The sequence below is a fragment of the Microcoleus sp. B9-D4 genome (assembly GCF_036705105.1).
Lineage (GTDB): Bacteria > Cyanobacteriota > Cyanobacteriia > Cyanobacteriales > Microcoleaceae > Microcoleus.
On the sequence record NZ_JAUBTS010000033.1, the window covers coordinates 8689 to 66359 of the forward strand.

The 57671-nt window shown below is 45.6% G+C and carries 50 protein-coding genes and 1 pseudogene; 31 read left to right on the forward strand and 20 right to left on the reverse strand.

What is annotated here, in order from left to right:
• Positions 1 to 4712, forward strand: a 4712-nt coding sequence (locus tag QUB24_RS19390; RefSeq protein WP_333154795.1) for a S8 family serine peptidase, incomplete at its 5' end; no start/stop codon positions are given.
• Between the two features lie 19 nt (positions 4713 to 4731).
• Positions 4732 to 5211, forward strand: coding sequence for a hypothetical protein (locus QUB24_RS19395; RefSeq protein WP_333154796.1), 480 nt, complete (start codon positions 4732 to 4734; stop codon positions 5209 to 5211).
• A 64-nt stretch (positions 5212 to 5275) separates the two neighbouring features.
• On the opposite strand, the gene QUB24_RS19400 is transcribed toward QUB24_RS19395, so the two are convergent.
• A complete protein-coding gene (locus QUB24_RS19400; protein ID WP_333154797.1) occupies positions 5276 to 5488 on the reverse strand; it encodes a hypothetical protein in 213 nt (70 codons plus the stop codon).
• Positions 5489 to 5650: 162 nt separating this feature from the next.
• Between QUB24_RS19400 and QUB24_RS19405 the strand changes: the two genes are divergently transcribed.
• The 3 genes from QUB24_RS19405 to QUB24_RS19415 all read left to right on the forward strand — a co-directional run bounded on the left by QUB24_RS19405 (position 5651) and on the right by QUB24_RS19415 (position 10695).
• Positions 5651 to 5875, forward strand: coding sequence for a hypothetical protein (locus QUB24_RS19405; RefSeq protein WP_333154798.1), 225 nt, complete (start codon positions 5651 to 5653; stop codon positions 5873 to 5875).
• A gap of 419 nt (positions 5876 to 6294) precedes the next feature.
• A complete protein-coding gene (ppc, locus tag QUB24_RS19410; RefSeq protein WP_333154799.1) occupies positions 6295 to 9420 on the forward strand; it encodes a phosphoenolpyruvate carboxylase in 3126 nt (1041 codons plus the stop codon).
• 138 nt (positions 9421 to 9558) lie between these two features.
• Positions 9559 to 10695, forward strand: coding sequence for a phosphodiester glycosidase family protein (locus tag QUB24_RS19415; RefSeq protein ID WP_333154800.1), 1137 nt, complete (start codon positions 9559 to 9561; stop codon positions 10693 to 10695).
• 143 nt (positions 10696 to 10838) lie between these two features.
• Here QUB24_RS19415 and QUB24_RS19420 read toward each other — a convergent pair whose 3' ends face one another.
• Positions 10839 to 11396, reverse strand: coding sequence for an HPP family protein (locus tag QUB24_RS19420; RefSeq protein ID WP_333154801.1), 558 nt, complete (start codon positions 11394 to 11396; stop codon positions 10839 to 10841).
• Positions 11397 to 11658: 262 nt separating this feature from the next.
• On the opposite strand from QUB24_RS19420, the gene QUB24_RS19425 reads away from it, so the two are divergent.
• The 6 genes from QUB24_RS19425 (at position 11659) to QUB24_RS19450 (ending at position 14602) form a co-directional block, all read left to right on the forward strand.
• A complete protein-coding gene (locus tag QUB24_RS19425; RefSeq protein WP_333154802.1) occupies positions 11659 to 11790 on the forward strand; it encodes a hypothetical protein in 132 nt (43 codons plus the stop codon).
• Positions 11791 to 11841: 51 nt separating this feature from the next.
• Positions 11842 to 12081: a hypothetical protein gene (locus tag QUB24_RS19430; protein ID WP_333154803.1), complete on the forward strand. Its 240-nt coding sequence runs from the start codon at positions 11842 to 11844 to the stop codon at positions 12079 to 12081.
• Positions 12078 to 12272 (forward strand): hypothetical protein, encoded by a 195-nt coding sequence (locus tag QUB24_RS19435; RefSeq protein ID WP_333154804.1) that lies wholly within the window; start codon positions 12078 to 12080, stop codon positions 12270 to 12272. The genes QUB24_RS19430 and QUB24_RS19435 overlap by 4 nt, the downstream gene beginning before the upstream one ends.
• A 46-nt stretch (positions 12273 to 12318) precedes the next feature.
• Positions 12319 to 12879 carry a Uma2 family endonuclease gene (locus QUB24_RS19440; protein ID WP_333154805.1) on the forward strand — a complete coding sequence of 187 codons (561 nt, stop codon included), beginning with the start codon at positions 12319 to 12321 and terminating at the stop codon, positions 12877 to 12879.
• A 213-nt stretch (positions 12880 to 13092) separates the two neighbouring features.
• Positions 13093 to 13248 (forward strand): hypothetical protein, encoded by a 156-nt coding sequence (locus tag QUB24_RS19445; RefSeq protein WP_333154806.1) that lies wholly within the window; start codon positions 13093 to 13095, stop codon positions 13246 to 13248.
• Positions 13249 to 13288: 40 nt separating this feature from the next.
• Positions 13289 to 14602, forward strand: a complete 1314-nt coding sequence (locus QUB24_RS19450; RefSeq protein WP_333154807.1) for a hypothetical protein — start codon at positions 13289 to 13291, stop codon at positions 14600 to 14602.
• A gap of 112 nt (positions 14603 to 14714) precedes the next feature.
• Here QUB24_RS19450 and QUB24_RS19455 read toward each other — a convergent pair whose 3' ends face one another.
• The 9 genes from QUB24_RS19455 to recN form a co-directional block, all read right to left on the reverse strand.
• A complete protein-coding gene (locus QUB24_RS19455) occupies positions 14715 to 15281 on the reverse strand; it encodes a diheme cytochrome C (RefSeq protein ID WP_333154808.1) in 567 nt (188 codons plus the stop codon).
• Positions 15282 to 15301: 20 nt separating this feature from the next.
• Entirely contained in the window at positions 15302 to 16210 is a 909-nt protein-coding gene (locus QUB24_RS19460) for an MBL fold metallo-hydrolase (protein ID WP_333154809.1), read from the reverse strand.
• Positions 16211 to 16722: 512 nt separating this feature from the next.
• Positions 16723 to 17235 (reverse strand): inorganic diphosphatase, encoded by a 513-nt coding sequence (locus tag QUB24_RS19465; protein ID WP_006634582.1) that lies wholly within the window; start codon positions 17233 to 17235, stop codon positions 16723 to 16725.
• 38 nt (positions 17236 to 17273) lie between these two features.
• Positions 17274 to 17513, reverse strand: coding sequence for a hypothetical protein (locus QUB24_RS19470; RefSeq protein WP_333154810.1), 240 nt, complete (start codon positions 17511 to 17513; stop codon positions 17274 to 17276).
• Positions 17510 to 18892, reverse strand: a complete 1383-nt coding sequence (locus tag QUB24_RS19475) for a serine/threonine-protein kinase (RefSeq protein WP_333154811.1) — start codon at positions 18890 to 18892, stop codon at positions 17510 to 17512. The genes QUB24_RS19470 and QUB24_RS19475 overlap by 4 nt, the downstream gene beginning before the upstream one ends.
• Before the next feature lie 144 nt (positions 18893 to 19036).
• Positions 19037 to 20341 (reverse strand): protein kinase domain-containing protein, encoded by a 1305-nt coding sequence (locus QUB24_RS19480; RefSeq protein WP_333154812.1) that lies wholly within the window; start codon positions 20339 to 20341, stop codon positions 19037 to 19039.
• A gap of 160 nt (positions 20342 to 20501) precedes the next feature.
• Positions 20502 to 21050, reverse strand: a complete 549-nt coding sequence (locus QUB24_RS19485; protein ID WP_333154813.1) for an inorganic pyrophosphatase — start codon at positions 21048 to 21050, stop codon at positions 20502 to 20504.
• Positions 21051 to 21504: 454 nt separating this feature from the next.
• Positions 21505 to 24687 carry a GAF domain-containing protein gene (locus tag QUB24_RS19490; protein ID WP_333154814.1) on the reverse strand — a complete coding sequence of 1061 codons (3183 nt, stop codon included), beginning with the start codon at positions 24685 to 24687 and terminating at the stop codon, positions 21505 to 21507.
• A gap of 600 nt (positions 24688 to 25287) precedes the next feature.
• Positions 25288 to 27042 (reverse strand): DNA repair protein RecN, encoded by a 1755-nt coding sequence (gene recN, locus QUB24_RS19495; RefSeq protein ID WP_333154816.1) that lies wholly within the window; start codon positions 27040 to 27042, stop codon positions 25288 to 25290.
• Between the two features lie 319 nt (positions 27043 to 27361).
• Here recN and QUB24_RS19500 point away from each other — a divergent pair, with 319 nt between their 5' ends.
• On the forward strand, positions 27362 to 28693 hold the full coding sequence (locus tag QUB24_RS19500; protein WP_333154817.1) for a TAXI family TRAP transporter solute-binding subunit: 1332 nt from the start codon (positions 27362 to 27364) through the stop codon (positions 28691 to 28693).
• A gap of 194 nt (positions 28694 to 28887) precedes the next feature.
• Here the strand turns inward: QUB24_RS19500 and ruvB are convergent, their stop codons facing one another.
• Positions 28888 to 29976, reverse strand: a complete 1089-nt coding sequence (ruvB, locus tag QUB24_RS19505; RefSeq protein WP_333154818.1) for a Holliday junction branch migration DNA helicase RuvB — start codon at positions 29974 to 29976, stop codon at positions 28888 to 28890.
• A 71-nt stretch (positions 29977 to 30047) separates the two neighbouring features.
• On the opposite strand from ruvB, the gene QUB24_RS19510 reads away from it, so the two are divergent.
• The 8 genes from QUB24_RS19510 (at position 30048) to QUB24_RS19545 (ending at position 43176) form a co-directional block, all read left to right on the forward strand.
• Positions 30048 to 30587, forward strand: coding sequence for a hypothetical protein (locus QUB24_RS19510; RefSeq protein WP_333154819.1), 540 nt, complete (start codon positions 30048 to 30050; stop codon positions 30585 to 30587).
• Positions 30588 to 30756: 169 nt separating this feature from the next.
• Entirely contained in the window at positions 30757 to 31623 is an 867-nt protein-coding gene (locus tag QUB24_RS19515; protein WP_445300420.1) for an ABC transporter permease, read from the forward strand.
• 176 nt (positions 31624 to 31799) lie between these two features.
• Positions 31800 to 33212, forward strand: a complete 1413-nt coding sequence (locus QUB24_RS19520) for an ABC transporter ATP-binding protein (protein ID WP_333154821.1) — start codon at positions 31800 to 31802, stop codon at positions 33210 to 33212.
• Positions 33213 to 33227: 15 nt separating this feature from the next.
• On the forward strand, positions 33228 to 34748 hold the full coding sequence (locus tag QUB24_RS19525) for a methyltransferase (protein ID WP_333154822.1): 1521 nt from the start codon (positions 33228 to 33230) through the stop codon (positions 34746 to 34748).
• A 46-nt stretch (positions 34749 to 34794) separates the two neighbouring features.
• Positions 34795 to 40140 carry a glycosyltransferase gene (locus tag QUB24_RS19530; protein ID WP_333154823.1) on the forward strand — a complete coding sequence of 1782 codons (5346 nt, stop codon included), beginning with the start codon at positions 34795 to 34797 and terminating at the stop codon, positions 40138 to 40140.
• 138 nt (positions 40141 to 40278) lie between these two features.
• Positions 40279 to 41007 (forward strand): class I SAM-dependent methyltransferase, encoded by a 729-nt coding sequence (locus tag QUB24_RS19535; protein WP_333154824.1) that lies wholly within the window; start codon positions 40279 to 40281, stop codon positions 41005 to 41007.
• Positions 41008 to 41193: 186 nt separating this feature from the next.
• Positions 41194 to 42474 (forward strand): glycosyltransferase family 4 protein, encoded by a 1281-nt coding sequence (locus tag QUB24_RS19540; protein ID WP_333149339.1) that lies wholly within the window; start codon positions 41194 to 41196, stop codon positions 42472 to 42474.
• Positions 42475 to 42591: 117 nt separating this feature from the next.
• Entirely contained in the window at positions 42592 to 43176 is a 585-nt protein-coding gene (locus QUB24_RS19545; RefSeq protein WP_333154825.1) for a DUF1802 family protein, read from the forward strand.
• 37 nt (positions 43177 to 43213) lie between these two features.
• On the opposite strand, the gene QUB24_RS19550 is transcribed toward QUB24_RS19545, so the two are convergent.
• The 4 genes from QUB24_RS19550 to QUB24_RS19565 form a co-directional block, all read right to left on the reverse strand.
• Positions 43214 to 43864 carry an ABC transporter permease gene (locus QUB24_RS19550; protein WP_333154827.1) on the reverse strand — a complete coding sequence of 217 codons (651 nt, stop codon included), beginning with the start codon at positions 43862 to 43864 and terminating at the stop codon, positions 43214 to 43216.
• Positions 43865 to 43897: 33 nt separating this feature from the next.
• A complete protein-coding gene (locus tag QUB24_RS19555) occupies positions 43898 to 44359 on the reverse strand; it encodes a DUF29 domain-containing protein (protein WP_333154828.1) in 462 nt (153 codons plus the stop codon).
• Between the two features lie 52 nt (positions 44360 to 44411).
• Positions 44412 to 45167, reverse strand: a complete 756-nt coding sequence (locus QUB24_RS19560; protein ID WP_333154829.1) for an ATP-binding cassette domain-containing protein — start codon at positions 45165 to 45167, stop codon at positions 44412 to 44414.
• Between the two features lie 81 nt (positions 45168 to 45248).
• Positions 45249 to 45887 (reverse strand): NUDIX hydrolase, encoded by a 639-nt coding sequence (locus tag QUB24_RS19565; protein WP_333154830.1) that lies wholly within the window; start codon positions 45885 to 45887, stop codon positions 45249 to 45251.
• Between the two features lie 260 nt (positions 45888 to 46147).
• Here QUB24_RS19565 and QUB24_RS19570 point away from each other — a divergent pair, with 260 nt between their 5' ends.
• Complete coding sequence (locus QUB24_RS19570; RefSeq protein WP_333154831.1) at positions 46148 to 46420, forward strand: hypothetical protein; 273 nt, start codon at positions 46148 to 46150, stop codon at positions 46418 to 46420.
• Positions 46421 to 46861: 441 nt separating this feature from the next.
• Here QUB24_RS19570 and QUB24_RS19575 read toward each other — a convergent pair whose 3' ends face one another.
• The gene (locus QUB24_RS19575; RefSeq protein WP_333154832.1) at positions 46862 to 47293 is read right to left on the reverse strand and encodes a hypothetical protein; all 432 of its coding nucleotides are present in this window, start codon (positions 47291 to 47293) and stop codon (positions 46862 to 46864) included.
• 267 nt (positions 47294 to 47560) lie between these two features.
• Here QUB24_RS19575 and QUB24_RS19580 point away from each other — a divergent pair, with 267 nt between their 5' ends.
• Together QUB24_RS19580 and era are read left to right on the forward strand one after the other, a co-directional pair.
• Positions 47561 to 47752, forward strand: coding sequence for a hypothetical protein (locus tag QUB24_RS19580; RefSeq protein WP_333154833.1), 192 nt, complete (start codon positions 47561 to 47563; stop codon positions 47750 to 47752).
• 51 nt (positions 47753 to 47803) lie between these two features.
• A complete protein-coding gene (era, locus tag QUB24_RS19585; protein ID WP_333053634.1) occupies positions 47804 to 48715 on the forward strand; it encodes a GTPase Era in 912 nt (303 codons plus the stop codon).
• A gap of 264 nt (positions 48716 to 48979) precedes the next feature.
• Here era and QUB24_RS19590 read toward each other — a convergent pair whose 3' ends face one another.
• A complete protein-coding gene (locus tag QUB24_RS19590; protein ID WP_333154834.1) occupies positions 48980 to 49234 on the reverse strand; it encodes a hypothetical protein in 255 nt (84 codons plus the stop codon).
• A 149-nt stretch (positions 49235 to 49383) separates the two neighbouring features.
• The gene (locus tag QUB24_RS19595) at positions 49384 to 49914 is read right to left on the reverse strand and encodes a peptidoglycan-binding protein (protein WP_333154835.1); all 531 of its coding nucleotides are present in this window, start codon (positions 49912 to 49914) and stop codon (positions 49384 to 49386) included.
• Between the two features lie 148 nt (positions 49915 to 50062).
• Here QUB24_RS19595 and QUB24_RS19600 point away from each other — a divergent pair.
• The 4 genes and pseudogenes from QUB24_RS19600 to QUB24_RS19615 form a co-directional block, all read left to right on the forward strand.
• Positions 50063 to 50209: pseudogene (locus QUB24_RS19600) on the forward strand (GTPase Era); the annotation flags it as partial.
• Positions 50210 to 50517: 308 nt separating this feature from the next.
• Positions 50518 to 52068, forward strand: a complete 1551-nt coding sequence (locus QUB24_RS19605) for an ATP-binding protein (protein WP_333154836.1) — start codon at positions 50518 to 50520, stop codon at positions 52066 to 52068.
• Positions 52069 to 52305: 237 nt separating this feature from the next.
• Positions 52306 to 52536 (forward strand): DUF433 domain-containing protein, encoded by a 231-nt coding sequence (locus QUB24_RS19610; RefSeq protein ID WP_006634608.1) that lies wholly within the window; start codon positions 52306 to 52308, stop codon positions 52534 to 52536.
• The gene (locus tag QUB24_RS19615; RefSeq protein WP_333154837.1) at positions 52533 to 52865 is read left to right on the forward strand and encodes a DUF5615 family PIN-like protein; all 333 of its coding nucleotides are present in this window, start codon (positions 52533 to 52535) and stop codon (positions 52863 to 52865) included. Before QUB24_RS19610 ends, QUB24_RS19615 begins: the two co-directional genes overlap by 4 nt.
• 189 nt (positions 52866 to 53054) lie before the next feature.
• Here QUB24_RS19615 and QUB24_RS19620 read toward each other — a convergent pair whose 3' ends face one another.
• Entirely contained in the window at positions 53055 to 53759 is a 705-nt protein-coding gene (locus QUB24_RS19620) for a Crp/Fnr family transcriptional regulator (protein WP_333154838.1), read from the reverse strand.
• Positions 53760 to 53919: 160 nt separating this feature from the next.
• Between QUB24_RS19620 and QUB24_RS19625 the strand changes: the two genes are divergently transcribed.
• From QUB24_RS19625 to QUB24_RS19640, 4 genes are all read left to right on the forward strand, one after another.
• Positions 53920 to 56238, forward strand: a complete 2319-nt coding sequence (locus QUB24_RS19625) for a nitric-oxide reductase large subunit (protein ID WP_333154839.1) — start codon at positions 53920 to 53922, stop codon at positions 56236 to 56238.
• A gap of 48 nt (positions 56239 to 56286) precedes the next feature.
• On the forward strand, positions 56287 to 57000 hold the full coding sequence (locus QUB24_RS19630; protein ID WP_333154840.1) for an alternative oxidase: 714 nt from the start codon (positions 56287 to 56289) through the stop codon (positions 56998 to 57000).
• Between the two features lie 202 nt (positions 57001 to 57202).
• Positions 57203 to 57433 carry a DUF433 domain-containing protein gene (locus QUB24_RS19635; protein ID WP_006634608.1) on the forward strand — a complete coding sequence of 77 codons (231 nt, stop codon included), beginning with the start codon at positions 57203 to 57205 and terminating at the stop codon, positions 57431 to 57433.
• Positions 57430 to 57516, forward strand: a complete 87-nt coding sequence (locus QUB24_RS19640; protein WP_263053636.1) for a DUF5615 family PIN-like protein — start codon at positions 57430 to 57432, stop codon at positions 57514 to 57516. Before QUB24_RS19635 ends, QUB24_RS19640 begins: the two co-directional genes overlap by 4 nt.
• The last annotated feature ends 155 nt before the right edge of the window (positions 57517 to 57671 follow it).

Here is a 57671-nt window from a genome sequence, read left to right on the forward strand (position 1 = left end):
CCGATCCAAAAACAGATTCTCCCGCAGTAGAAACTGAAAATCCGACTGTTTCCGAAACTCCCAATTCCGATCCAAATTCTGCCGATCCAAAAACCGAAAACTCTCCCACAGCAGAAACTGAAAACTCGACAGTTTCCGAAACTCCCAATTCCGATCCGAATCCTGCTGAGATAAAAACCGAAAACTCCCCAGCGACAGAAACCAAAAACTCGACAGTTTCCGAAATTTGCAATTGCGCGACAAATCCTGCTGAAACAAAACCCGAAAACTCCCCAACGACAGAAACTCAAAACCCGCAAGTTTCCGAAAACACAATCCCAACTATCTCAGAAAACATTCAACCAGCCATCGCAGATGCCAAATCAATCGACTTCATCACAGGAGACAAAATCGAAACATCCGTCTTTTTCCAACCCGACAAACCAGAAATACCAGCAATACCCGCAGCATCCACAGACATTCTCACCGGGGAAATTGAAAACACCTCTCCAACTCTTATCGATACCCCCGAAATAGCCAGCCAAACTCCTGAAAATTTCCCGCTAATTTCTCCCGAAGAAATTTCCCAACAGTCGGAAACTCTCAACAGCATATTCGCCCAACAATTTCCTAACATTCCCGAAACAGAATCCCGCCAAAATCATCAACCATCCGCATCAGAATACATAGTTACCGACGCCCAAACTATTATACCCGAAATTGCCGTCACCGAAAATCATCACTCACAACAATCGGAAAATATCACCGCCGACAGCAAAAATCAGCCACCAACAACTATCGACGAATTTGTCAACCCCGACTTCGACTCCGAAAACATCGCCATTACTCCCGAAATATCATCCGACGCCAACAATCAGCCAGACAATTCACTTCATATCATCCCCGACTCCTTCATCGCAACTGCAACTGACAGCCACTCCGAAACAACCATCAACGAATACACAACCACCGACACAGAAACCCAACCAGAAACAACCCCCAACCTCCCCCAAAAAAACCAACCATTAATCGGCATCATCGACACCGGATTCACCACCAACAATCCCCACATCAACTACAGCCAAATCAGCCTCGGCAAAGACTTAATCGAGGGCGACAACAACCCCCTACTCCAACCAAACCAAGGAAACCAACACGGCGACACAATTTTAGAAATTATCGTCGCCACAGACAATCAAAACCCCACCCAAAAATCGACTCCGATTTGGTTGGGACGAGCAACAGGCAGCGGCAACTGGCATCAATCCCTGATAGAATTTGTAAACGCAGCAATCGCCGCCAAACAACCCAACGCCCTCATCAACCTCAGCTTCGACTTAACCCAAATCAACCCCGACGGCACACAAACCACACGGCACAAATTGACAGCAGAAGAAAAATCTGCACTCAAATACGCCCTTGACAACAACATCCTGATTGTAGCAGCCGCTGGAAACGAAGGAACACTCATTTCAGCCCTCGGACAAGCCTCCACAGAATACAACAACATCATCACCGTCGGCGCATCCGACAACAACCACCGCGCCGCCTATTCCAGCTACGGAGGCGGATTAGATATCCTAGCACCAACAAGCCTCGCACAAACAGCAGAACCATCAACAACCGCAACAAAACAAGGCACATCAATAGCAGCCGCATTCGTCACAAACACCATCTGGCAAATGTGGGCAGCCAACCCATCCCTCAATTACCAACAAATCAAAAACATCCTCCTAAAAACAGCCAAAGACATCGACGTACCCTCATGGGACGAAAGAACAGGATACGGAATATTAAACCCAGAATTAGCAATAGCCACAGCCACAGAAACAATCCCCGCAATCCCAGTATTGGCAGCTACCAAACACTGGACAAAACCCTTAACTGATGCCGATGCAAATCCCAGCAACACACCCAACAATACCCCATCCAAACCCTCAGAAAGAGCAACTGCAACCACCGCCCCAGGCACACCAAAAACCACCAGCACCTCAACCGGAAACAGCAATGAAGGCACTAGCTCTTATACCACAGAACTAGCGCCACATACAACCACCTCTACCAGTAGTTCCCACGGTACAACCACCACAAACACTCAAACCAACAGCCACTTCTCAAACACCGAATCAAGCTGGGCTCAAAACACCGTCAACACCAACAGCAAGGGCAACTCTTTTAACCAATCCACCAGCGATTCCAGCACAAACGCTGCTACCTACACCAGCAAAAACTTTTCCCAAGACTCAGTAGAACACCAAAATCAATCGCAGCACAACTACAGCCGAGTCAAATACGAAGGCACTGGCAACGACCAAAGCTCATACCTTCAAAAATACCGCAGTTCTAGCAATTATACCAGTCCCGAACAAACCACAAACACATATAACGAGAGCTACCGAAACAGCAACTCCCAATCAGACAGTCAATACGGAACCGACTATGCAACGAATAACGGCAACCGCCAAGACGATTGGGGTTCAAAATCAACTTCAAACACTCACTATACTAGCAGCACCGGCAGTTCTCTCAACCACAGTTCAACTCAAATTCAAGGCAAAGCCGATTGGACGTCGGGCAGCAATAACAGCAGTTACACCAACACTCACAGCGGGTCAGAAAGCCAAGTAAATCGCTCGAATTATGAGAGCAACAGTAGCAGCGGCCCCTCCAAAACCAGCAACAGCAGCAACGACTATTCAGCAATCAATTCAACTTGGGACAGCACTACAACAGACGGCACAACAGTCAGCAGCAACAGCCGCGATACTTATTCAGAAGCCAATAGTAATTATCACAGCAGTTACGACGACGGCCCGTCAAAAAATACCAGCAATCAATCCACTTACACCGTCAATCAATCTGAACAAACCAACAGCAGCAACGGCCCATCATACTGGCAAAACAATCGAGATAATAGTTACTCGGTAACTCAGACCAATGACACGCAAAGCTACAAAGACGGCCCGTCAACTAGCAGCCACAATCGGGATACTTATTCTCTCAGCAAGTCGAACTCTTCCAGCAGTAACAGTGAGGGTCAAGTCAGTTATAATTCCGAACTTGAAAACTACTCCGAAAATCATGCTCAGTGGGAAAGCGAGTATAATGCTGATACTTATACTACTCAAAGCAACAGCGGCGAATCCACAATAACCGCTACCAAAACTAACAGCAGCACCTCGGGCAGTAATTCTACTTCATCTCACAGTAGCCATACCTCAAGAACTGGCAATTCACAGACAGTTACAACTTATAAAGATGGCCAAATAACAGAAAATGGCAGTTCGAGTTACGAGAAATGGTCGAGCGAAAGCACTTACGATAGTAACGGCGCAGCTAGTTTGGTGTCCCAGTATTCTAGCTGGAGTTCAAGTTACGGCAAGTCTGATTTTCAGGGAGGTTACAGTTGGACGGAAACTGTCAGCGGTTACGATTCGGAATCGGTGACGAAAGAGGGTGTTTCGACGAGTAATGGCAGCAGTTGGAGTTGGACTCGCAGCGGGACAGTTTGGGATGATGGGGGGAATAGTTGGAGTGAAAGTTGGTCGAAGTCTAGTTGGAAGGATGGCGAGTATTTGCCGGGTGAATATGAGGTGACGGGGGGGTCATTTGACCCGGAAGTCACTGGGACCGAGATGAATAATTTGCCCGAATTTGGGGAGGCGCCGCGGTTGAATCAGGCGCCGAAACAAGAAGTGCCGGTGGATTTGGTGAAGCCTCCGAAGCCTAGTGATGATATTTGGCAGTTGCCGACTTTTATTGTGAAGGAGCCTGAGTTTAAAGAGGTCTTTGGTAGTAGTGGCTCTGATGATGCTGCGGGTGGAAGTGGGAATGATGATTTAGCGAATAATCAGTCTGGTGGTTCAGGAGGTGGTGGTAGCTCACCAAATCAGGACAAAATACAGAAATTTCTTCGCGAATTTCGTAGGGTGATGGCGCAGGGAAAACGTGCTGTCATAGATTTTCTCAAAGGATTCATTTACCACTCTCTGATAAATGGCGTCGGTATCCTCAAGGATGTAGCTGACCTCTTGTACCCACCAGGAGCAAAATCCCATGCGGAAATTGAGGCATATTACCGGAATAATCTGAGTTTTCAGCTAGGAAGAGCCGTTGCCAACGGATTAACTTTTCTAGCAGGAATACTAGGAATTTTGTTAATCGGACTGACTATTGGAGGTAGTGGTGGCAGTGCTTTAATAGCAGCGCCCGCACAGGCAGCAGCATTGATAGCGGCTGGCAATATGACGGCAGCTAGTGCCAGAGATATCCTAAGCATAGTCAGTCAAGTTTTTCAGGCGAATTCTGGGAACGATGCTGGTACTTTTCATCCCGAACCGCGTCCATTAAATGATAAAGAAGGATTATCACATGGTTTGCGGGTTCACAATAGGCCACAATTTTCTGAAAAAGATATGCAGGGTGCATTGCCAAATCCGTCTGGTCAGGCAGGACATGCGGGTAAGCATGATTTTTCTGAGCAGCTACAAGCTGATATCATCAACAAACCAGAACGTGTGTTTATCGGGATAAATGATAATGGTCGGCAAGTTACTGTATTCTATAAAGAAGGGAACGTAGTTATCACTCAAGATAATGATTTTACTCGTGTAATAACTGCATATGGTCGTAGCGGAATCAGTAGATTTCCTGGCGGTCGAGTCAAACCAGGAACGCCTGTCTCTCCTAATAAATGGATTAATAGCCCCAACTATTTTGAAATCAGTAAATGAGTACCTTTGAGGTCAAAATATGAATCCTATTCTCGAACAAAAGCTTTGGAATGCAGGGAAAAATCTAGAAGCATATACCCAAGAAACCTGGCAGGAAATTATTGATGCAATCCTTGATGATTTTCAAAAATTTATGGGACAGGAGTTTCACCGCGCTCCTGAAATAAACTTACATATCAAATATTCACATTCCCCATCATTTAATAGATGGATTTGGAGTGAAGAACAAGAAAATGTTCCTTTGTATCATACAGCATGGTCGGCTGTGATTGGCGGGGAGATGGTAGGAACTGAAAATGGGGAAGATATTTTTCACGTTAGTCTTACTCTATTTTTGTTCGACATGACTAGCAAAAAGCGTTTATGCTTAAAAACTGGTGAGAGCCTCCTTGAGTTTGTTTTTGAAAAACAATCCGATAGTCATGGATATTGGCGTAGTTTGGGGTGGTGTAAAGATGAATGGGGTGAGTGGGAGGATCTTGATTATGACACTGATTAACTTTAAATTTGCATCTCCCGATCGCGCACAACTTCCTTTGAGTCGATCGACCGGGGCGGGCTAGTCATTTTGTGCGATCTCTCTGATTGTCGATAGTTTGACCTGACTCGGGCGATCGCACATCGCCCGTACAATTTCCTCTGAGTCGATCGCCCGGTCTGATTGAACAAACGGGCGTTCTCACTTTTTTACACGCTGCAGGATCGATCCTGCAGCCGATCCCTCGGCTGGAAAAAGCTGTTGTATGGGCGATCGTATCCTCTAATTTTTGTGTCACATCCTTCAGGGGATATCAGCACGCACCCCTGCCTGGCATGCGATCGACACGGCACTAATTCTTGGAGGAACACCGGAGCTTGCTCCAATCTAGGATACAACGAGGCAAGAAAACCCGCGCTAGCTTGTAAACTAGGGATAACAGAATACGCAGGAAAGATTTATGCCGTCGGAAAACCAAGACTTGCCAAAAACTGCTGCACCCAAGAGTCAAAATTTGCCAATTCCTTCAGATATTTTGCTGAGCTTGGTCGCCTTACCCATGCTGGGCGGGTTGGTGGTGGCTAAAGCTGCTGCTGAGTTTGTTGCGTCGATCGGCGTTGAAAGCGAAGAAGTCTTTCGGGGGTCGCGCCTTCCCGTACTAAACTTTCCTCAATCACAGGATTAGAAAGCCCAAGGATGAATGCTGCAGCTAGAAGTTAAATTTTGTGACCCCGCCCAAAAACGGATACGGTGCCACGTACTTCTGTCGGGGACAGATAAAAATTTTCGACCCTAGTTCAACTTCCCAGATTTATCTTGGGAGTAAATCTCAAATTGTTCGACTTAGCGCGATGCAACTGACCCCTGGCCGAACGTCTCACGCCGATCGTCTAAAATCTAAAATCGCAAGTCAACTGATATGAAAGCTTGACAATTGGTACAATATGTGGTCTAAGAATTAATCTTTCCTTATAGTTTGTACGTAAGTGCCTTCTACTTTCTACGTTGTAATAAGTCTCAAATTTGACTGCAAACAAAAGTGTTTTAGGCGAAACTAAACCATACAATTTTCACAGACACCCGCAGCTATTGAGGAACAGCCCGATGAGTTCAGTCCTCCAGTCTTCAGAACAGGCTATTGATGCAACATCTATTTCCCATTCTCCCGCTTACTCAAAATCAGACCTGTTTCTGCGAAATCGCCTCAAAGTTGTAGAGGACTTGTGGGAATCGGTGCTGCGACAGGAGTGCGGACAGGAATTGGTGGATTTGCTCCAACAAATGCGATCGGTCAATTCCGCCGAGGGACAAGCCACTCACTTTCGCGAGTCGAATGTCGTACAGCTAATCGAAAAGCTCGACCTCAACGCCGCCATCCGCGCCGCTAGGGCTTTTGCACTGTATTTTCAGTTGATCAACATTGTCGAACAGCACTACGAACAGCGAGACCAACAGCTAGCTTACGCTAGCAGCAACGATGCTGGTGGGCGGATGTTTTCTAAGCTGCCAGGACAAGCAACTGATGCCCCCGATCGCCCCCGCCACCGGGAAGGCCCAGTCCCAGCCCAAATGGCTCCTCGCGGTGCAGACAGCAGCGAGACGATCGCGCGAGATGCCGGCACTTTTCACCAACTGTTCCCGATGCTGCTGCGCTTGAACGTGCCCAGCCAGCAAATCCAGCGGTTGATCGATCAGTTAGACATCCGCTTGGTATTCACAGCTCACCCGACGGAAATTGTTCGCCACACGATCCGCACCAAGCAGCGACGAATGGCGAAGATTCTCCAACAGCTAGACCAAGTTGACGAGAAATTTCAGGCGATCGGAACTGACTCTCAAAGCCCCTACCCGGTGTCTTGCTGGGAAGCGGCGGCTCTCCAAGAGCAACTGATGGAAGAAATTCGCCTCTGGTGGCGCACTGACGAACTGCACCAGTTCAAGCCGACTGTACTTGACGAAGTGGAATACACTCTCCACTACTTCGAGGAAGTTCTGTTTGATGCTATTCCCGAACTCTACCACCGCCTCAAGCAAGCTCTGCACGCTTCTTATCCTTATCTGAAACCGCCTAGTTACAATTTTTGCAAGTTCGGTTCTTGGGTGGGATCGGACAGGGACGGCAATCCTTCTGTGACTCCGAAAGTTACTTGGCAAACTGCTTGCTATCAGCGCCACTTAGTGCTACAGAAGTACATCAGCGCGGTGAAACGGCTGAACGAACTTTTGAGTTTGTCGCTGCACTGGAGCGACGTGCTGCCGGAATTGCTGGAATCTCTCGATCGCGACAGATCGGAATTCCCGGAGGTTTACGAGCAGTGGGCAATCCGCTACCGCCAAGAACCTTATCGGTTGAAGCTGGCCTACGTGCTGCAGCGGCTGGAAAATACGCGCGATCGTAATTGGCGGCTCTACAAAGGAGACGAGTTGCAGCGGGAACGCGAAGCTTTGTCAGAACATCCCGGAATGACCGGCCTTTATCGATCGGGCGCTGAGTTTTTGACCGAGCTCAAGCTCATCGAGCACAATTTAGTGGAAACAGGTTTGAGCTGTCGGGACTTGGAAAATCTGCTCTGCCAAGTAGAAATTTACGGGTTTAATTTGGCTTACCTGGATATTCGCCAAGAGTCAACTGTACACTCGGACGCTTTGAGGGAAATTGCTGAATACTTGCAAATTTTGCCCAAGCCTTACAATCAAATGTCGGAAGGCGATCGAATTATTTGGCTGGCAACGGAACTGCAAACTCGTCGCCCTTTAATTCCAGCAGAATTGCCCTTTTCTCCCAAAACTTGCGAGACGATCAATACCTTCCGAATATTGCGGCAAATGCAGCAGGAGTTTGGCCCGGAAATTTGCCAAACTTACGTCATTAGCATGAGCCACGATGTCAGCGATTTACTAGCAGTTTTGCTGTTAGCAAAAGAAGCGGGACTTTACGATCCGGCAACCGGAATTAGCAACATTCAAGTAGTTCCCCTGTTTGAAACGGTGGAAGATTTGAAAAAAGCGCCGGAAGTAATGCAAAAAGTATTTGATCTGCCGCTTTATCGCGCTTTGCTAGCAGGAGGCTACGCGCAGGAACTCGCGGAAAAAAGCGAAGAAAATATCCAATGTCCAATCGAAACTCTCAAATTGCAAGAGGTAATGCTGGGCTATTCGGACAGCAATAAAGATTCGGGTTTCCTCAGCAGCAATTGGGAAATACACAAAGCTCAAAAGGCTTTGCAAATGGTGGCAGAAAAACACGGTGTGGAGTTGCGAATTTTTCACGGTCGAGGCGGTTCTGTAGGGCGCGGTGGCGGGCCTGCTTACAAGGCAATTTTGGCTCAGCCTGGAAAGAGTATTAGCGGGCGAATTAAGATTACCGAACAAGGCGAGGTTTTGGCTTCTAAATATTCTTTGCCGGAGTTGGCGCTTTACAATTTGGAAACTGTGGCGGCGGCGGTAATTCAAGCTAGTTTGCTGCACACTGGTTTTGATGGCATCGACCCTTGGAATGAGATTATGGAGGAGTTGTCGGTGAAATCGCGATCGCACTACCGCCATTTAATCTACGAACAGCCGGATTTAGTCGATTTCTTCCACCAAGTTACCCCCATTCAAGAAATCAGCCAGTTGCAAATTAGTTCTCGCCCGGCCCGTCGCGGTGGCAAAAAAGACATCAGCGGTTTGCGAGCAATTCCGTGGGTGTTTAGCTGGACTCAAAGCCGCTTTTTGCTGCCTTCTTGGTACGGTGTCGGCACAGCTTTGCAAGAGTTTTTGCTGGAGGAACCGGAAGAACACATGAAACTTTTGCAGTATTTCTACTTGAAATGGCCGTTTTTTAGAATGGTAATTTCTAAGGTGGAAATGACTTTATCTAAGGTGGATTTGCAGATTGCAGAACACTACGTGCAGGAGTTAGCTTTGCCTGCTGATAAGGAGCGTTTTAAGGCTTTATTTGATCAAATTGCTGCCGAATTTCACTTGATTCGCGATTTGGTTTTAACGATTACCGGACACCAACGTTTGTTGGACGAAGATCCATCGCTGCAGCGATCGGTGCAGTTGCGAAATGCGACGATTGTGCCTTTGGGTTTGTTGCAGGTTTCGCTGCTGAAACGCTTGCGGCAGCACGGTAGTGGCGGGGTTCCGGGGGTGATTCACTCGCGTTATAGTAAGGGTGAATTGTTGCGGGGAGCTCTGCTGACGATTAATGGAATTGCTGCGGGGATGCGGAATACCGGCTAGGGAAATAGTTTTGAGTTGTGAATTAGTGGTGAGGTGCGCGATGGAGCACCTTGCTACTGGTAATTTCAGAATTCAGGCGATCGCGCATTGTAGTCACAGCTATAGGAAACTGTTCGCTATCCTAGCTGAGATTTTTTTATGTCTAAACGCAAACAGTCTGAAGGTTGTCGCCCGATGCTGCGGCGCACTTTTTTATTTTTAACGGGTATAGCTTTGGCGCGGGTTGCGGCTGACTATTTTGCGATCGCCCAAAACCGAGATAGTTTCTTGACTCTCGCGGCTCAACTCTGGCAAAAGTCACTCGCTTTTTTATCCAGTATACAATCAAATCAAACTCCTCAACCTCTCCCTAGCAATCCCATTGTAAAATCGGCAAAAACCAATCAACCTCTGCCGAGTAATCCTATTGTAAAAGCGCCCGAAAATTCTCCTGCTGTGCAGCCGTCTCAACCTCAAATTATCAAACGTTCTGCTAAGCAAGCAAAACCTGTACAAGTCAGCAGCCAAAATGTAGCTGGCGCAAGTTTTTATCTCACAACTATTGACCTCGCAGACCCCGAAATTTATCTCACAATTGGGTTAGCTAATAATGCAGACTTTGCAAATACTTCTAAAGTAACGCGGGGTGATGAACCTTTTGAAAATATGGTAGCGCGTTACCGGGCTGCTGTTGTTGCTAACGGGACTTTTTTTGGTAAAGATGAGCAGAAATCTGTGCTGGGAAATATGGTGGCGGCGGGTAAGTTTCTGAAATATAGCCGATGGGAAAATTACGGCACGACTTTGGGGATTAAAGCGGGAAATCAATTGGAAATGGTGACGGCTAGAACTGAAGGTAAGCCGGATTGGAGTCAACATTGGTTTTCTCTGACTTGCGGGCCGAGATTGGTTAAAGGGGGGAAAGTTTGGCTGTCTCCTTTGTCGGAAGGTTTTAAAGATTCTCATGTTTTGGGCGTGGGTTCGAGAACGGCGATCGGCTTTCCGGCTTCGAGAGATAAGTTATTTTTGGTGACTTTTCTTGATAGTTTGTCTTTGGAAGCAGAAGCTAAAGTTATGCAGGCAATCGGCTGTTTTGAGGCGATGAATTTGGACGGGGGCGCTTCGGTGGGTTTGGCTCATCAAGGGGAGATTTTATTGCCGCCGGGACGGAATTTGACGAATGTCCTAGTGGTTTACGATAAAGAATATCCGGCGCCAGCTCGATTAAAGCAGTCTTGGGAACGCTTTCAAAAGGGATCTCGACCAACGCCGGACAAATCAGTGTTTTTTGATTGATCTAGCAGAAGGAAATTCGGCAACGCGCACTGAATCGGGATTTAATGGATGGAAGAAAGAAGGAATAAGAAAGAAGGAATCGAGGGATCATCCCAATTTTGGGTAGTGCACCCTGGGGAAGGATGAGAGAATTAGAGACAATGCTATAACCAGTGGTTGGGATACGTCCTTTCTGCCGCTAAATTATTAAAGATGACGGCGCACAAGACTAAGATTATTGATCCCTCAAAAGCAGGTGTTAGCAAAAATTTCCAGTCTGGTTGGGTCATCATGACGACTAAGGCAACTGCTCCCGAAGGGGGATGTAGAGTTCTGGTAATCTGCATAATGCCGATCGCACTAGAAACAGCCATTCCCATCGCCCAGGGAGAAGAACCGACAAAATGCAGAATCATTAAACTGGTGAGAGCAGCTAAGAAATTGCCCCCAATGACATTCCGGGGTTGAGCCAAAGGGCTGTCAGGGACACCAAAGATCAGAACGCTTGTAGCGCCAAACGGAGCCATTAGTAAAGGAGAATTAGTTTTTACAGCAAGATAGGACGTTGCAGTAATTGCCAAAAAACTGCCAATCCAACTCCAAACAATATGCCGAGGATGAGGTCTGTCTACTGGGCAACTCAATGGACACGATCGCCATCTCCCAAAGGTTTTAAACCAATAACTTTGCCATTTCTGTCGAATTTTTTTACGGTCAATCATAAATCAGGTTACTTGATAACCAGGTTTCTTAAATTGTCGGAACTAGCCTCCGCTAAAGTTAAGATATCATAACAATTCGCCAAAAAGTAGTTAAAGGCACAGATTTTTTACTTCTATGCCACTCAAGCAGCAGCTAACCACTCGGTTGGAACTCACATCGGGCACCATTCTCCAGAACAGGCTTTCCGGCCTGTTCCACAAAGAGTAGATTTTACTCTTGGGGAACGGGCCCCAGAGCCCGTTCATCAAAGGCTTATTGACAATGGTGGAACATCTCAGTTGGAACGGACTAGCGAGTTTGGTCGGTTTGGCAATAGACGTTATCGGCAGTCGCACAACTTCACCGTTAGCCGCCAGAGTTATTGATGAGGGTAAAGCGAGAGGTTATTTGTAAGGTGCGAGGCCCAGTAAGCGTAAGCTGGATTGGAGTCAATATTGGTTTTCTTTGACTTGCGGGCCGAGATTGGTTCAAGGGGGGAAAGTTTGGCTGTCTCCTTTATCGGAAGGTTTTAAAGATTCTCATGTTGTGGGCGTGGGTTCGAGAACGGCGATCGGCTTTCCGGCTTCGAGAAAGAAGTTATTTCTGGTAACTTTTTTTGATAGTTTGTCTTTGGAAGCAGAAGCTAAGGTTTTGCAAGCGATGCGTCCCGCCCTCGCCCGTGCTACGGCTGTTTTGAAGCGATGAATTTGGACGGTGGTGCTTCCGTGGGTTTGGCTCATCAAGGGCAGATTTTATTGCCGCCGGGACGGAATTTTACGAATGTCCTGGTGGTTTACGATCGCGAATATCCAGATCCTGCTCAATTAAAACAGTCTTGGGAACGCTTTCAAAAGGGTTCTCGACCAACACCGGACAAATCAGTGTTTTTTAATTGAATCGGCAATTACTATAATAGGAAGTAAGCTTTTGCAGGCAAAGATTATGACAGCAACAAAAGAAAGAACCTGGACAGTCGAAGAATATCACCGCATGATTGAAGCTGGCATTCTCACTGAAGGTGATAAGATTGAATTGCTAGATGGGAGAATTGTTGAAATGAGCGCACAAACTCCACCCCATGCTGCTACAACCCAACGCAGCGATCGATATCTACAACACCTGCTCAGAGATTTAGCAGCAATTCGCGTGCAGTTGCCAATTACTTTAGCAACTTCGGAACCGGAACCAGATATAGCAGTTGTTTGTATCGATCCGGGTGCTTATAGCGACCATCACCCAAATCCTAGCGAAATCTTGCTGTTAATTGAAGTTTCTTACGCGACATTACAAATTGACCGCCGGGAAAAAGCCCCGATTTATTCTAGAGCAAATATCCCAGAATATTGGATTTTAGATGTAGCTGCCCGCGAGGCATATATTTATCGGAATCCTGCACCGGGAGGCTATCAATCTGAGATAGTTGTTGCGGATAATGCTGCGATTAGAATGCTAGCTTTTCCTGAGATTGAAATTAGTTTTTCCGAACTGTTTTTGCCTGTTTAGTTTTGGTTTTAATTTTAAGCGCAGATGGGGGCGTATGAACGCTGATGAACGCAGATAAAGTATTAAAACCAAGATGTTTGGGAGTGGTTTAAATTTCAAAGTCGTGGTAAAATGGAGAAATGAATTCAATGGCCTTTTATTTCAAATCTTGAATTATTAGACCAACTTCGGCAGTTATCCCCTGCTGAGAAGTTTCAAATAATGTAGTTCTTAATGGCAGAGTTGGCGAAAGAAGAAATGTTAAAACCATTGGATAATGGGGCGGACTATCGTGTTTGGTCGCCTTATGACTATGGTGATGCTGCTCAGAAATTAATGAGCTTATTAGAACAAGAAGAAGCGAAAGAAGAAAATGTGAAATGCTCTTAGCTGTTTCACCAGAAAGCTATAATTGAGGAAATTATTTGTAATGTCAGAATTCTCTTTAGAAAATCTTTCCGAAAAAATACATTACGGCAAGACAAAAGATTATTTTCAAGAAGTTCTATCTTCGTACCACAATGGCAACTATCGTTCCGCAGTGGTAATGCTTTGGTCTGTCGCTGTTTGTGATATAGTGTATAAACTTCAATATCTTGTTGATTTATATCAAGACGCAGTTGCAAAATCAATTCTTGATGAGCTTACAACATTACAAAACAGTGATTCCAAATCATCCTCTTGGGAACTTAAACTGATTAAGCATACCCATAAAATGACAAATCTGTTGGATAACTCAGAATATGCAAATCTGGTATATCTTCAACAGCAACGCCATCTATCCGCTCACCCTATATTAGACTCAGATAGACAATTACATACACCTAACAAAGAAACTGTGAGGGCGCTGATTAGAAATACTCTGGAGGATTTGCTTATAAATCCACCTTTCTACACAAAAAAAATAACTGAGGAACTTTTAGAGGATATTGCGGAATCAGCGCCAGCACTTAATACTAGACAAAAAGTAAAAAGATATGTAGAAAGTCGATATTTAAGTAGACTTAAACCTGAAGTTGAACTTTCTATTTATAGAACTTTGTGGAAGTTTGTATTTAAGGCGGACAACGAAGAGTGCATAAAAAACAGAGTTATCAATTTGCGAACACTTGAGGTAATCGGAAATCGGAAGCCCGAAAGTATTCTCAACCAAATAAAAGGAGAGAAAGACTATTATAGTAATGTTTCATCGAGTCCGCTCACTTTGGATTATTTAGTAATTTATTTGTCAAAAAATCCTAATATTTATGATCTTCTTAATGAAGATGCGAAAATTAAAATACGGCATAATGTTAAAACTACTAACACAAGCAAAATCTGGGGATGGTTTGTAAAGAATAATTTAGAGAAACACTATCAAGACATCTTATCTTTGATAGAAAACGATATTAACTTCAATTTTACTAAGGGAGAATTAAAAGATTTGCTTGAGATAGCTGATACAAAAGAGTGGCAACATTTATTTTGTCACATACTATCTAGTTATTACTGTGCTAGCAGAGGATTTGATGAGGCAGACTCTCGATTTCAGGAAGCCATATCTCCTTACCTTAAAGTCTTTGATAAAGAGGCAATAGTGTTTTTGATTGGGCGAATTGAACAAAATAATCAGGTATATTGGCGCCGAAAAGCAAAAGAAGAACACAAAGAAATCAAGGAAAAGCTGTTTCAATTACACGGACAGGAATTCGACTTGAACCCTTACCCATATTTCAAGGGAACTGTGATGGAAGATGAATGCTAAGTCAGCTAACTAATCAAAAAACCTCCTCATCCGCTTTCGGCGGATAAACCCACGACCCAATCAGCCCGCATAACCCCCCTACTCAATAGTTTGTGGATAAGTCCTGTGTTAGCTACGGAGAGTTTTGCCACTCGGCGGTAAGCTTGCGAAAATTGTATTTAGATGCGCCGGGGTGACAAGTAACGCAACTGCTGATATTTGCGGGTTGCGACAGCTTGACTTTGGGGTGCAGAGCTTTGAAATAGCGAGAACTGGCGACTCGGTAGGCGAGTTCTTCGTCTTTGGCTTGGGGACGGGAAAAAGTTTGCAGGTAGTTCCAGACTAGCAGGCGGGGCGGGTCTACTAGCAGTTTGATGGTTTGTCCGTAGTGTTGGGAATCTTGCAGCAATCGGCGCCAAGTTTCTGTAGGTAAGACTTGCGGCGGTAAAGCGATGTGACAGGTGGCGCAGTTTTCTAGGTACAGTTGCTGTCCGAGTTGGTAACGTTCGGGGATGCGATCGACCGTACCAGTATCCTCGATCGAAGACACCTGAGCAAGTCGCGCAGGAGTGCGAGAGTAGGCAGTCTGAGCTGCAACCCATCCGCCGCAGGTACAGCAGATAATTATCAACACTAGCAACGTTGAGTAAAGCCCCCGCAAGCCTACTCTGCGACGTTTGCGGGGTTTTTCCTGTTTCATAATTCTGAATTTATTTTTGGTTAAATTACTGGTATGCTCATGCCTTCGCGGGCTAAGCAGCTATTGGCGAACGCTGCCTGCACCTCTGCTTCTGTACGATCGAGAAAATTGTCGTCGTGACCCGGATCATGGTGAAACATCACGATTTTTTTGACTCCAGCAGCTTTCGCTATTTCTACCCCTGCTTGCCAAGTCGAGTGTCCCCAGCCGACTTTTGGGGTTTTGAAGTTGTAATACTCTTCGTTGGTGTAGTTAGCGTCGTAAATCAGCACGTCGGCGTTGCGAGCTAGGTGTAGCACGTTGTCGTCGAGGCGATCGGGAAAGTGTTCTGTATCGGTGCAGTAGACGGCTGTGTGTCCCTCCCAAGTGACTCGATATCCGATCGCGGTGTTGGGATGGTTCAGCAGTGCCGTTTCTATTTTCACATCGTCGAGTTCGATAATATCCCCAGGCGTCAAATCGTTGAATTTGAGGTCTGACTGCATCACCTGGATGGGGACGGGAAAATTGGGGTGCACCATTTGGTCGGCAAGACGGTGTTTGATTGTAGTGCCGTTGGGGGCGATCGCACCGTAAATGTGAAAGCAGTTCCCCGGGATAAAGGCGGGAGTAAAGAACGGAAACCCTTGAATGTGATCCCAGTGAGTATGACTAAAAAACATATGGGCTTCCACCGGCATTTGCCGCAGCAGATTGAGGCCCAGAACTCGCAGACCGGTGCCGCCGTCAAAAATCAGGCGTTTTTTGCCCAAGCGCATTTCTACACAGGAGGTGTTCCCTCCGTAGCGCAGTGTTTTGGTGCCGGGGGTGGCGATGCTGCCCCGCACGCCCCAAAACTGAACGACAAACTCGGTCAAAGGACTATTTTCCATAGTGGCTTGGCGATCGGAAGGCTGTGGATTGGGTAGAGAGGGTGCGGAATCTGGCATTTTTTTTAGTTTTGGGGGCTGGAACTTGGGAGTTGAAATCTTAGTGTTTACTTTTTAGTTTTTAGCAATCTGTACTATAATAAAGCCCTCGATCGGGAAACTATTCGAGTGCCTAATACTTGGGCTGTTAGAATTCTCAACCTTACCGATTCGTGTAGGAGATGTCACGCTTGAGAGATTATTTTTTGTACCCTGTGGGCTGTTGAGCTTGTTCTGTGTTCTGAGATTAAGATAGCGCCGAACCAGAGTGTTCGGGTAAAATTTCCTCACACGTAGAACACATTCCCCAGTGGTATAATTTGCGCTTCATCTTACTCTAGGAGTAGTATTTTTTTCAAGATTGGGGGCGGGGCGCGGTTTTGAGGAATGCTGTTCCGGTGAGTCGGCATTCACGACGATTTGACCTTCTAGCTACCCGTTCCTCGACTGCATCGCCTCACGTGCAGCATCGCCTTAAGTTCGGCCCCCTGAGTTTTTAGTCGGGTTGCAGTCGAGGAGTGCGGGCTAGGGGCTTATTTGCGATCGGCTGCGATGCACTTTTCGACTAAGGGCATCACTTGATCGACATCTTGCCAACCCAGAATTTCCGTGACTTTTTTCTCCAAATTTTTGTAGGTTCTAAAAAATTCGGCTATTTCGTCCAAGCGGTGGGGGGCTACGTCTTTGAGGGACTTATAGTGAGCATAGCGGGGGTCTTTGTCGGGAACGCACAAAAGTTTTTCGTCCCTGTCGCCTCCATCGATCATTTCCAGCATTCCGATCGGGCGAGCCGCGATAATGCACCCTGGAAATGTGGGCTCATCCATCATGACCATGCCGTCGAGGGGGTCGCCATCATCGGCTAAGGTATTGGGTATGAAGCCGTAGTCGCACGGATATTGGACTGAGGAAGAAAGCACCCGATCGAGAGCAAAGGCTTGTAAGTCTTTATCAAATTCGTACTTGTTTTTGCTACCGGCGGTAATTTCGATGAGGACGTTGAGCAGTCCTGGTTTCGGCTGTGCCGGAATTAGCGATAAGTCCACAACAATATCTCCAAGTTAACAGATGATTGGGATGAGTGCTACTTGCCAAATCCCTTTGATAGCATTTTACGGGCGATCGGGGCCGACGGTTGCATGAGATTGACAGAAAGCGGGCGAGTGCGATCGGCGTGCCACAATTTGAGGATGATTCTTGTGAAGTGTCCCGCCTGCTTTGAAAATACACTGGACGGGCGGGACGCCCATCCCACAGGTTGAGGGCGCAATGCTTTGTTTTTGTCGTGGGGAGATATTTTCATATCTACCATGTAGTCATTCAACCGTCTTTCCAAGTTATATTAATTTTCAAATCCAACCACTGGCTAAGTTCTCTTCCTAACCAATCGATTTCTGATTCACTTAGTTTCTGCTCCTCTCCTAGTCGATATTTTTGGTTGCCGGCTTGAATAATCAACTGAGAAACTTTGTATGCAATTTGTTTAATTTCCAACTGGCAAATATCCTGTCGGGAAGCTGGCCGGGAATGATTCCATCTCAACCCTAGCAGATGGCTGCTATAGGAAATTTGCTGGCGATCGATTCTGATACGCAATTCCCGAAATAGTGCAAATAGAAACATTACTCCGACCGCCGCTAAAAAGCTTCCTGATAGGATAATAATAAGTTGGGGAGCTATCGCTGGTAAATTAGTGCTTGCGCCGTCGTCCTTTTGGAAGTTGAAAACAGTGACGAATGAGGGAGAATTCGCAGCAATCGCAGCCGAAAGCAGGGCAACTAAACCGAAACCTACTCCTGCCGGCGGAATTACAATTTCTATAAACTCAGAAGTTTTTGTGAGTTTAATGTCGCTGCCTGGTGGCTGCAATTCCATAAGAGTTTGCTCGATCGGGCGGGGATTTTTGAGCGAGTGCCATGCTTCCCCAGCCGAAGATAACCGTTGGTCTAAACTCGGTGCGGTCATCCACTCCAGCCAATGAATTAAATTAGAATTGAGATGCGTTACCCGATCGGCAAATTGAATTCTCAAATCCTGCTGCGGCAGTTCCGTGGGATGCAAACCCGTTACCAAATAAATTAAAGTTGCGCCTAAACCGTAGAGGTCAGAAGCCGGAAGGGATCGCCCGCCAAATTGTTCCGGCGCCATATATCCATAAGTTCCGACTACTGTAATTGTGCCGCCAAATTTTGCCACTTGGTTCTGCACCGAACCAAAATCAACTAAATAAACTTGTCCGACACTGTGGCCGGATCTGCTGTGCAGTAAGATATTGCTTGGTTTAATGTCGCGGTGAATCACAGGCGGATTTTGTTCGTGCAAATAAATCAAAATTTTTAACAGCGAGTTAGCTAATTCTTTCACCTCACTTTCGCTAAAAGTACGCCCGGATCGCAAATGCTCTTCTAAAGTTTTCCCCTCTACATAAGTCTGTACCAGGGCAAATCCTTTAGTGTCTGGTTCGTCAATTTCCAGGTAGTCGAGGTAGCGGGGAATTGCTGGGTAAGAAAGCGATTTTAAAGTTTCCGCTTCCCGTTCAAATAGCTTGAGGTCTTGCCATTCAAAATCGCTACCGAGGAATAGCTGTTTGATGACCACTAATTTTTGAGTTTGCAAATCACGAGCCAGCAGCGTTTGGCGACCTGTTTGTTTTCCCAGTTGTCGCTGCACTTCGTAGCGTTCTGCTAATATTTTGCTGGTCATGTTTTTTTACATTAATTTTAATTTGAGGTTATCATCTGAGTCCAGAAACCAGGTTTTTTAGCGAGTCTGGCGGTGGCAAGGAAGTGTTTTCGTAAAAACCCGGTTTCGAGGAGTCGGAGTGCGTCCAGGACTGTAAATTTTAGATTACAGTCCACTTTCTTTTTGATACCACCGGGCAATAGACTTGGTAGTTGCCCCCATTGACAGTCCTGCAATTAGCGACGGTGCAAGCACCTCGAAAATATAATTGGAATCCAATACAGGACTAAAGTTAATCATTTGAAAGAACACGATGCTTGTCAAGGTGGAGATTCCCATACTAATTGCAGTTAAAACCTGTCGGTGAGATTTGGGATTAGTTAGGGGGGAAAAACTCGATATCGTCACAATTACGACAATTATTCCGTTCTCTAACCCCAACTGCGAGCCGAGAAAAAAACCCAGGAATCCTCCCGTAATTGTCCCCAATATCCCCATAAGAAAGGTGCTGTAAATAGCTGTACAAACTCCTACAGCTATAGCTCCTGTCCATATGCTGTAGAAGGTCGCCATCGTGAACAACGTGTCGCTATTCACAATTTTATCCTGTTTCAATGTCTGGGAATATTTATTTATTTGCTGTGGTTTTTCTAAAACTTCTTTTGCTATTTGGACTGAGGCGGGACGGCGATCTAAACTGGGATGTGTCATCCACTTCAGCCAATTGGTAAAAGCGGGACTTAGTTGGGTGAATTGCTCGAATTCTAGCTGCAAATCTTGCTGCGGTAAATCGGCTGGATGCTGCTTGGTAATTAAGGCGATTAATGTTGCTCCCAAGCTGTACAAATCGGAAGCGGGAACTGCCCTCCCGCCAAATTGTTCGGGCGGCATATAGCCATACGTGCCGACAACTGTGACTGTTTTTCCCTGTTGGGTTGCTAGGGTTTGAACTGCACCGAAATCGACTAGGTAGACTTCGCCGACGCTGTTACCCGATCGATTCTTGAGTAAAATATTGCTGGGTTTAATATCGCGGTGAATGACGGGGGGCTGTCGCTGGTGCAGGTAGGCGAGGATGTCTAATAATGCTGTTGCTAATTGTTTGACTTCGCTTTCGGTGAAGGTGCGCCCATCTGAGAGATATTCTTGTAGGGATTTGGCTTCGATGTAACTCTGAACTAGGGCGAATCCTTTGCGGCTGGGGGTGTCGATTTCAAAGGAGTCTAGATATCGGGGAATTGCCGGATGGGATAGGGATTTTAAGGTTTCGACTTCTCGCTCGAACAGTTTTAAGTCTTCCCAGTTAAAGTCGCTGCTGAATGACAGGAGTTTGACTACTACTTGCTGTTGCGTTTTTAAGTCGCGGGCGAGTAAGGTTTGCCTTCCTGCTTGCTTGCCGAGCCGCCGATCGCACTGATAGCGATCGGCTAATATTTCTTTTGACAAATCGCCGATGTTTTGTCCGCTCATCTTCTCTTGCCCTAGAACCGATTAAACCTAGTGTAGTTGACAAAAGTGCAATAATCGGCAATGTTTGGGCTAGGGCAAAAAAAATTTTATGTCAAATAGCAACCGCCTTTAAAAGCCAGCTTTCTCGCACAATCAAGAAGCGCCTGAGTTAAGCTGGAATTTAATTTTGGATTTGCTTGTAAATTGACTGCACTACGTCGAGCAGGCTCAAGACTTGCTGCCATTCGGGGGCATCGGGGTTGTAGCTTTTGGCGCGCTGAGTTTTCAAACTGTGGTGCAAGAGGGAAAGCAGCGCGTCTGGAGACTGTAAGGAATTCTCCTCTTCATCTGCTGGGGTTTGGGCTGCATTTTCTTCGATGTCTTCTTTAATTTTTTGTGCTCGATCCGCGAGGGCTAAAGATCTGCCTGCAAGGTTTTCCGGCATTTTTGGCTGTTCCGACAAAGACGCGCTGGTTAGTTCTACCAATAGTTGGCAGACTCGATCGACCCATTCGTGATCGTTTACTGAAAAGGAACCTGATTTGAACACTTGCCCGTCAGGTCTTTGCTGAATGGTTTGTACCTTCTGGATCAGAGGAATAGCCTTAACAGTGATATTTTCCGGGATTCTGGGGATATCTGACAGGGAGCTCCGAGCAATCTCCAGCAATAGTTGGTAAACCTGATCTACCCACTCAACATCTCCCGATTGCGAATTCCAATTATTCATAACTGACGCTAGTGGTTTTCTATATCTAAGACTAGAACATTGACTATCTGCGAAGGAAGCTCTTTTTAGGAGCCCCTAACGCTATTAAGACTTAGGCGGGCGGGGTAATAAACCCGGTTTTTGAGCGGATGTTTCGTCGCCTTTCTCCAAGATTTTTCTCAGAAACCGGGTAACGCTGCAGCCAGTCATAACTATTTTTAAGCGCTTCAAATAATAGAAGTGCTCAGTTTGTTGCGGTAGGTAGTGCGAAGGAAACACGTAGGGCGAAACCCCCGGCATCTCGCTTGCAAGTTCAAATCCGGTTATATAACCATACTACCTGTTGGAGCTTATTTACAATTACCTCAATAGGATATTAAGGTTAATTGGTGGTGGGATGGGAGGCGCACCCCCGATCGCGATCGCCCCCACCCCGAACCCTGGCACCACCGCGAGGATTTGCTGTGGGCTACTGCTATTTTTCTGTGAGATTCCACACACCATCCCAGTTGAGTACGTCTGAAAACCGATGTTGAAATAACATACAGCGATCGACGTGCAATTTAGCGGCCTTGTTTTTCGGGTCAACTTCCAGAACGGCGTTAAATTCGCGTTCAGCGTCTTTAAAGGCTTGCTTGGCTTTTGGTTCTAAGGCTTTCTTAAACTCGCTCAGCAGTTTTTTCACCCGATCGAGTCCCAGGTTTTCAAATTCCTCATCTAACATTTCTGCAACTGTCTCGCAGGCTCGACTTTTAATTTTCGCCTGCAATAGCTGCCTGATCTCTGCGGGTTTCAACCGCTTGATTTGGGGATTTGATGGTTCTAAGATGTCTGCTTCCAACAGCTTTTTGACTTCGCCTTCTTGCAAGTATTTAATATCGTCTGCTGATAGGGGCTTAATTTTTGCTTGCAGCAGCATTTTGGCTTCGTCTTCCGAGAGGTTTTTGATTCCTTCCAATTTCAGCAGTTGGATTTCTGTCTGCAACAGCACAATGAGTTTGTCTGCTTCGGACAGGTTTTTTGGGTCGTACTCTGACAGCTTTTTCAGTTGATATAACAGGTTCTTTAGTTCGTGTTCCAACTGTTGCTCTAAATTGTAGGACAGTTTCTTAATCTCTGCCTCCGGCATTTCGGCGACATCCTTTAAGATGTTTTTCACCTCACTTTCTGAGAGTCTTTGGCTGACTGGAGTTTTGTAATGTTCGCGCCCCTTCGTGTAATGTTCTATAATTTGTTGCTGTGTTTCGGTTAGTGACTTGCCCACTGGCGAGTATCCCTCGCGGATGCCGACGAGTTCGTAAACGATTACGGGTTCGCTTTTGCCTTTGACAGTAATAAAGTCGAGTTCTCGCACGTACAGCCGATCGGCATAATCTCTGTAAGTATTGTCGCTGATGATCAAGTCGGTGCCGTACTGCTTGCTAGCGCCTTCTAAGCGAGAGGCGAGGTTAACGCCGTCTCCGATCGAAGTCAATTCCATGCGTTTGCTACTACCGATGTTGCCGCTGACAACTTCATCGGAATGCACGCCCATACCAATGCCGATCGGCAATTCGCCATGTGCCATACGCTCTCGATTGAACTCAGCCAGTTTTTCCCGCATTTTCACCGCCGTTTGCATGGCGCACCAAGCATGATCCTCTAGGGGCGCTGGAGAGCCAAAAACTGCCATCAGAGCGTCGCCGATGTATTTGTCGAGAGTCCCGCCGTACTCGAATACGACATCTACCATGACTTCAAAATATTTATTCAGCATCACTACCACTTCTTCGGCTTGCAATTTTTCCGTAAGTGTGGTATAGCTGCGAATATCTGAGAACAGCACCGAAACGTTTTTGCGCTTACCGCCCAATCCAGTATCCCCTGAAGCTAACAAAGCTTCGGCTACTTCTGGAGTCATGTAACGATACATCAAGTTTTTGACTTGCTTGGCACTGCTAATATCTTCCATGACGACTAACGCGCCGTTGACCTTGTTGGGGTCGGTAGCGTCAGTCATCGAATTAATCGAGAGATTGATACTCTGCGCTTCTCCTTCAAAGGAAAGCAAAACTTGATCTGGGTAATACTGCTGGCGGTCGTTATCGTCTTCGGGAGACAAAGACGCATCAAACCACTTGGCAAAATCGCCTTTTTCTAACTTAATTAACTCTCGCAAAGATTGACCTTCGCCTAATTCTGCATCGCTGACACCCAGTAATTTTTTGGCACTGGGATTGGTCGCTACTATATTGCCTTTTTTATCTGTAGAAATCACGCCGTTAGTCAAGGCGTGCAGCATATCTTTTTGTCTTTGTTCTTGCTGTTTGACTTCGGCAAACAGTTTGGCGTTTTGCAGCGCCACTCCTGCTTGGATGTTAAACGCCTTCATAAATTCCATGTCATTGCGATTGAAACTCGCTTTCCACTGTTCGGGGGCGTGAGGCCAATCTTGGGGGTTGTAGGGGGGGAATTCTCCTTGTCGTTTTTTATTAACTAATTGGGTGACGCCAATCAATTTTTTGTCCGAGTTAAAGACGGGCATACAAAGCATACTGCAAGTGCGGTAGCCAGACTTTTGATCTACTTCTTTGGAAGTGGCGGCGCGGGGGTCGTCGTACACGTCAAAGGGAATCAGCAGCGGTTCGCTAGAATGGGCGACGATGCCTGCAAAACCGGCGGTTCTGGGTATGCGAATTTCTTTAAGGTTGCCGCCCATCGGGATTTTCGTCCACAGTTCGTCTTTCTCTTCGTCGATCAGCCACAGGGTGCTGCGATCGGCGTTCATGAGTTCTTGGGCCTGATCCATCACCCTTTTTAGGGTATCTTCTAAGTCTAAACTGCTCTGAGAAAGAGCGTTGACGGCATTCATCAGCGCCGTTGCAGCTCGTTGTCTCTGAGTTGCTGCGTAGAAAGATTTGGAAGATTCTAGAATTAGGCGAATCGAGGGAGCAAATTCTTTAAAAACTTGTTCGTCTTCTTGAGTAAATCCGTGCCTGTCTATTTGTTCGTCTAAAGTCGGGTATTTTTCGTGGTTGGGTCTTAATTTATTAATCAGTTGAACAACTGCTACTAACTCTTTTGTGTCTTCATTAATTAGGGGCATTGCCAGCATTGTATAAGTGCGGTAGCCCGTTTTTTCGTCAAATTTTTTGGCGTTAGCCGATCGTTCGTCGTTGTAAAAATCGTAAGGGATATTAACCACTTTTTGGAACGTGGCTACTTCTCCGGCAATGCCTACATGGGCGGGAACTCTGATTTCTAGGTTTTTGCCATTTTCGTCTTTAGCGACGATCGCCCAGAGTTCATTTTTTTCGTCGTCTAATAAAAATATCGTGGTGCGATCGGCATTCAGCAATTCCCCTGTTTTGAGGGTAATCGACTGCAACATCTCGTTGAGGATGGCATCAAATCCCTCGCTCTCGAGGATATTGTCGAGCATTCCCAGGGTTTGATTGACAACCTTAAGTTTGTCTTCTACTTCCTTAACTACTACTGTGAAACTTTGCTTATTTAGAAGGTCGAGAATGCCGGAAAGGTTTCCTTGGCGCGGGATAATTGCACTGCTCCTAATTTCCGGGGGAGAATAATGTTCCTGATGATGATTTTCACCGCCGACAACAGCGACATCAATCACGTTGTCCAGAGAAGAGTAATTGGTGGAAGATGCAGATTTCATAGACCTTTACAGAAGCTTAAGTGTAAGGGTTAGTCTCTAAGCGAAGAGAGCCGGGAAGTTGATTAGTGAGTCACCTGTCGCACAAGACTCAAGTATGTGTGAAAGTATTTCCCAGTTTACAGAACTCCGGCCACAAGGCAAGGGAAATTCAGTTGGCCTTGCTGCCCAACGGAGGGTGGGAGAGTAACGAGGCTGTGGGAGTGCTGCAATCTTTTTAGAGATCGCGAATCTTGTTTAAATGGTTTATTAACTGATTTTGACATTGTGCGTGCCTGGTTTAAGTAAGTTCTGCCGATCTTTGAGCCGATCGCCCGCAGGAACATGAATGCGTACTGGCGGGAGGACTGCTGAAAAGGGGGTGGCCTTGTGGGACTAGCCGCAATTGTGACACTACCAGTTGCTAGTGATGTGTGCCCTTCTCTACACAATTGTGGTTTTTAACTAGAATTTCTCTCTATTTGGCTGCTCTTAGGTTTCATCCCACTAAATTCACGGGGCTTTCAGCTTTTTTTTGTAAAATTTGCGGTTGACATTTTTAGTGTAACCTCCGACTCGGAAAAAACTCCGCCTTTTAACCCCCCGATCGGCTTGATGGTCTGCTCAGGGTTGGGCCGACTGAGTTTGGCGCAATCCGGCGGCTTCGACAAGCAGGGATTCGGCGAAGGCGATGGCTTCTGTTGCTGAGCGGCCACTGGCGAGTTGGGCTAGTTCTTCCCGCCGCTGGTCACTGTTGAGAGCGGCAACTCTGACTACTGTACGTTCGACTGGTTCGGAGTTGGCTGCGGGTGCCTCGATACTTGGTTCTGCTTCGATCGTCTGTTTGTTGACGCGAAAATGAAAATCAGCCATCGCGGCGATCAGCGGCTGGTGGGTGACGCAGAGAACTTGGTGTTTGTCGGAAAGTTGGTAGAGTTTTTTGGCGATCGCTCCGGCGACTCTCCCGGAGACTCCGGCGTCGATTTCGTCAAAAATCAGTGTACCGGCGCTTTCTATTTGGGAAAAACAGGCTTTGATAGCGAGGAGAAAGCGGCTCATTTCTCCCCCGGAGGCGATCGCGCCCAGAGGTTGCAGAGGTTCGCCCGGATTGGGGCTGAAACAAAAGGCGATTTGGTCTGCACCGGTGGCGGTTGGGGTACAAGGCGAGATTTCGACTTGAAATTGCACTTTTTCCATTGCTAACGGCTTAAGTTCTCCTACGAGGTGCGTTTCTAGTTTGAGGGCTGCTTCGCGTCGCAGGGTGGTGAGGTGGCTGCAAGCGTCTTTTAATTGCTCTAAAGCGGTCTGATATGCGAGTTCTAAGGCTTCCATTGACTCGCCTCCTTCTAAAAGTTCATTTAGTTCGTTTTGAATGCTTTGGTAGTAGGCGATCGCTTCTTTGAGTGGCCCGTATTTGCGACAAATTTGTTTGAGTTCGCGAATCCGATCTTCTACTTCTTCGAGTCTTTCGGGATCTGCTTCTAATTGTTCGCCGTAGCTACTAATTTGCCGGCTGGCTTCTGTGGCTTGAGCTAAAGCATCGCTGACCATTTCTAGGATTGGTTGCAACTGCACATCGTATACCGCCATATCGCTTAAAATTACTTCGGCTTTGCTCAACAAGTCGGCGGCTGATGCGCTGTCGCCATCGTTTTGGTACAGGGCTTGGTGGACTTGGTAACTCTGCTGCTGCAATTCGACGACGTGGCCTAGCCGGATTGATTCGTGTTCTAGCTGTTCGAGTTCGTCGGCGTCTTCGATGTGGGCTTCGCCGAGTTCTCGGACTTGGTATTCTAACAAATCAAGTCTTTGCAGTCGCTGCTGTTCCGACTGACGCCTGCGTTTGAGGGCGGTTTTGGCGCTGTTGGCTCCCAGCCACGCGGAGGTGATGATCGATCGCGCTTCAGTGAGCTTTTTGCCGCCGTATAAATCGAGCCATTCTCGCTGGAGAGTTTCTTGTCCGAGGTGGACGGTTTGGCCTTGGGCGGTAATTTCGACGAGCCGATCGCGCAGTTGATCCATTAACTGGCGGTTGACGAAAATTCCGTTCAAGCGCGATCGGCTACGCAGAGCACCGCTCGATGCGTTAATTTCCCGGCTGCAAACGACTAAATTTCCGTCTATGGGTTCGATTTCTTGCTCGCCCAGCCACAAAGCTGCGGCTTTGTCCAATTCAAAGGTAGCTTCCAATATTGCCCGCGCTGCTCCGGTGCGAATCGATCGGCGATCGACTTTCCCGCCCAAAACTGCATCGATCGCATCTAGGATAATCGATTTACCAGCGCCGGTTTCCCCTGTAAATACGTTCAAACTCGGGCCAAATTCTAGATCCAGACAGTCAATTAAGGCAAAGTTTTCTATTCTGAGGGATATTAACATGAGGAATGGGGAATTGGGAATTGGGAATGGGGAATTGGGAATTGGGAATGGGGAATTGGGAATTGGGAATTGGGCATGGGGCCTAAAAGCATCGCACAATTTTAGATTTTAGATTGTAGATTTTAGATTGAGTGGTAATCTTAATCTAAAATCCCCTATGGGAAATCCCCCATCGGATGGGGCCTAAAAGCATCGACCCAACAGGGAATTGGCTATTGGCTCCTCCACTATGGGGCGCGTCGAATTTTCCGAGTCCTATTTTCCTTTTTAACTAGAATACTTTTGATTTTGCCATTCTAACGATCGAGTCTCAACCTCTATGCAAAATAAATTTCTGCTTCCCGTTGCTCTATTAAGCGTTGTCCTGATTGGAGTTTTTGGCTGGGAGGTGCACAAAGACAAGCAGCGAGTCTATGAATTAACCCTAGTGACGGGAACCAAGACAGGCTATTATTATCCTTTCGGACAAGCAATTGCTGAGGTAGTTATTAAACAAAATCCGCGCCTGCGGATTAAAGTTGTTGAGACTCAAGGCGCTGACGAAAATATGCGCCGGCTTCAGGCAAATGAGGCTCAGTTAGCTATTGCCCTGAACGATACGCCGGCAGTGCCCCAAGCGCGGGTAATTGCTTCTTTGTTTAAGGAAGTTTTTCATTTAATTGTTTCGGAAAAGTCGGGAATTAAAAGCGTTTCTGATTTAAAAGGAAAACATATTGCGCTGAGGGAGAAAGGCAGCGGTTCTTATAGTTCTTTTTGGTTGGTCAGCAAACATTACGGTTTGAAAGCAAGCGATTTTCAGTTTACTGCTGGCTCTTGGACTGAGGCTAGTAAGTTGTTTGCTAGCGGCGAGGTTGATGCTATTTTTCGGGTGCAACCTCTGGGGAGCGATTTGGTTAGCGATTTGCTGAAAAATACGCGGGGCAAATTGGTGCCCATCGACCAAGCGGCGGCGATGAAAATTAAGTGGCCTTATCTGCAAGCTCACTTGATTCCTAAGGGTACTTACAAGGCCGCTCCAGCAGTACCAGATGTGGATTTGCCTAGCGTTGAGGTGGAGGCAACTCTGTTGGTTCGCAAGGATGTCGATCCGGTAATAGTTAAAGAAATTACGCGGATTTTGTTCGAGCACCGCCGCAATTTGGTAGCTACTAATTCTTTGGCAGCCATGATTCGTGAGCCGTCCGAAAGCGGCGGTTTGGGTTTGCCCGTACATGAGGGTGCTCAGGCTTATTACGATCGCGAAAAGCCGGATTTTTTTGCAGCCAATTCCGATGTTATCGGTTTGTCTTTTTCGTTTGTTACTCTGTTTGTTTCTTGGCTTTGGCAGTTGCGATCGCGCTTTTTGCAGAAACAAAAAAATAGAGCTGACAAGTTTAATTTGATTATTCTAAATTTGATTCAAAAAATCCGCCAAGCCGGAACTTTTGAGGAAATAGATCGGTTGCAAGAAGAGTTGTTTGAGATTTTTAAGCAAGTTATGGCGGATTTGGAGGAAGATAAAATTGATTCGGATTCTTTTCATTCTTTTACTTTTACTTGGGAAACAGCGCTAAAAATTGCGACTGATCGAGAAAAAGCATTGCGGAATTTGTCGCTGGTTTCCCATGATTTAAAAGCTGATTTGACTGCTGTAAAAAAGATGGACAAATAATTTAGATTAGCAGTTATTAGTTATTGGTTATTAGTTCATTCCTGGATGCCAAAAGTGGTTTCACACTACTTATAGCGGTAAGGTGCAGCGTACCCTACTTAATTTATAAGAGGAGTTATAAGTCATTAGTTATTAGTTATGTAGGAGTGGCTCCAATAATTAATGACCAATAACCAATGCCCATGCCCCATTTTTTATTCAATAAAACCCAAGTGTTTTCTAGCAGCAACCGTTACCATTCTCCCGCGATTTGTCCGCTGCAAAAATCCGATTTGCATTAAGTACGGTTCGTATACATCCTCAATGGTTTGAGTGTCTTCTCCTGTAGAAGCTGCAAGGGTTTCTAAGCCCACTGGGCCGCCGTTAAAGTTCTCAATCATTGCTGTCAAAATCCGCCTATCTGTCCAATCTAAACCTAGCGGATCGACGTTGAATAATTCCAGGGCGAGTGAGGCAACTTCGGCATCAATTGGCTTTAAATTTTTGACTTCGCTGTAGTCCCTAACTCGTCGCAGCAAGCGGTTAGCGATCCGGGGGGTTCCGCGAGCTCGGCGGGCAATTTCTGTGGCTCCTTCTGGGGTTATTTGAGTGTCGAGAACTTGGGCGGTTCTTTGGACAATTAGACTAAGTTCGTCTATTTCGTAGTAGCGCAATCTTTGGATCAAGCCGAAGCGATCGCGCAATGGAGATGTCAGCGATCCGACTTTTGTGGTTGCTCCTACTAAGGTAAATGGTTTCAGGGGAATGCTGCGGATTTTGGCGGTTTTTCCTTGCCCGATCGTAATATCTAACCGACAGTCTTCCATCGCCGGATAGAGGATTTCTTCTGTAACTTTAGATAAGCGGTGAATTTCGTCGATAAACAGCACGTCGCCTGCTTTGAGGTTGATCAGCAATCCGACAATATCTCGCGGTTTTTCTAAGGCTGGGGCGGTGGTGATTTTGCATTCAACTTCCATTTCTGCTGCTAAAATTAGCGACATTGTGGTTTTTCCTAACCCTGGAGGCCCGTATAGTAACAGGTGATCCATAGGTTCGCCGCGAGATTTGGCTGCTGCAATTGCGATCGCCAAAACTTCTCTCAAGTCTTTTTGCCCGATGTATTCAGCTAAACGCTGAGGTCGGATTTTGTCGTCTTGTTTGCTGTTGATTTCGTCGGGTAGTTCTTGCGATTCTAGCAAAGATTCCGCCTGGGGTTTGGCGGCTTTTTTGCGACGGGCTGGGGCTATGTCTTCGGGTAGATTTGGGTCGGGGGGCTGTTGTTTGGAGGAGATAATAGCCATATTTATTTGCGATCGGGCAGCGGGAATTGTTTACACTTGTTAGCAGAATCTTGACAATTATTGAGTTCGTTATGAGTATTCCATCTTCTTTATTAGCATCGGAAAGCATAACTTTTGAGGGGGCGATCGAGCTGACTCAATCTTTACTGTCGTTCATGGAGGCCGATCGACTTTTACAAGCCGACATCCAGCAAGCTGTTACATCTCTGGTGAAAACACAGAACGGTGCTAGGGGGTTTTTTGTCACCTATCTAACGGACGATCGACAGGAGGCAGATCACCCGTCACCCGGAGTAGTCGAGGCGCTGCGATCGGCTCCTGAGATCGTAGCAGAACTGCTGGTGAAAAATTTGGCGATGTCGGCGGCAATGGTTGTACATCATTCGCGCCAGCAAAAGGAGGAAATGGCGGCCGATTCTGCTAGAGTGCAGGAGCGATCGCGCAATTTAATTCAAATGCTGCAAATGCCAGCGTGTCAAACTATAGCGTCGCAAATGCTAGAAAGTTTGCACAGTGCCAACGGCGAGTATGAAAAATTTTTCCGGCGGTGGGGCTACGACGACGAGCAAAAACGGGCGATGGGTTCGGCAGTTCGATCGGCGATCGGCTAAAATAGCCTCCGAAGGAAGGGGAAAGAAGAAAGAAGGAAGAAGCCCAAGCCAGGGTGGCAGATGCTTGATCAAAACGACGGGGCTGTGGAATAATTGCGGTTTAGCAAAAGCTGCACAATTGTAGCTTGAGTTGATTTAGGTGTGAAGCTAGTGAACGAGGGCGAAAAAATTGCAGAGAACTGTCAAAGGAGTTGCCCAAAAGGCCCGAAGCCTGGGCGGCCGGCGGCCGGCAAGTACACGCGAACGGCGGTGGGCGAAGCTGAATCTGCTGGCAACATTGGTGCGCCGGGACTTGGAAGCTCAATACAAAGGCTCGATTCTGGGCAATTTGTGGCCGCTGCTGAATCAGCTATCGCAATTGGTGATTTACACATACGTATTTTCGATCGTCCTCAAGGTAAAGCTCAGCCTTGCAGGCTTCCCAGAAAACAGCGACATTACATTTGGAGTCTGGTTGTTTGCAGGTTTGCTGCCTTGGACTGCCTTCACCAGCGGTTTGATCAAGTCGGGAGTATCGGTGGTGGGGCAGCCGAATTTAGTGAAAAAAGTGGTATTTCCCCTCGGTTTGCTGCCCTTAGTGCCGATTTTTACAGCTTTTCTTGAAAGTTCTCTGGGTTTAGCAGCTTTGATTGTGATAGTAGCAGTGTCGTCGCAAAAACTCCACGCTACTTTATGCTTGCTGCCGCTGGTGTGGCTACCTCAGTTGCTGATAACTGCTGGTTTGGGATATTTGACAGCGGGCTTGACTGTATTTTTGCGAGACATTCCTCAGACATTAGGTGTTATTCTAAATTTTTGGTTTTATTTGACGCCGATCGTCTACCCAGCATCAATCATCCCCCAAGAGTGGCGAGTGTGGATATTTTGGCTGAATCCAATGGCCGCCATCTCGGAGGTTTATCGAGACCTCATACTGCTTGGAGAAGTTAAGCATTGGGGCGAATGGGGTCTCGCCACGCTAATTTCTGCTGCTATATTTTGTGGAGGTTTAGCGGTTTACCGGCGTTTGCGTCCCGCTTTTGCTGATGTGCTGTAAATATGTTTGAGATATACAGTCAATTCTTCAATCTAAAATCCCCATAAAGGTGTTTGCAGCAGCGGAATGCAAGTCCTCATAAAAATCAGAGGACGGTCGTACTCACTACAAACCTATTTTTAGTTCGAGCGAACATAATATCAATCTAAAATCTAAAATCTAAAATCTAAAATCGGATGACAGAAAATGTAATTTCACTAAAAAATGTTTCCAAATGCTTTAAGCGGTACGATCGTCCAGGAGACCGCTTAAAGGAAATTATTTACCCCAGCAAAAAACTGGCTGACGAATTTTGGGCCCTGCACGATATCAATTTAGAAATTCCTCAAGGACAAACTCTGGGAATCGTCGGCCGCAACGGTTCGGGAAAAAGCACTCTGCTGCAAATAATTGTAGGGACGCTGACTCCTACCACAGGAAGCGTGGATGTTAAAGGCAGAGTCTCCGCTTTGTTGGAACTCGGAAGCGGGTTTAACCCGGAATTTACCGGGCGACAAAATGTGTTTTTTAACGCTCAGTTACTGGGATTCAATCAAAAAGAAACTGAAGAAAAATTTGACGATATAGCTGCTTTTGCTGATATTGGGGATTTCATCGAACAGCCAGTCAAGACTTATTCTAGCGGTATGTTTGTCAGGCTAGCTTTTGCCGTTGCGACTAGCGTCGAGCCAGATATTTTGGTGGTTGACGAGGCGCTTTCGGTGGGCGACGAAGCTTTTCAACGCAAGTGTTTTGCCCGCTTGCAAAGCATTCAGGAAGGTGGCGGAACAATTTTATTTGTTTCTCACGCTGCTACTTCTGTGGTGCAACTTTGTACGTCGGCAATTTTAATGGATAGCGGTGAATTGCTGCTGTCTCACACGCCGAAGGTGGTAATTTCTAAGTATCAAAAGCTGATTTATGCCGATCCAGATCAGGTTCTGGGGTTAAAGTCAGATATTCGAGCTCTGAACCAACTGACAAAACAGGAAAGTCAAGACCAGCTTCAGGATGCTAATTTAGAAAGCACAAAGAGGGAAGTTAAACCGGAGCAACATCTCTCTAAACCCAAGGAATATTACGATGAATTTTACGATCCGGGGATGATACCGTCAAATACGGTAAGGTATCCCTCTCGCGGAGCGGAAATAATCAACCCCCACATCGAGACGCTGAAGGGAAATGTGGTAAATCACTTGATCGGCCGTCAAGATTATATTTATACTTACTCTGTCACTTTCTCCCGGTCAACTTCCAAAGTTAGGTTTGGAATGTTGATTAAAACGATTAGCGGTTTTGAGTTGGCGGGTGCTTCTTTGAAGGCTTCTACTCAGTCAGTTAGGTATGTGGAAGCGGGAACGACTATTGTAGTGAAGTTTCAGTTTAAATGTTTGCTGAATCCCGGAGTTTATTTTCTGAATGCTGGGGTTGTGGGAACGGTGGATGGAGATTTAACTTATCTGGATCGCTGCGTTGATGTGGCGATGTTTAGAGTTCAGTCTTGTACTGAGTCCTGCGGTAACGGCATCGTTGACTTGCTGATCGAACCGTGTTTAACTGTTGTTAATGCTGATACTCTAGTTAAAGAGCAGTCAACAGAGGTTATCTAAAATTCTGTAAAAAAAATGAGCGATATCAATTTAGATTTAGTCGAAAATCCCGTAATCAAAGCATTTATTCAAGATCAAACTAAGTTTCCCGAAAATTTTAAACTGAATATCTGCGAAGACGATGAAATGTATTTGTTCAGCTTGAACAACGTCAAAGACGATCGCGATCGGGCTTTGGTGCGCTATTATTCGCTCGGCCGTCGCATCTTGGATACGGTTAAACAAGTTGTGGAATGGCATTTTGGCAGTTTTGAAAAAGTACCCTCGTTTTTAGATTTTGCCTGCGGTTACGGTCGATTTACCAGGTTTTTGATTCAGGAAATACCGCCGGAACAAATTTGGGTTTCTGATATTTATGCTAACGCGGTTAAGTTTCAAACTGAATACTTGGGCGTCAACGGTATTGTCTCAACTGGAAAACCAGAAAATTATTTAATTGACCGCAAATTTGACTGCATTCTGGCTAATTCTTTTTTCAGCCATATGCCGGAAAGAACTTTTACAAGTTGGTTGCAAAATTTGTACGATTTGTTGACTCCTAATGGCATTTTGATGTTCAGCGTTCACGATGAGTGTTTGCGAAGTCCTCATATAGAAATGCCTGCTAACGGTATTTTGTTTAGTGCTCAAAGCGAAAGTCAGTCTTTAGATAAGGAGGAATACGGCACAACTTATGTAACAGAAAAGTTTGTGAGAGAATGTGTCGATCGAGTTGGCGGAGGCAAAGCTTTTGTTCACCGCATCAAAAAAGGCATCTGCAGATTTCAGGATTTGTATGTTGTTACAAATGAGCTAGTTAGAGATTTTTCGGAGCTGAAATTCAATCATCACCCGGAAGGATATATTGATGTTGCTGCTTTTACGAATAAGGAGAATTTGTATCTGGAAGGATGGGTAGCTGATGTGAATCTCGACGGTAGAATTGAGGAGCTGAAAGTGCTGGTAAACGGCGAGGTGGTACAGAGGTGCGAGCCTTTTTACGATCGCCCAGATGTAGCTGGATATTTTGAAACTGATGGGGCTTTGCAGTCGGGGTGGAGCTGTTATTTACCCAAAAACACTGTAGGGTTGCAGGATGTGTTAATAGTCAAAGCAATCAATAACTATGGTTTGGAATGGATTCTGGAAACTTGCACTGTTAAATCGCTGGTTAACCAAAGACAATCGCAGTCTTTATTGGGTTCTACTCAGACAAAACTTCAATTACTTGAGACTCAGTTAGAGTCGGCTAGGATAGAATGGGAGCAAAATCAAAGTAAGTTAATGATTACTGAAACAAAGTTGGAAGAATCTCAAACAAGTTTGCAAGAAGCTCAAACGCAATTAGTTTCAGCTCAAACGCAATTGGAGCAAACTCAAAATCAGTTAGTAGCTGTGCAAATGCAGTTGGAAAAAACTGAAAATCAACTAATTAATCTCAAGCAAGAATTAGAGCAAGCGAAGTGTCGGGTTTTGGCAATGGAAAGCAGCAAGTTCTGGAAGCTGAGAAGCGCGTGGTTTCAAGTCAGGCGATCCATGGGATTAGCGGGAGAGTAGCGAGTAAATTTGGTTGGTGTGGGTATTAGGGCGAGGGAGAGAAATTGTGAGTACAAATGACAGCAAACCGTCGGTTTTTATTGTTACCGGAATGCACCGTTCCGGTACGTCTTTAACAGCTTCTTTATTTCAGAAAGTCGGGGTTGATATTGGTAAAAAGTTAGTGGGCCCTGCCGATGGAAATGTGAAAGGTCATTTCGAGAATGTTGATTTTGTGGAGTTTCACAAAAGTGTTTTACGATCGCACGGTATTGATGAACTCGGATGTACGTTTGAAAAAACGATTCCGGTAGCAGCGGAATACGTGGAAATCGCCAAACGCGCGATCGACCAAAATCAACTTCCTCACAAACATTGGGGTTGGAAAGACCCGCGAACAGCCCTTTTTTGGGATTTTTGGCTGAATTTGCTCCCCGAAGCTAATTTTATCTGTGTTTATCGATCGCCCTGGGAAGTAGTCGATTCCCTTTACCGCCGGGGAACCGATGTCAGCTTGCTGCAAAATCCCGAAATGGCAGTAAAAATGTGGATTCACTACAATCAAAAAGTTTTAGAACTTTACGAACGTTTCCCCCATCGCTGTCTCCTAGCCAACGTTTACCCCATCGGCAACACTCCTGAACTTTTCCTCGATCGAGTCAACGAAAAATTTAATGTTAACTTAGGTGCGATACCGGCCGAAAATTTTGAAGAATCTTTATTAGTCAACGATATTGTCAAAAGTCACAGACCGAGTTTAATAGAAAAATATTATCCCGAAGCATTAGAACTCTATCAACTTTTGGAAACCCAAGCGGGCAATCTGAGCAGCGAATCCAAAGGTGCGATCGATCAAGTTATTCATTTCCCAGCATCTCCAGTCTGGCCATTTGAAGATTGGCTAAAAATCCGCTTGCTGGAAAAACAGCAAAAAACCAGCTATTCCGAACTCAAACAGTGGCAAGAACAATTTCACCAGGCCCAGGCGAAAGTGTTGGGCTTAGAGACTGAATTAGGAGCAACTCAAGTACAGCTTGCCGGCAAAGAATCAAATTTTCAAGAAGCTTTAGCAAAACTCCTCGGATTAGAAACAGAATTAGGACAAACTCAAGTACAGCTTGCCGGCAAAGAATCGCAATTTCAAGAAGCTTTAGCGAAAGTCTTAAAATTAGAAGCAGAATTAGGGGAAACTCAGGTACAGCTTGCCGGCAAAGAATCGCAATTTCAAGAAGCGTTAGCGAAACTCCTAGGATTAGAAACAGAATTAGGACAAACTCAGGTACAGCTTGCCGGCAAAGAATCGCAATTTCAAACAGCTTTAGCGAAAGTATTAGAATTAGAAGCAGAATTAGGGCAAACTCAGGTACAATTTGAAGAGACTGAATTTATATTGCAGCAAAAGTTAGGTGAGTTACTTCAGTTAGAAACAGCACAAAGTCAAAATCAGGAAAGATTAAAGGATACTAAAGAAAAATTAGAAGACTCCCGCCAGGAAACTGAAAATTTTCGCGCAGAAATTGCTCTAATCAAGTCTTCTAGATGGTGGCAAGTGAGGGAAAATTTGTGGGAAATTCAGCGCAAAATTCGCGACTTGTTTCCTAAATTTATTTTTTCGTTAGATCAACCCACTACTTGGCAAGTTTGTGATTCCAACCTGCTAATTGTGGGCTGGGTTTTTAACCAAAAAAGAGAGACTACAGCAGTCCGCGCCAGAATAAAAGACCAGAGTTTTGCGGGCGTTTACGGCATAGATAGAAGTGATATAGCGCTAGCACACTCTAATATTCCGGCTGCGAAGAAATCAGGTTTTACAATTCAATTGGAAGCGCCAGCAGGACGGCACGAAGTGCTACTGGAAGCGCAAGATGAGCGAGGTAAATGGCATTTGTTGGCCGCTTATCCGTTGTTAGTTTCCACGATTCAAGCATCGTTAGATGTACCGGTGGTGTGGGAACAGCGTCAGGGTCAAATTTTGTTTGCAGGTTGGTGCTGCCACCACGATCGCAAAATTGCTAAATTAAGCTTATTGTGCGGCGATACTTCTGTAGAATGCGCCTACGGTTTACGGCGAAAAGATGTCGGTGAAGTGTTTCCCGACTGGGTTAACAGTTCGGAAAGCGGTTTTGAGGCCCTTGTCGATTTGCCGCCAGGGGAATGGCACGTTTCTCTGCAAGCTGAGTTAGAAACCGGGGAAATTTTGTATTTTCAAGCGCCGAAAAAATTGACAGTGCGGCGCTACCATATCTGGCAGCGAAGTGCAGATAAGTTTGAGGAGTTATCAAGGTTTACAGCCGCAATTCAGCAGCGGGCGAAGGAAAGAAAACAGCGTCTTGGTAGAATTGTGCCCCTGCCCTGGGAAATTGTGAAAGTGCTCCGCCAGTTGGGGAAGATTTATCGGCAGCAAAAACAGTTTACTGCGCCGGGAGATTTACTACCACCTGCGGGTTTTGTGGTGCCTCAACCCATTGATAGGTATGACGCTTGGCTGGAGGTGAATCAGTGGAACGATCGCGCGCGCGATTACTTGATTTCTCGGTTAAAATCCTGCCGGGAACCCCTGCCCAAAATTTCGGTAGTAATGCCAGTTTACAACCCGCAGATAGATTTTCTCGAAAGTGCGATCGACAGCGTAATCAATCAAGTTTATCCAAACTGGGAACTCTGCATTGCCGATGATTGCAGCACCGATTTCACTGTTGCTGACACTTTGAAAAACTGGGTTCAAAAGGACGATCGTATCCGCATCACATTTCGCACAGAAAACGGCAACATCAGCGCAGCAACTAACAGCGCCGCCGCCCTCGCAACAGGCGACATCATCCTGTTTTTAGACAACGACGACGAACTCACTCCCGACGCATTAGGCGAAGTCGCCTTATATTTTGCCGCCCATCCAGCCACCGATTTTCTCTATTCCGACGACGACAAAATCGACACCAAAGGTCGCCGATTCGCCCCGCAATTCAAACCGGAATGGTCGCCGGAACTGCTGCTTTCCTATATGTATCTCGGTCATTTGTGCGCTGTCAGAAGACACATTTTTGAAGAAATAGGCGGTTTACGGATAGGTTTTGAAGGCTCGCAAGATTACGATTTGGCCTTAAGAGCCACCGAAATTTCTCGCCACGTCGCGCACCTGCCGCTAGTGCTGTATCACTGGCGAACTGCACCCGGTTCTACAGCCATATCTGGGGCCGCGAAACCCGCCAGTTTTTCCGCAGGTCAAAAAGCTATTCAAGACGCACTAAACCGCCGCAAAATTAATGGTAATGTCGCTCAGCACGCATGGGCTATTAAAGAAAATTTGGGCATATTTGCCCAGGATTTCCCGGATAACGGCCCGTCAGTAACGGTAATTATTCCTACTAAAAATCAGCTCCACTTGCTGAAATCATGTCTGGATTCTCTAGAAAATACAACATACAAAAATTATCAAATTGCCGTTATCGACAACGAAAGCGACGACCCGAAAACTCTGGAATATTTAAAGCAATTAAATTGCCAAGTTTTGCATATAAAAAATCCTGGGGGCAAGTTTAGTTTTGCAGCAATTAACAACCGCGCTGTCGAACAAGTTGACAGCGAATATGTGTTGTTTTTGAACAACGATACTGAAGTAATTAACCCCCGCTGGCTGAGTCAAATGGTGGGATACGCTCAAATCGCGGGCGTGGGTGCAGTCGGGGCGAGGCTTTTGTATCCCGACGGCAGAATTCAGCACGCAGGCGTAATTCACGGGCTGCATCACGGTTTGGCGGGTCACGCTTTTAAGCTGATGGACAAGAATAATCGAGGCTATCTTTCTCAGGCAATGGTAACGCGAAATTACTCTGCGGTAACAGCCGCTTGCACGATTACTCCACGTCAATTGTTCTTAGAATTGGGCGGTTTTGATGAGGAGAATTTTGCTGTTGCTTACAATGATGTAGATTACGGATACCGATTGTTAGAACGGGGTTATCGGTGCGTATATTGTCCCGATGCGGAGTTGTTGCACAAAGAGGGAACTTCTAGGGGTTTTACCGACAATCCTCAAGAAGTGGCGGCTTTTAGACGTAAGTATGCGGGCAAAAATGACAGTTTTTACAGTCCTCATTTGTCTTTAGAAGATGAGTATTTTCATATTCAACCTCGACGGGTTTTTATGAAGGAAGAAGAGAGAAGGAAGAAGGAAGAAGGAAGAGGGAAGAAGGAAGAAGGTTATACATTGGAAGTTTCCGATTCTGGTTGGTTGGTAGCAGAAGCAGAGAATTTGATTCATCCTGTTATAGTTTTGATGTGCAGCAATTCGCTGGATTTTACTGGAGCGCCGCTACATCAGTACGAAATTGCGGTGAAATTAGCGGCTGAGGGTGTGATTAAGCCGATCGTACTTTGCACAACAGACGGCCCCCTGCGACAGGCTTACGAACAGCAGGGAATTGAAGTAATCGTGCGCGACAATCCTCTCGAACACATCTATCAGCGCGATCCTTACGATGAAGCTATCAGCAGTTTTAGCAAGGAAATTGAAAGTTTAAAAGTAGATGTAATGTATGCCAATACTTTAGAAAACTTTTTTGTAGTTGACGCAGCGCGGCAAATCGGAATTCCGACGGTGTGGAACGTGCACGAAAGCGAACCTTGGCAAACTTATTTTAACAGGTTTGGTTCGGAGATTGCGGCGAGAGCTTTAGAGTGTTTTCGCTTTCCTTACAAAGTGATTTTTGTGGCAGATGCCACGCGGGACAGGTATTTGCCTCTCAACAGCCACCACAATTTTACCGTGATTCACAACGGCTTAGATTTGAGCAAACTGGAAAATTCGGAGAGCTCTGAATTGGCTAGAAAAACTTTAGGTGTTGCAGCGGAAGATGTGGTAATTTTGCTGCTGGGAACGGTATGCGAACGCAAAGGACAGCAGGATTTAGTGAAAGCACTTTCACTTTTACCTGAGAAATGGCACAATAAAATTAGGTGTTTTATTGTGGGCGATCGCCCTAGTATTTACAGCAATAAACTAGCCGATTTGGTGGGGGAATTGCCAGAAGAGTTGCGGCAAAGGGTAACAGTAGTCCCGGAAACTGGGGAGACGGGAAAATATTACAAAGCGGCTGATATTTTTGTTTGCACTTCTCGCGTCGAAAGTTTTCCCAGAGTGATTTTGGAGGCGATGGCCTGCGATTTACCAATTGTTACATCGCCGGTTTTTGGAATTAAAGAACAAGTGCGGTCTGGAATTAATGGTTTGTTTTATACGCCCGATCGCCCCGATGAGTTAATGGCAGCTTTGATTAGTTTATTGGAGGATAAACCTTTGCGGCAGCAGTTAGCTGAAAACGCTAAATATGTTTTGGCTTCACTTAATACTTTTGAGGAAATGACTCAAGCTTATGCAGAGATTTTCTGCGAAGCATATTTCAGCCGTCATTAGTCATCTTAAAGTGCCAGCGTCCCCCCCAGTGAAGGGCAGTAACTCACCTCGTAGACTTTTGGCAGGATTTAATATAATTTGCCAAGAATTGCGGAACATATTGAAAATTGAGCCATCAATACTATAAAATAATCAAAAATGAACGATGAAAAAATGACCGATCGCCCAAGAGTAGATTATGAAAGGGCCTGGGACAGTTACGCCCAACAGTGGCAAAAAACTAATGCCGAACTTGCCCATATTGGCGACGAATGGATAGGTAAAGCTGCCGGTGCCGCCAACTCCCTAGCCGAATACGAAGCGCTGATAGAACAGCAATTTATTGCACCGTACATCAAAAAAGAACATAGGGTTTTAGAAATAGGTATCGGAGGCGGAAAAACAGGTTCGCTGCTGCTGAAATACTGCGATCGACTAATTTGTGCCGACATTTCCAGTCAAATGCTGCAAGCGGCGCGATCGCGCTTGGGAGACGATCGCGTTTCTTACGTCAAACTCGACGGCTTAACATTAGACGGCATCGCTCCAAGTTCAGCCGATGTCTGCTTTTGTTACGATACAATGGTACACGTAGAACCGGTAGATATATTCAACTACCTGACTCGAATTCCCAAACTGCTGCGGGGCGATCGAATTTGCGTGTTTCACCATACCAATATTTTCACCGAATTAGGCTGGCAAAAATTCGCCAGCGAGTGGGACAAAAACTTGCTAGGGCACAGAGATGGCACTGCATTTTCAGTTATGACTGATACAATTATGGAAAAATTTCTCCATCATTTAAACTATGAAATTATCCTGAAAAATACATCTTCAGTACCGCGAGATTGTGTCTGGATCTGCAAAGCACCAACCCCCAATGAATAAAACCAAAGCTTTTTAGCCGAATCAAAATATTTTATTCCAACTAACAACAGAAAACAGTCAACAGACAACAGTCAACAGACAACAGTCAACAGTCAACAGTCAACAGTCAACAGACAACAGTCAACAGTCAACAGTCAACAGTCAACAGACAACAGTCAACAGTCAACAGTCAACAGACAACTGACAATGAAAGCATTATTTCTCCATCCCAACTTCCCCGCCCAATACCGCCACATTATCACGGCTTTAGGCGCAGATCCCAAAAATCAAATTGTTTTCGGTACTAAAAACGAGCGCCCAGAGTGGAACATTCCCGGCGTTCGCAAAGCAGCATTTACCCCCAGCCGAGAACCCCACGCGCAGACTCACCAATACGTCCGCCCTTTAGAAAGTGCCGTCATCTACGGACAAGCCGTATTTAGAATGGCAGAACAACTCAAAGCAGACGGTTTCGTACCCGATATTATCTGCGGACATTCCGGTTGGGGGCCGACATTGTTTGTCAAAGAAGCTTTTCCAAATACGCCGCTTTTGTGCTATTTCGAGTGGTTTTATCATGCTATTGGTTCCGACGCAGATTTCGACCCAGCGGAACCTTTAACAGTTGACGATATGGCCAGAATTAGAATCAAAAATGCGCCGATTTTGATCGATTTATACTCTTGCGATTGGGGTTTATCACCAACTTATTGGCAGCGATCGCAATTTCCGCCAGAATTACAACAAAAATTATCCACACTCCACGACGGCGTAGATACCGATTACTTCAAACCCGACCCCGGTGCTAAACTAATTTTGCCTAACTTAGACTTGTCTGGCGTTGATGAAATTGTCACCTACGTATCGCGGGGAATGGAACCTTACCGGGGTTTTCCCGAATTCATTGAGTCGATCGCCTATGTACAAGAACGCCGCCCAAACTGTCACGTCGTCATCGTTGGTTCAGAAAGAGTTTGTTACGGTCGTTCTTTACCCAACGGCGAGTCTTACAAAGACTATATGCTCAAAAAAGTCCCCCTAGATTTATCGCGAGTTCACTTTGTCGGGCCCCTACCTTATGGACTGTATCTAAAAGTAATTCAAGCATCCGACGTACACGTTTATTTGACCAGACCTTTTGTGCTATCTTGGTCGATGATTGAATCTCTATCCACCGGATGTTTAGTAATCGGTTCCGACACAGGGCCAGTCAGAGAAGTTATCCGCGACGGAGAGAACGGTTTGCTAGTCGATTACTTCTCACCGAAACAAGTAGCCGATCGCATTGATGAAGTTTTAGACCATCCTACCCGCATGGCAGAAATTCGCATCAAAGCCCGTCAAACCGCCCTCGAACGCTACAGTTTAGCTAAAATGCTGCCGCAACATCTACAACTGATCGAGCAAGTAGCAAATCGTTCCATGCCGCCTACAGTTGGTATGGAACCAGAACGGGAATTAGCAGCATCTTTTGCAGTGAGAATTTAGCAATAATAGGGTAGTCCTGCATAGTCAGGACTACGCCAATTTTAACAGGAAGAAATGGCTGTACTTGCTTGAAAGTACCCATTTTTGTTACTATTGTTAAAACCCAACTCAATTCCTATGAAATCAACTACTAGGGCGCTGAAAGAATGGAATGTAGCAGTTAATGCTTTGGAACAAGGTCAAACGATTGTGCTGTTGCGGAAGGGGGGAATTCGCGAGCAAGCAGGACAGTTCAATGTCACTGACAAACAGGTTTTGCTGTATCCAACTTTTGAACACCAACAGCCGGATTTATTAAAGCCGGAGTTTGCACATCAAGTCAAGACAGTTGAATCTGGTTGGCATCCAGAACTTATTAGAATTGGCAGTTGGGCGGAGATTACTGATGTTTTTTTGGTAGCTTGGGAACCGGCAATTACTGCGCTATTTCCTTACCATATTTGGAATGAAAATTTTGTTAGCGATCGCCTGAAATGGAAACAAAATCAGCCAATTTATATTTTATTGCTGCGGGCTTATCGCCTTGCAGAAATTCGCGAAATTCCCTACATTCCTGAATACGGCGGTTGCCGTTCTTGGATCGATTTGGCCGATGCTATTTCCTTGGAGGGAAGCCAAGCTGTTTTGAGCGATCGAGAGTACATTGAACACTCAAATGAAATCCGCAATCTGATAGCGAATCCTGCGAATGCTTCTGGTTAGCAGAGAGTGACAACGCTGACGGAAGGTATTCAGGATTTTACTCCTCATTAATAGTTTTTAAGGTACTTTTCGAGAGGCGCGCTTCTACGAAACCCAGCCCAAAATCCGCAGCTAATGCCATTAAAGCGGCCGGAATTGCCCCTGCCAAAAGTAACTGATTGTTGACGGTAGCAACGCCACGGAAAATAAACACCCCCAAGCCACCCGCGCCAATTGCAGCGGCGATTGTAGCGAGTCCGATCGCAATTACTGCGGCAACTCGCACGCCCGCCAGAATCACGCCCAGCGCCAGGGGAATTTCCACTTGCCATAACAGTTGCATATCAGTCATTCCCATGCCTCTTCCGGCTTCCGTAATCGCTGGATCGACGCCGACAATACCAGTATAAGTATTGCGGATAATAGGCAGTAAAGAATACAGAGTGAGGGCGATAATTGCCGTGCGATCGCCTATTCCACCCACTACCGGCACCGGGATTAGCAAGCCAAACAAAGCTAAACTGGGAATTGTTTGCATAATATTAGCCAATCCCAAAATTGGCTTTTTCAATTTGGGTTTTCTGGTGGCTAAAATTCCCAGGGGAATCCCCACAATAATAGCGATAAAAATTGCAACAGTTACTAAATATAAATGTTCACTGGCGCGCTGAACTATCTCAGCGCCATAGCGGTTGATAAAAATTATCATTGGGTAAGTGGTTAGTGTTGATTGCTGTCAACCTTATAAATCATTTTCTATTTCAGGACTTGGTTCACCAGGATAGAAGCGAGAGTCCAGAATTTCGTCTAAGCTATAAAGGCAGTTTTGAGGAAATGTTTTGAGAGGTAAATCGGTTTCTCCTACTGCCAAATCTCTACCGTTTTGATAAGCTTCTTGCAAAGCTTCTTGCAAGTAAGGTTTCAGACTTGGGTTCTCCTGTATCAGTCTCTGAGTATCCCGCCGCTGCACTCGAATTGTAGACAGCCAGCTACGGCTGCGCTGCTGAGGCTGATATTGCCACTTCAGCAAATGTCCCAGCAAAATGCTCAAACGATTTCTAAGTTCTTGACGTTCCTGTTTGCCCAAAGATTCAATCTCCTCAATTAAATTTGGCAAGTCAAGTTGACTCCACTGACACTTGCGAAGTAACTTGGCTTGTTCTTGCGTCCAAGCATAGAAGTCGCTCTCGTAAAGACTGTGCATCGTTTGATTATCAGCTTAGTTACTAAAACTATATTATCAAATTTTTGCTAAATCATTCAAATTTAGCTACTTGCAAACATTCAAGAAATGCCCCAGCTTCTGGATGCTGAGATTTGAGAAAATCATCAGGTGTTGCCACTTCAATCAACCGTCCATCTTGCATCAAACCAATTCTAGAAGCTAACAAAAAAGCTTCTTGAATGCCGTGAGTCACAAAAATCACAGTTTTGCCAAGTTGCTGCTGTAATTGACCGAATTCCCGCTGTAATTCCAGACGAGTAATCGGGTCTAAAGCACCAAACGGTTCGTCCATTAACAATATCGGAGGGTCAGCCGCCAGTGCTCTGGCGACGCCTACCCGCTGCCGCTGTCCGCCGGATAACTGATGGGGATAGCGTTTGGCGAAGTGCTGGGGGTCGAGGTTGACTAATTCTAACAGTTGCCGGACGCGAGATTGAATACGATCGCCCTCCCAACCTTCTAATCTTGGCACTAAACCGACGTTTTGCTCCACGGTAAAATGGGGAAACAAACCGATTTCTTGAATCACATAGCCAATTTTTCGGCGCAGTTGAATTGGGTTCCACTGAGTTGTCGGTTTTCCCATGACAAGAACTTCGCCGCTGCTTGGCGTTAGTAAATTGTTAATCAATTTCATGGTAGTAGTTTTGCCACTACCGCTGCGTCCCAGCAATACTAAAACTTCTCCTTGCAGCACTTTGAAATTAAGTTTGTCTACTAAATGCCTGCGGTTGAGGCGATATGTCACGTCGAGGCATTCGACAGCAACTTCATTATTGAGAGGCATGATTAGTTCCGGTAATTTGGGTTTTCAGCAACTTAAAATCGGCGACCCTCGGAAAACAATTCCTAATCTAAAATCTAAAATCTAAAATCTAAAATCGACTTGATTTTGCCATTCTAGCAGTAAGGCTCGACATTGGAGGCAAGTTAATTTTTTGAGCAAGTCGCGAATTCCGTCTGGGGTGACAGGATATTCAGCACCGATAAATTCGGGGTTTACTGTTGCTGTAGGGTGCAATTCTGCCACAAAACCGTAGAGTTTTTGATTGGAGAATGAGCTGTTTATCGCCCAGCCAATGGTGTTGATCGGTTCGATGCGGGCGATCGCACTTTCTGTCACGCCTAGTTCTTTCTTGATTATAGCTGGAACGGCTGCTGCTGGCGTGGATTCGGCTGGTACGCGACCTCCGGGAAAATCGAGGGTTGATTCTGCCACGCCGGGGCGATACATCTGTCGGGGAAACAGCAATTTGTCAGCTTGAATTGTCAAGATTACAACTGAATCTGCTCTTTCTACTCGCCAATATTCTACTGTTTTTCCTTCGGTTGTTTCGAGATGTTCGGCGATTAGTTTTACCCAATGAGAGTTGATCTCTACAAAGCGGTCTAGAGTTTTCCACTGGGATTTTGCAGTTTGGTTCATGTGGGAATTTTTGGAATAAATCAGATGTTGTTTGCTATGGTAGGCGATCGTTGCCGAGCGCAACAATAAGCTGTTCACCATTTAAATCTCAGAGGCTATCTATGCCAGTAAAGGGTTTCAGGCTCTGAAATACGCAGTTTAAATGCTAAACAGCTTAGCCGATCGACCTTTTCAGCTTTGAGCCAGTTTTTTGCTCTCGATTGTAAATTTTTGCTACAACCCTACACATTCGCCTATATAATTCGGTAACATAGACTACATAATCAAAGTTTATCTGCGCCTTCGCTCTGGGTTGTTTCAACCGCGCCCTGGTGCAGACTCTTAGCTAGACAGGAGTAGTTATGCAACTGCAAACAGATATTCGTACTTGGCAATCCCAACCAACGCCCGGAAGCTTCGCCAGTGTCCGCGACTGGGAAAAATTTGGCTGCGCCGTACCTGCACCAAAATTGACTCCTTCTATGTGGGTTAAATTGTTCAATCCGCCAACCGCATTCAGCTTTGACGAAGCGTGGCTGTTGTGTGAATCTTCGGAAGAACAGTGGCTAGCTTGGATTCCTGATTATGGCGAAATTTTACTGAGTACACATGAATTTTGCGCTACTAAATCGTGAATTACGCAGACAAACTTTCATAAACCAGGTGTTAAAATCCATATCCCTCCGGTTCCACGGGATTTTTGGGAAACAGGCTGGTTTCTGCGTAATTATCTCGTTTGCAGTGAGGAATGCAAGTCCTTAAACTTTGATAAGGACTTGCATTCCTCACTACAAACCTCTTGTATGATGTCGTTTCAGCCGATATCATATAAGTCCTAATAGATATTAATTGAAATTTCGCCAACAAAAAGAGCAATAGGTTTCCTATTGCTCTTTTTGTTCACAAACACTCTCTAGTTTTTATCTTTAAGATAGCGGAAGTTATATCAACTGGCCTCGATTGACCCCAATATCGCTGCGGTGACGGGTTTACTGTATCGATGCTTGCATGGGAGATATTGGTGAACCCGCCCTTACAGCAATTACGGTCAATTTAGCCCCTGTGATATTGCTGGCTTATTTGCAAACTGCACGGTTATTTGCGTTTCTGACGATCGTGCCTACTCTACCATTAATCAGAATCGGGTTCTTAGTGCTGGCTCGAATTAAGAGTGGTTGTTTGGCCAGACATTCTCTGATTGATGCTGCCCAGGCGGTGAGAGCTCCGGTGTATTCTGTACGACCCGCTGGGGCGCGAAACTGATCGGTAATTAGGAAATCCGAGGTGATGCTAGTGTCAGTACCAACATTGGTAATAATTGGAAAGTCAAAGGCTTTGGGCAAGGTTCTGTCTTGGATTCTGCCCGGTAGCACCTGGTATCTCTTCGAGCCACCCTTGTAGTCAATACCTGCTTCAGGGCTTGTGGGAGGGCTTGTTTGAGCCAAGGCGGAAACAGGCAAGCTTGCTACCAAAACGGTGCAGCAACTCCAAAATAATTTCGATTTCATCTGATTCATCTCCTCAACTTTATGACGATTAGCACTAATTTAGGTATGCTCAAAATACACTAGCTTTTATTTAGAAAGCGCCTGATGATATTCAGCTTTTGAGTTTGAGTTCAACTTACCTAATTTATTACCAAACATTCTCAAAAATGTTAAAACTGGTTGGCCTGACAAACTGTAGAAAAGTTTCAGTTGAGTTAGATATTTACACATCTGAAGTTGTTACAGCATTTGGGAGTCGGTTTTACCAGAATGATTCATTTTTGAGCGATGTCATTGGAACTTTATCAAATTTTGTCTCAGATATCAAGTTTTGCCGATCGCGTATCCTGTTTTAACACTGGGAAAGCGGCTCGATCGAGGTTTGAGTGTGGCGCGCTATACCAGGGCGAGAAAGATGCTACAGTGCATCGATGGGCGTTTGAGTATTTTCAGGCGACAATAGACAGAGAAGGGGCTTGAAAATAGGTGATTTTAGTGGAAGATAGTAAATTTATCGACGTATCGGGCATTATGGGTGTTCCCGCGGCTCCGGCGGGTTACAAATCGGGCTTTGTGGGTATTGTCGGACGCCCGAATGTCGGAAAATCAACGCTGATGAATCAGTTGGTGGGGCAGAAAATTGCGATTACTTCGCCGGTGTCTCAGACGACGCGTAACAGGCTGCGAGGCATCCTAACGACACCGGAAGCACAAATTATTTTTGTAGATACTCCCGGAATTCACAAGCCACATCACGAATTGGGCAAGGTTTTGGTGCAGAATGCCCGCACCGCGATTCAGTCGGTGGATGTGGTGCTGTTTGTGGTGGATGGTTCCGTGGAATCGGGAGGGGGCGATCGATATATTATCGAAATTCTCAGCAATTGCAAAGTTCCGGTGATTTTGGGGATGAATAAGTTGGACGAACAACCGGAGGATTCCGTATTGATCGATCGAACTTACGAGCAAATTGTCAATCCTGAGTGGCCTGTAGTGAAATTTTCCGCTCTCACGGGCGAGGGTGTCGAGTCGCTGCAACAATTGTTAATCGAACATTTGGAGGTTGGGCCTTATTATTATCCGCCAGATTTGGTGACTGACCAGCCGGAACGTTTTATTATGGGCGAATTGATTCGGGAACAGATTTTGCTGCTGACGCGAGAAGAAGTGCCGCATTCTGTAGCAATTGCGATCGACATAGTTCAAGAAGAAGCAAAAATTACGCGCATTCTGGCGACAATTCACGTCGAACGGGATTCCCAAAAAGGTATTTTAATCGGTAAAAGCGGCAGTATGCTCAAGTCGATCGGCAGTGCGGCCCGGGAACAGATTCAAAAGTTAATTGAAGGCAAAGTATATTTGGAGTTATTTGTCAAGGTGCAGCCGAAGTGGCGGCAGTCCCGCACTCGTTTGGCGGAATTGGGCTATCGGGTGGAAGAGTAAAGCGAACTGATGGAGCAAATAAGGGCGATCGTTGAGAGATTTTACAACTGAACTTCCCCTCGTAGGCAGAAGTTCAGTTTAAACTCACATCTTGCACCATTCTCAAGAACAGGCAAGATGCCTGTTCCACAAAGAGTGAATTTTCTTGTGGAACAGGCAAGATGCCTGTTCCTAAACAAGTAATTGAGAATGGTGCAACATCTCAGTTTAAATCATTGTCCTAAAAACTCCGCCCGCAACAGTCAACAGTCAACCGTCAACTCTTTAAGGACGTTCGGCAAATTTTTGAACAGCTTTTGGTGCAAAAGCTGCAACTAAAAAAGAAGTTGTAATGTATTTGCCATCAGCATTTTTGCTAGTTATTGTGATTGCGCCAAACGCGATCGCTGCAATCAGTGCAATAAAACTCATCGCTCGCATTGCCGAGTAGTGTCCATTATCTTCCTGCAAAAATTCAGCCAGCTCTTGTCCGTGTTCAGCAGAATTTGCTGTAGCTTCAAGGATAGCAGAATGTGTCATTTGATTAACCTCATAAATGATTAAAGCTTAACTAACAGGACTTACGCAATAACTGAGAAACTACACTACCTGTAGTTGTAAGGTGCGATTTTCACACCCTACAATTAGAGTCGGCACGTAAGTCCTATACAAGTGAGATATACCGTTGTTTAGTGCGGTAACTTGCTCAAAGCGTGCCAAGTTCTCGGCCCGACAATTCCCTCGGCTGGTAAACCCTTAATCGTTTGGAACTGGATCACCGCTACTTTGGTCATAACCCCGAAGTATCCGTCAACAAAACCGAAATAGTATCCATTCAATTTCAAGACATTCTGAACAATTTTGACAGCATTACCAGAACTACCAATCATGAGAGTCGGCATATTCACAGGTGCACCAGAGTATAGTGCTTGCCAGGTTAGAGGACTGACAATCCCATCTTCAGCTAAAAAGACGCGGTGTTGATAGCCTTTGACGGCGTTTTCAACATAGACGCCGAAAATACCATCGATCGCACCGAAATAATATCCCCAATGAAATAGAAGCTGTTGTAGTTCTTTGACAGCTTGACCTGTAGAACCCCGTTTTAAAGTAGGTTTCCTCAGTTCAGACGCTTCAGCAACTGCAAGAGTTGATTGAGAAGTAGTATCGGCGACAACAGCGATAGCTTGGTTATTGAGAGTTTTTTCTTCTGTAAACATGATAGGAATCCTCTGTGAATTCGAGTGTTTTCATTTGATATTTCAGGTATAACTGCTGTCTTCGATGGCTTCACAGTCGCTTTTTATAGTGACACTTGTGTTAGTTCACACATTGGAGTGTCACTCATTTGAGTTATATCGTTTCCGCTTACAGTCGATCGACAGTGCGGCGCGAGAACAGATTCAAAAGTTAATTGAAGGGAAAGTATATTTGGAGTTATTTGTCAAAGTGCAGCCGAAATGGTGGCTGTCTCGCACTCGTTTGGCAGAATTGGGCGATCGCGTAGAAGAGTGAAACTTTGGCAGTTGGCAGTTGGGGTTCTTCCGTTCTTTAGACCTCTTGCAAAAAATCCTTTTCATCAATTGATAGGACGGGCAAGATGCCCATCCCACAAGAAAAAATAAATTTTGTGGGATGGGCATCTTGCCCGTCCTAATTATTTTTGCAAGAGGTATTTTGAATCAAGAATCGAGCACGACTTTCGCTCTAAGAGAGTTTCATCGGGTACCGAGAGTCGCTACAAACCCCCGCTGAACAACCAGAACGCCATTCCAATAACAGTACAGTAAACTGAGAGCAGCCCCATTCGCCCCAGTTAACCTATGCCACGTTGGTTCAATACTGCTGGCCCATGCCAAGAAGACATTCATTACGCACTGTCGCCCACGGTACGCTTACCAAGCTTAGAACGGTTAATCGCTCAACGCAACTATTTCGTCATCCATGCACCCCGGCAAGTGGGGAAAACCACCGCTATGCTGGCGTTAGCCAAACAACTCACCGAAAGCGGACAATATACAGCCGTGATGCTGTCGGTAGAAGTCGGCGCACCCTTCAGTCAAGACATTGCGGGTGCAGAGGATGCCATTCTCGGTGCTTGGCGACGGGCGATTTCGATTCGACTTCCCCCAGAATTGCAGCCTCCTGCTTGGCCCTCGTCGGAACCGGGACAGCAAATCGGCGATGTACTCAGCCTGTGGGCACAATCTTCTCCTCGTCCTTTGGTGGTTTTCATCGATGAAATTGACGCACTACAAGACCAAGCTTTGATTTCTATTCTGCGCCAACTGCGCGATGGTTATCCCAATCGCCCGAAAGCGTTTCCGCAATCGGTGGGCTTAATTGGTTTGCGGGATGTTCGCGATTACAAAGTGGCTGCGGGGGGAAGCGATCGACTCAATACATCCAGTCCGTTTAATATTAAAGTGCGATCGATTACTCTCAGAGATTTTAATGCCTCAGAAGTCGCGGAACTCTACGCGCAACATACCGAAGATACCGGACAAGTTTTTACACCTGAAGCCGTAGCCTTAGCTTTTGAACTGACTCAGGGACAACCTTGGTTAGTGAATGCTTTAGCTAAGGAAATTGTAGAAGAATTAGTGACCGATGAATCTATAGAAATTACACCACAACATATTTTATCAGCTAAAGAAATTCTCATAAAACGACAAGATACGCATTTAGATAGTTTGGCAGAACGACTGCGAGAAAACCGAGTCAAAGCCATTATCGAGCCGATGCTAGCCGGACGAGAATTGCCAGAATCTTCTAATGACGATCGCCAATATCTCCTAGATTTGGGCTTGCTCAAACGAGATCCAGCCGGGGGTTTAGTCATCGCCAATCCGATTTATCGAGAAGTGTTGCCGCGAGTTTTGGCGCAAGGGCCGCAAGATAGTTTACCGATTATCAGTCCGAGTTGGTTGAACGATCGCGGTGAACTGATAACCGAGGCACTTCTGCAAGCGTTTCTAGCCTTTTGGTTGCAACATGGCGAACCGTTACTCAAAAGTGCATCTTATCCCGAAATAGCCCCTCATTTAGTGTTGATGGCATTTCTGCATCGGGTGATTAATGGTGGCGGAACGTTGGAGAGAGAATATGCGATCGGACGCGACAGAATGGATTTATGTTTGCGTTATGGTGAGGTAACATTGGGAATTGAACTGAAGGTTTGGCGCACTCGGAAAGTCGATCCGTTGAGTAAAGGTTTGGAACAGTTAGATGGATATTTGGCTCGATTGGGACAAGATGAAGGGTGGTTGGTGATATTCGATCGCAGAGATAATGCACCGGAGTTAGAAGAACGACTGAATACTGAAATTCATCTGACACCAATGGGGCGAACCGTTACAGTTATTCGTGCGTGAAGAAGTTCTGATGAATGTCTCGATTTTTGCGATCGTCGAAAGTGTGCGATCGACTCTCATCTAAAATATAATTAAGAAGGGGTTGACATACACGATCGAGCTGCGGTATTACTCGATTCTATCCAGTATTGTACCGCAACTGGCATACAATTATTCGATGGCGCGCCCATGTAACAAGCTAGTATATCTAATCTTTTCGCCAAACCTCAAACGAGGAGATTCTCAAAAATTCCAACTATGAACTACCGAAACCACATCACGATCGAAGCAAATAAACGCGGTGGTAAGCCTTGTGTACGCGGCTTGCGAATTACGGTTTATGAAGTGCTTGAGTACCTGGCTTCCGAGATGACTGAAGCAGAAATTCTCGACGATTTTCCCGATTTGACGCGAGAAGATTTAAAAGCTTGTATAGCTTATGCTGCTGACCGTGAGCGTCGGTTTATGACCGCGACCTTATCGGCATGAAATTACTTTTTGATGAAAACTTGTCGCCCAAGTTGCCGAATCGTTTGAGCGATATTTTCCCAAATTCGCTTCACGTTCGAGATGTGGGAATGAAAGCAACGATCGACCCAATAGTTTGGGATTATGCAAAAGATAATAATTTGATGATTGTCTCGAAAGACGCGGATATGCACGACCTGAGCTTAGTATTTGGGAACCCACCGAAAGTTATTTGGCTTTGCCTTGGAAACTGTTCGACATTGCAAATTGAAAATTTGCTACGTCGGAACTTTAACGCGATCAAATTATTTTGTGAAGACGAGAATTTATCGCTGCTTGCTTTATCATAATACACCGAATCGAATTAGCGTTAGGGTAGGTAGTTTTTCCATGATTATTCCACCAATCTTTTAAAGCCTCACACGCCAATTCACTGGCATATTTACTGTTTCATAATGTTATATATCCTATGTTTTGTTGAAAATCATAAATCCCATGTGGAATAACTTTTCCGTGACCTAAACTCCAAAATTCATGATCTAAAAGCGATCGCCCAACTCTACATTCTGACTCAACGCTTGTAGCCGCTCGCGATCCAATAACTCAATCTGAGAACCATTGATCGTAATTAATCCTTTATCGTGGAGATGCGAGAATGCCCTAGAAAGGGTAGCAGAAATCGTCCCTAAAATAGCAGCTAGCTGAGTTTTAGTAACATCTAGATTAATAACTTGATCACCATTAGCGCGACCGCTCAAATCTAATAAATAAGCCGCTAATCTTTGTGGCACTTCTTTAAACGACAGATCTTCCACCATCTGTGCCAATTTACGCGAACGGGTTGCCAAACTTGTCAGCATATTGATGGCGAGCGCAGGATATTGATGAAGTAAATCCAGAAAAGCTAACCGAGGGAAGAAGATTAATTCTGTGGATTCCAATGCGATCGCAGAAGCTGGAAAAGCTTTGCCATCAAAGGTGGCAACTTCGGCAAAGTAATCGCCTCTTTTTAATAAATGTAAAATGTGTTCTTTCCCATTGGATGCAGTCTTAAATACCTTGACACGACCAGCTTGGACAATGAAAAACCCAGTTGCTTCACTGCCCTGATGGAAAATTGTCTCATCTTTTCCAAAAGTTTGCAGTTGAGCGATCTGAGCTAAAGGAATCAGTTGCTCTGCTGATAATCCTTGAAAAATTAGAATGTTTTGTAACCAGTTGCTCAAATCGACTCTATTTAACATCGTTTAGGGTAGTGAGGATGGTTGGAACAAAGCGCCGAGCTAGACAATATAAACGTACTTGAGCATTTTTTAAGGTTCTTTTTGACTTAAGTCAAAGCATTATTAGGTTCTATTCTCCTATGGTATGTCATAGGTACTTTAAAACCGAATTTATGGCTTTATGGCAAACCCAACCTTTGACAAAGTGGTGACAGCCCGCGCTCGTCCCCGTCAAATTAGCCTACCCGCTTGGCTTGTGCTAATTTGCATCGTCACTTTTTCAGTGCTGATCTTTGCAGGATCGGCGATTTATAAAAATGCACCACCGATTCCCGCGACAGTGGTTTCTCCACAACAGGAGATCATTCTAACTCAGGAGAATATTCAATCTGGGCAAGTGACCTATCTAGGTCGTGGGGGGCAACATATTGGTAGTATTTGGGGGCATGGCAGTTATTTAGCACCCGACTGGACTGCCGATGTTTTACACCGTTGGGGCTTAGCAACGGCAGGAATTTTGCATAATGGCAATCCTGATTTTAGTGAAGCCGATTTACAGGCTTTATCGGCAGTCGATCGCGCTACCCTCCAAGCGCAGGTACAGCAAGAATTTAAAACTAATCGCTATGCGTCAGAGACAGGAGCCTTAACCCTCACTGCGGCTCAAACTAAGGGACTAAGCAAGGTTTTTGATAGTTATCAAACGTTACTATCCCAAGGTTCTAAGATTCATTCCATTCCTAGCGGTTGGTTTACTGACGATACGCAAATCCGTAATGTCACTGCTTTCTTTACTTGGACAGCTTGGGCCGCCGCCGCCGATCGCCCGAATGCACCATTTTCCTATACCGCCAACTTTCCCCACGATGACTTGATTGGCAATCAGGCTCCGGCTCAATTCTTGATCTGGTCAATTGTGTCGGTGATTGTGCTGATTGCGGCGATCGGTGTATTTCTGTTTGTTTACATCACCCAAGAAGATAGCGAAGAAGTAATCGCTGTCGCCCATCGCCCCCTGATTCGCCTTGCCACACCTAGCCAAAAAGTCACCACCCTCTTCTTTGGGGTTGCTATGACTTTATTTTTGGTGCAAATGTTGATGGGAATGGTCACAGCCCATTACGCGGTAGAAGGCGATGGCTTCTATGGTGTGCCACTTCAGAAATATTTACCCTATGCCGCCTCACGGACTTGGCATTTACAGCTAGCAGTATTTTGGATTGCCACCTGTTGGCTCGCCGCAGGGCTATATTTCGCGCCCAGGTTTGGCAAACATGAACCGAAGTTGCAAGCTTGGGGCAATGGCGGTTTGTTAGTGGCTTTGACTGTCGTTGTTGTTGGTTCCTTAATCGGATCTTGGGCTAGTGTCCAAGGCATTATCGGCGGTGACAATAGTTTCTGGTTTGGACATCAGGGCTATGAATATGTAGAACTTGGTCGCCTCTGGCAATTATTGCTGATTGGTGGCATGGTGTTTTGGCTCTGGCTGATGTACCGCGCCCTCAAGCCTGCACTCAAGGCGGAAGGCGATAAAACGGGACTGAATCACTTCTTTCTCTACAGTGCGATTACGATTCCCCTGTTCTATGCGTCAGGGTTGATGTACAACAATCACACCCATTTGAGCATTGCTGAATATTGGCGTTGGTGGGTCGTGCATTTATGGGTAGAAGGCTTCTTCGAGGTATTTGCGACTGTAGCGATCGCCTATCTATGTAGCGAATTGGGCTTTCTAAAGCGCTCATCAGCCCTGAGAGCCACCTACATGACGACAATTCTCTATCTCGGTAGTGGCGTAATCGGCACGTTACACCATCTCTACTTTGCAGGAACACCTGTATTCATTACGTCGATGGGTTCCGTTGCTTCAGCCTTAGAAGTCGTTCCCTTGACCTTAATTGGCTTTGAAGTGGTGAAGTCGATGAAGCTATCCCAAGAAGCGCAAGGATTTTATCGAGTACCACTAAAATTCTTTATTGCCACTGCTTTTTGGAACTTAATTGGCGCAGGTGTCTTTGGTTTCTTAATCAATCCACCGATTTTCCTCTACTATTGCCAAGGACTAAATACCACGCCCATTCATGCTCACTCGGCACTATTTGGGGTCTATGGCTCCCTTGCGATCGCCCTGATGCTCTTTGCCTTGCGTGAAATCACTCCCGATCGCGCTTGGGATGAGAAAAACTTCAATTTATCCTTCTGGTGGATCAATGTTGGTCTAGGCATGATGATGGTTTTAGGACTGATTCCTAATGGTTTTTATCAATTGGTGCAATCCGTTAATCATGGCACTTGGTACGCTCGCAGTGCTGAAGTCATTGGTTCGGCATGGATGCAGTGGACAGTTTGGCTACGCATCCCTGGGGATATCGTCTTCTCGGTTGGTGCATTGATCCTCGTCTTTTGCGTGATTAAAGCGATCGTGGCTATTTTCCAACAGCCTACTCAAGCCCAACCCCTCGAAACCATTGCGGCTGAGATTCCGGTTGTCAGTCATTAGTTGCTCAATTGTTCAAATTATCTTTGGTATTTATTGAGGATTCAGTCAATGATTCGTTTCTTAGTTGGTATTCTCGTTTTTGTGATCAATGTAGTTTATGCCGATCGCCCTTATCCTCGGTTTTATGTACTAGAAACCGTGGCTCGTGTTCCTTATTTCTCTTATCTATCGGTACTTCACCTCTATGAAACCTTGGGCTGGTGGCGAAAGGCTGATTGGTTAAAAATCCACTTTTCGGAGTCGTGGAATGAACTACATCATCTGCTGATTATGGAATCACTGGGAGGATCGAGCTTTTGGGTCGATCGCCTTCTAGCACGAGCCACTGCACTCATTTACTACTGGATTATCATTTTGGTCTACATGGTGTCGTCCAAATCTGCCTACAACTTCATGGAACTTGTAGAGGGACACGCCTATGCCAGCTACGACAAGTTCCTCAATGCCGAAGCTGAAGCTCTCAAGCAACAGCCCGCACCAGATGTCGCTATCCAATACTATCGAGATGGCGATTTGTATATGTTTGAGGAGTTTCAAACAAGCAGTGCTAATGTATTCCGTCGTCCAACGATCGACAATCTCTATGATGTGTTTGTTGCCATTCGGGATGATGAAATGGAACACGTGAAAACAATGGTGGCTTGTCAGCAGCCGACTGCACAATTCTCGTTAGTCAGTCCCCATGCGATGCAGGCAGCTTCTACGCTAAAGGTTGAGTTAACTGCAAAGACCGATGCTGTGGAACTCAGTCCCTCGAAATAGGTGATTTGAACCCGTCGTTCTCTGGTATGAAAACGTTGGTATCGCCCTGTGTCTAGGGGCGATCGCGGCTTTTCTGATGGATGCTATTATCGAAAACAATCACTAATTCTTATTTGGCGATCGGGACTTTCTTCCATTCGTCGATCGTCTTGGACTGAAATCTGTTCTCTAAACTAATCTGCTAAAAATCCCATATTAAACTATGAACTACCGAAACCACATCACGATCGAAGCAAATAAACGCGGTGGTAAGCCTTGTGTACGCGGCTTGCGAATTACGGTTTATGAAGTGCTTGAGTACCTGGCTTCCGAGATGACTGAAGCAGAAATTCTCGACGATTTTCCCGATTTGACGCGAGAAGATTTAAAAGCTTGTATAGCTTATGCTGCTGACCGTGAGCGTCGGTTTATGACCGCGACCTTATCGGCATGAAATTACTTTTTGATGAAAACTTGTCGCCCAAGTTGCCGAATCGTTTGAGCGATATTTTCCCAAATTCGCTTCACGTCCTTTGATGTGGGAATGAAAGCAACGATCGACCCAATAGTTTGGGATAAAGATAGCTTTTTTAATTAGGACGGCTTAAGTGATTGAGTCGAATCGTGTGGCGAATTCGATCGAGGAAAGGAGATTCTGATGGGGAGTAAGAAGGAGTTGACATACATCGTCA

Excerpts from the sequence above, each read along its gene's own strand:
- QUB24_RS19540 (WP_333149339.1), top strand. The coding sequence starts at position 41,194 with ATGAAAGCATTATTTCTCCATCCCAACTTCCCCGCCCAATACCGCCAC.
- QUB24_RS19595 (WP_333154835.1), bottom strand. The coding sequence starts at position 49,914 with ATGTTTACAGAAGAAAAAACTCTCAATAACCAAGCTATCGCTGTTGTC.
- QUB24_RS19615 (WP_333154837.1), top strand. The coding sequence starts at position 52,533 with ATGAAATTACTTTTTGATGAAAACTTGTCGCCCAAGTTGCCGAATCGT.
- QUB24_RS19485 (WP_333154813.1), bottom strand. The coding sequence starts at position 21,050 with ATGAATAATTGGAATTCGCAATCGGGAGATGTTGAGTGGGTAGATCAG.
- QUB24_RS19640 (WP_263053636.1), top strand. The coding sequence starts at position 57,430 with ATGAAATTACTTTTTGATGAAAACTTGTCGCCCAAGTTGCCGAATCGT.
- era (WP_333053634.1), top strand. The coding sequence starts at position 47,804 with ATGGGTGTTCCCGCGGCTCCGGCGGGTTACAAATCGGGCTTTGTGGGT.
- QUB24_RS19545 (WP_333154825.1), top strand. The coding sequence starts at position 42,592 with ATGAAATCAACTACTAGGGCGCTGAAAGAATGGAATGTAGCAGTTAAT.
- QUB24_RS19420 (WP_333154801.1), bottom strand. The coding sequence starts at position 11,396 with ATGATTGACCGTAAAAAAATTCGACAGAAATGGCAAAGTTATTGGTTT.
- QUB24_RS19475 (WP_333154811.1), bottom strand. The coding sequence starts at position 18,892 with ATGACCAGCAAAATATTAGCAGAACGCTACGAAGTGCAGCGACAACTG.
- QUB24_RS19565 (WP_333154830.1), bottom strand. The coding sequence starts at position 45,887 with ATGGTGAACAGCTTATTGTTGCGCTCGGCAACGATCGCCTACCATAGC.
- QUB24_RS19620 (WP_333154838.1), bottom strand. The coding sequence starts at position 53,759 with ATGTTAAATAGAGTCGATTTGAGCAACTGGTTACAAAACATTCTAATT.
- recN (WP_333154816.1), bottom strand. The coding sequence starts at position 27,042 with ATGTTAATATCCCTCAGAATAGAAAACTTTGCCTTAATTGACTGTCTG.
- QUB24_RS19450 (WP_333154807.1), top strand. The coding sequence starts at position 13,289 with ATGTCAGAATTCTCTTTAGAAAATCTTTCCGAAAAAATACATTACGGC.
- QUB24_RS19560 (WP_333154829.1), bottom strand. The coding sequence starts at position 45,167 with ATGCCTCTCAATAATGAAGTTGCTGTCGAATGCCTCGACGTGACATAT.
- QUB24_RS19610 (WP_006634608.1), top strand. The coding sequence starts at position 52,306 with ATGAACTACCGAAACCACATCACGATCGAAGCAAATAAACGCGGTGGT.
- QUB24_RS19415 (WP_333154800.1), top strand. The coding sequence starts at position 9,559 with ATGTCTAAACGCAAACAGTCTGAAGGTTGTCGCCCGATGCTGCGGCGC.
- QUB24_RS19425 (WP_333154802.1), top strand. The coding sequence starts at position 11,659 with ATGGTGGAACATCTCAGTTGGAACGGACTAGCGAGTTTGGTCGGTTTG.
- QUB24_RS19510 (WP_333154819.1), top strand. The coding sequence starts at position 30,048 with ATGAGTATTCCATCTTCTTTATTAGCATCGGAAAGCATAACTTTTGAG.
- QUB24_RS19520 (WP_333154821.1), top strand. The coding sequence starts at position 31,800 with ATGACAGAAAATGTAATTTCACTAAAAAATGTTTCCAAATGCTTTAAG.
- QUB24_RS19555 (WP_333154828.1), bottom strand. The coding sequence starts at position 44,359 with ATGCACAGTCTTTACGAGAGCGACTTCTATGCTTGGACGCAAGAACAA.
- QUB24_RS19405 (WP_333154798.1), top strand. The coding sequence starts at position 5,651 with ATGCCGTCGGAAAACCAAGACTTGCCAAAAACTGCTGCACCCAAGAGT.
- QUB24_RS19635 (WP_006634608.1), top strand. The coding sequence starts at position 57,203 with ATGAACTACCGAAACCACATCACGATCGAAGCAAATAAACGCGGTGGT.
- QUB24_RS19590 (WP_333154834.1), bottom strand. The coding sequence starts at position 49,234 with ATGACACATTCTGCTATCCTTGAAGCTACAGCAAATTCTGCTGAACAC.
- QUB24_RS19460 (WP_333154809.1), bottom strand. The coding sequence starts at position 16,210 with ATGCCAGATTCCGCACCCTCTCTACCCAATCCACAGCCTTCCGATCGC.
- QUB24_RS19535 (WP_333154824.1), top strand. The coding sequence starts at position 40,279 with ATGAACGATGAAAAAATGACCGATCGCCCAAGAGTAGATTATGAAAGG.
- QUB24_RS19490 (WP_333154814.1), bottom strand. The coding sequence starts at position 24,687 with ATGAAATCTGCATCTTCCACCAATTACTCTTCTCTGGACAACGTGATT.
- ruvB (WP_333154818.1), bottom strand. The coding sequence starts at position 29,976 with ATGGCTATTATCTCCTCCAAACAACAGCCCCCCGACCCAAATCTACCC.
- QUB24_RS19550 (WP_333154827.1), bottom strand. The coding sequence starts at position 43,864 with ATGATAATTTTTATCAACCGCTATGGCGCTGAGATAGTTCAGCGCGCC.
- QUB24_RS19575 (WP_333154832.1), bottom strand. The coding sequence starts at position 47,293 with ATGAAATCGAAATTATTTTGGAGTTGCTGCACCGTTTTGGTAGCAAGC.
- QUB24_RS19625 (WP_333154839.1), top strand. The coding sequence starts at position 53,920 with ATGGCAAACCCAACCTTTGACAAAGTGGTGACAGCCCGCGCTCGTCCC.
- QUB24_RS19500 (WP_333154817.1), top strand. The coding sequence starts at position 27,362 with ATGCAAAATAAATTTCTGCTTCCCGTTGCTCTATTAAGCGTTGTCCTG.
- QUB24_RS19525 (WP_333154822.1), top strand. The coding sequence starts at position 33,228 with ATGAGCGATATCAATTTAGATTTAGTCGAAAATCCCGTAATCAAAGCA.
- QUB24_RS19605 (WP_333154836.1), top strand. The coding sequence starts at position 50,518 with ATGCCACGTTGGTTCAATACTGCTGGCCCATGCCAAGAAGACATTCAT.
- ppc (WP_333154799.1), top strand. The coding sequence starts at position 6,295 with ATGAGTTCAGTCCTCCAGTCTTCAGAACAGGCTATTGATGCAACATCT.
- QUB24_RS19440 (WP_333154805.1), top strand. The coding sequence starts at position 12,319 with ATGACAGCAACAAAAGAAAGAACCTGGACAGTCGAAGAATATCACCGC.
- QUB24_RS19395 (WP_333154796.1), top strand. The coding sequence starts at position 4,732 with ATGAATCCTATTCTCGAACAAAAGCTTTGGAATGCAGGGAAAAATCTA.
- QUB24_RS19580 (WP_333154833.1), top strand. The coding sequence starts at position 47,561 with ATGTCATTGGAACTTTATCAAATTTTGTCTCAGATATCAAGTTTTGCC.
- QUB24_RS19480 (WP_333154812.1), bottom strand. The coding sequence starts at position 20,341 with ATGAGCGGACAAAACATCGGCGATTTGTCAAAAGAAATATTAGCCGAT.
- QUB24_RS19435 (WP_333154804.1), top strand. The coding sequence starts at position 12,078 with ATGAATTTGGACGGTGGTGCTTCCGTGGGTTTGGCTCATCAAGGGCAG.
- QUB24_RS19445 (WP_333154806.1), top strand. The coding sequence starts at position 13,093 with ATGGCAGAGTTGGCGAAAGAAGAAATGTTAAAACCATTGGATAATGGG.
- QUB24_RS19630 (WP_333154840.1), top strand. The coding sequence starts at position 56,287 with ATGATTCGTTTCTTAGTTGGTATTCTCGTTTTTGTGATCAATGTAGTT.
- QUB24_RS19570 (WP_333154831.1), top strand. The coding sequence starts at position 46,148 with ATGCAACTGCAAACAGATATTCGTACTTGGCAATCCCAACCAACGCCC.
- QUB24_RS19455 (WP_333154808.1), bottom strand. The coding sequence starts at position 15,281 with ATGAAACAGGAAAAACCCCGCAAACGTCGCAGAGTAGGCTTGCGGGGG.